This window comes from Streptomyces sp. NPDC002776, from assembly GCF_053592195.1.
Genome location: NZ_JBSFVG010000018.1, coordinates 112,497 through 160,909, shown reverse-complemented (window position 1 = coordinate 160,909; position 48,413 = coordinate 112,497). Strand labels below are relative to the sequence as shown.

General features: G+C 71.7%; 36 protein-coding genes (1 of these 36 only partly in view). 22 read left to right on the top strand and 14 right to left on the bottom strand.

The annotated features are described in order from the left end of the window. On the bottom strand, positions 1-13,304 hold a 13,304-nt coding region (locus ACWD11_RS29720), incomplete at its 3' end, for an SDR family NAD(P)-dependent oxidoreductase (RefSeq protein ID WP_451286663.1). 354 nt (positions 13,305-13,658) lie between these two features. On the opposite strand from ACWD11_RS29720, the gene ACWD11_RS29715 reads away from it, so the two are divergent. Beyond that, a complete protein-coding gene (locus ACWD11_RS29715; protein ID WP_451286661.1) occupies positions 13,659-14,096 on the top strand; it encodes a nuclear transport factor 2 family protein in 438 nt (145 codons plus the stop codon). Between the two features lie 28 nt (positions 14,097-14,124). After that, a complete protein-coding gene (locus ACWD11_RS29710) occupies positions 14,125-14,517 on the top strand; it encodes a nuclear transport factor 2 family protein (protein ID WP_389418878.1) in 393 nt (130 codons plus the stop codon). Between the two features lie 94 nt (positions 14,518-14,611). On the opposite strand, the gene ACWD11_RS29705 is transcribed toward ACWD11_RS29710, so the two are convergent. After that, positions 14,612-16,009: an FAD-dependent oxidoreductase gene (locus ACWD11_RS29705; protein ID WP_451286659.1), complete on the bottom strand. Its 1,398-nt coding sequence runs from the start codon at positions 16,007-16,009 to the stop codon at positions 14,612-14,614. A gap of 588 nt (positions 16,010-16,597) precedes the next feature. On the opposite strand from ACWD11_RS29705, the gene ACWD11_RS29700 reads away from it, so the two are divergent. Then, positions 16,598-19,606: an AAA family ATPase gene (locus ACWD11_RS29700; protein WP_451286657.1), complete on the top strand. Its 3,009-nt coding sequence runs from the start codon at positions 16,598-16,600 to the stop codon at positions 19,604-19,606. 328 nt (positions 19,607-19,934) lie between these two features. Here ACWD11_RS29700 and ACWD11_RS29695 read toward each other — a convergent pair whose 3' ends face one another. Then, on the bottom strand, positions 19,935-20,720 hold the full coding sequence (locus tag ACWD11_RS29695) for a thioesterase II family protein (RefSeq protein ID WP_451286655.1): 786 nt from the start codon (positions 20,718-20,720) through the stop codon (positions 19,935-19,937). A 280-nt stretch (positions 20,721-21,000) separates the two neighbouring features. On the opposite strand from ACWD11_RS29695, the gene ACWD11_RS29690 reads away from it, so the two are divergent. The 4 genes from ACWD11_RS29690 to ACWD11_RS29675 all read left to right on the top strand — a co-directional run bounded on the left by ACWD11_RS29690 (position 21,001) and on the right by ACWD11_RS29675 (position 24,535). Further along, positions 21,001-21,291: an acyl carrier protein gene (locus tag ACWD11_RS29690; protein ID WP_389418882.1), complete on the top strand. Its 291-nt coding sequence runs from the start codon at positions 21,001-21,003 to the stop codon at positions 21,289-21,291. Continuing rightward, complete coding sequence (locus ACWD11_RS29685; RefSeq protein WP_389418883.1) at positions 21,288-22,511, top strand: beta-ketoacyl-[acyl-carrier-protein] synthase family protein; 1,224 nt, start codon at positions 21,288-21,290, stop codon at positions 22,509-22,511. The genes ACWD11_RS29690 and ACWD11_RS29685 overlap by 4 nt, the downstream gene beginning before the upstream one ends. A gap of 105 nt (positions 22,512-22,616) precedes the next feature. Continuing rightward, positions 22,617-23,591, top strand: coding sequence for an acyl-ACP desaturase (locus ACWD11_RS29680; RefSeq protein WP_389418884.1), 975 nt, complete (start codon positions 22,617-22,619; stop codon positions 23,589-23,591). Next, complete coding sequence (locus tag ACWD11_RS29675; protein ID WP_451286653.1) at positions 23,588-24,535, top strand: class I SAM-dependent methyltransferase; 948 nt, start codon at positions 23,588-23,590, stop codon at positions 24,533-24,535. The genes ACWD11_RS29680 and ACWD11_RS29675 overlap by 4 nt, the downstream gene beginning before the upstream one ends. Here the strand turns inward: ACWD11_RS29675 and ACWD11_RS29670 are convergent. Further along, positions 24,509-25,276, bottom strand: a complete 768-nt coding sequence (locus ACWD11_RS29670; RefSeq protein ID WP_389418886.1) for a GNAT family N-acetyltransferase — start codon at positions 25,274-25,276, stop codon at positions 24,509-24,511. The genes ACWD11_RS29675 and ACWD11_RS29670 overlap by 27 nt on opposite strands. A gap of 137 nt (positions 25,277-25,413) precedes the next feature. Between ACWD11_RS29670 and ACWD11_RS29665 the strand changes: the two genes are divergently transcribed. From ACWD11_RS29665 to ACWD11_RS29640, 6 genes are all read left to right on the top strand, one after another. Next, a complete protein-coding gene (locus tag ACWD11_RS29665; protein ID WP_451286651.1) occupies positions 25,414-27,639 on the top strand; it encodes an MMPL family transporter in 2,226 nt (741 codons plus the stop codon). Between the two features lie 399 nt (positions 27,640-28,038). Beyond that, positions 28,039-28,839, top strand: coding sequence for an SDR family NAD(P)-dependent oxidoreductase (locus ACWD11_RS29660; protein WP_451286649.1), 801 nt, complete (start codon positions 28,039-28,041; stop codon positions 28,837-28,839). Positions 28,840-28,945: 106 nt separating this feature from the next. Next, complete coding sequence (locus ACWD11_RS29655; protein WP_451286647.1) at positions 28,946-29,884, top strand: FkbM family methyltransferase; 939 nt, start codon at positions 28,946-28,948, stop codon at positions 29,882-29,884. Positions 29,885-29,894: 10 nt separating this feature from the next. Further along, positions 29,895-30,569 (top strand): HAD family hydrolase, encoded by a 675-nt coding sequence (locus tag ACWD11_RS29650; RefSeq protein ID WP_389418890.1) that lies wholly within the window; start codon positions 29,895-29,897, stop codon positions 30,567-30,569. A 194-nt stretch (positions 30,570-30,763) separates the two neighbouring features. Continuing rightward, the gene (locus ACWD11_RS29645; protein ID WP_389418891.1) at positions 30,764-31,216 is read left to right on the top strand and encodes a hypothetical protein; all 453 of its coding nucleotides are present in this window, start codon (positions 30,764-30,766) and stop codon (positions 31,214-31,216) included. A gap of 142 nt (positions 31,217-31,358) precedes the next feature. Continuing rightward, the gene (locus tag ACWD11_RS29640; RefSeq protein WP_451286644.1) at positions 31,359-31,658 is read left to right on the top strand and encodes a cupin domain-containing protein; all 300 of its coding nucleotides are present in this window, start codon (positions 31,359-31,361) and stop codon (positions 31,656-31,658) included. Between the two features lie 146 nt (positions 31,659-31,804). Here the strand turns inward: ACWD11_RS29640 and ACWD11_RS29635 are convergent, their stop codons facing one another. After that, positions 31,805-32,770, bottom strand: coding sequence for a pirin family protein (locus ACWD11_RS29635; RefSeq protein ID WP_389418893.1), 966 nt, complete (start codon positions 32,768-32,770; stop codon positions 31,805-31,807). A gap of 110 nt (positions 32,771-32,880) precedes the next feature. On the opposite strand from ACWD11_RS29635, the gene ACWD11_RS29630 reads away from it, so the two are divergent. Together ACWD11_RS29630 and ACWD11_RS29625 are read left to right on the top strand one after the other, a co-directional pair. Then, positions 32,881-33,393 carry a MarR family winged helix-turn-helix transcriptional regulator gene (locus ACWD11_RS29630; protein ID WP_451286642.1) on the top strand — a complete coding sequence of 171 codons (513 nt, stop codon included), beginning with the start codon at positions 32,881-32,883 and terminating at the stop codon, positions 33,391-33,393. Beyond that, positions 33,390-33,836: a MarR family winged helix-turn-helix transcriptional regulator gene (locus ACWD11_RS29625; protein ID WP_451286640.1), complete on the top strand. Its 447-nt coding sequence runs from the start codon at positions 33,390-33,392 to the stop codon at positions 33,834-33,836. The genes ACWD11_RS29630 and ACWD11_RS29625 overlap by 4 nt, the downstream gene beginning before the upstream one ends. Here the strand turns inward: ACWD11_RS29625 and ACWD11_RS29620 are convergent. Further along, the gene (locus tag ACWD11_RS29620; RefSeq protein ID WP_389418896.1) at positions 33,826-35,238 is read right to left on the bottom strand and encodes a PepSY-associated TM helix domain-containing protein; all 1,413 of its coding nucleotides are present in this window, start codon (positions 35,236-35,238) and stop codon (positions 33,826-33,828) included. The two genes, ACWD11_RS29625 and ACWD11_RS29620, sit on opposite strands and share 11 nt — an antisense overlap. A 135-nt stretch (positions 35,239-35,373) precedes the next feature. On the opposite strand from ACWD11_RS29620, the gene ACWD11_RS29615 reads away from it, so the two are divergent. Beyond that, the gene (locus ACWD11_RS29615; RefSeq protein ID WP_451286638.1) at positions 35,374-36,021 is read left to right on the top strand and encodes a peptide deformylase; all 648 of its coding nucleotides are present in this window, start codon (positions 35,374-35,376) and stop codon (positions 36,019-36,021) included. Between the two features lie 2 nt (positions 36,022-36,023). On the opposite strand, the gene ACWD11_RS29610 is transcribed toward ACWD11_RS29615, so the two are convergent. After that, positions 36,024-37,457, bottom strand: coding sequence for a dihydrolipoyl dehydrogenase family protein (locus tag ACWD11_RS29610; protein ID WP_389418898.1), 1,434 nt, complete (start codon positions 37,455-37,457; stop codon positions 36,024-36,026). 140 nt (positions 37,458-37,597) lie between these two features. On the opposite strand from ACWD11_RS29610, the gene trxA reads away from it, so the two are divergent. Then, positions 37,598-38,014, top strand: a complete 417-nt coding sequence (gene trxA / locus ACWD11_RS29605) for a thioredoxin (RefSeq protein ID WP_389418899.1) — start codon at positions 37,598-37,600, stop codon at positions 38,012-38,014. A 9-nt stretch (positions 38,015-38,023) separates the two neighbouring features. On the opposite strand, the gene ACWD11_RS29600 is transcribed toward trxA, so the two are convergent. The 4 genes from ACWD11_RS29600 to ACWD11_RS29585 are packed head-to-tail and all read right to left on the bottom strand — an operon-like array spanning position 38,024 to position 42,459. After that, the gene (locus tag ACWD11_RS29600) at positions 38,024-39,460 is read right to left on the bottom strand and encodes an aldehyde dehydrogenase family protein (RefSeq protein WP_389418900.1); all 1,437 of its coding nucleotides are present in this window, start codon (positions 39,458-39,460) and stop codon (positions 38,024-38,026) included. Between the two features lie 29 nt (positions 39,461-39,489). Beyond that, the gene (locus ACWD11_RS29595) at positions 39,490-40,668 is read right to left on the bottom strand and encodes a 4-hydroxybenzoate 3-monooxygenase (RefSeq protein WP_451286635.1); all 1,179 of its coding nucleotides are present in this window, start codon (positions 40,666-40,668) and stop codon (positions 39,490-39,492) included. A 17-nt stretch (positions 40,669-40,685) separates the two neighbouring features. Continuing rightward, a complete protein-coding gene (locus tag ACWD11_RS29590; RefSeq protein WP_389418902.1) occupies positions 40,686-41,732 on the bottom strand; it encodes a LacI family DNA-binding transcriptional regulator in 1,047 nt (348 codons plus the stop codon). A gap of 46 nt (positions 41,733-41,778) precedes the next feature. Continuing rightward, on the bottom strand, positions 41,779-42,459 hold the full coding sequence (locus ACWD11_RS29585; protein WP_389418903.1) for a TetR/AcrR family transcriptional regulator: 681 nt from the start codon (positions 42,457-42,459) through the stop codon (positions 41,779-41,781). A 98-nt stretch (positions 42,460-42,557) separates the two neighbouring features. Here ACWD11_RS29585 and ACWD11_RS29580 point away from each other — a divergent pair, with 98 nt between their 5' ends. Continuing rightward, complete coding sequence (locus tag ACWD11_RS29580) at positions 42,558-43,121, top strand: NAD(P)H-dependent oxidoreductase (RefSeq protein ID WP_389418904.1); 564 nt, start codon at positions 42,558-42,560, stop codon at positions 43,119-43,121. Between the two features lie 55 nt (positions 43,122-43,176). Here ACWD11_RS29580 and ACWD11_RS29575 read toward each other — a convergent pair whose 3' ends face one another. Beyond that, positions 43,177-44,082, bottom strand: coding sequence for a LysR family transcriptional regulator (locus tag ACWD11_RS29575; protein WP_389418905.1), 906 nt, complete (start codon positions 44,080-44,082; stop codon positions 43,177-43,179). Positions 44,083-44,186: 104 nt separating this feature from the next. Here ACWD11_RS29575 and ACWD11_RS29570 point away from each other — a divergent pair, with 104 nt between their 5' ends. The 3 genes from ACWD11_RS29570 (at position 44,187) to ACWD11_RS29560 (ending at position 46,156) form a co-directional block, all read left to right on the top strand. Then, complete coding sequence (locus tag ACWD11_RS29570) at positions 44,187-44,432, top strand: hypothetical protein (protein WP_389418906.1); 246 nt, start codon at positions 44,187-44,189, stop codon at positions 44,430-44,432. Positions 44,433-44,481: 49 nt separating this feature from the next. Continuing rightward, positions 44,482-45,438 (top strand): FkbM family methyltransferase, encoded by a 957-nt coding sequence (locus tag ACWD11_RS29565; RefSeq protein ID WP_451286632.1) that lies wholly within the window; start codon positions 44,482-44,484, stop codon positions 45,436-45,438. A 253-nt stretch (positions 45,439-45,691) separates the two neighbouring features. Beyond that, positions 45,692-46,156, top strand: coding sequence for a hypothetical protein (locus tag ACWD11_RS29560; RefSeq protein WP_389418908.1), 465 nt, complete (start codon positions 45,692-45,694; stop codon positions 46,154-46,156). On the opposite strand, the gene ACWD11_RS29555 is transcribed toward ACWD11_RS29560, so the two are convergent. Then, positions 46,065-47,120 (bottom strand): helix-turn-helix domain-containing protein, encoded by a 1,056-nt coding sequence (locus tag ACWD11_RS29555; RefSeq protein ID WP_389418909.1) that lies wholly within the window; start codon positions 47,118-47,120, stop codon positions 46,065-46,067. The genes ACWD11_RS29560 and ACWD11_RS29555 overlap by 92 nt on opposite strands. Positions 47,121-47,221: 101 nt before the next feature. On the opposite strand from ACWD11_RS29555, the gene ACWD11_RS29550 reads away from it, so the two are divergent. Then, on the top strand, positions 47,222-48,241 hold the full coding sequence (locus ACWD11_RS29550; protein ID WP_451286630.1) for a saccharopine dehydrogenase family protein: 1,020 nt from the start codon (positions 47,222-47,224) through the stop codon (positions 48,239-48,241). On the opposite strand, the gene ACWD11_RS29545 is transcribed toward ACWD11_RS29550, so the two are convergent. Continuing rightward, a protein-coding gene (locus ACWD11_RS29545; RefSeq protein WP_451286628.1) for a hypothetical protein crosses the window boundary here: on the bottom strand, positions 48,203-48,413 show its 3' portion. It continues 203 nt past the right edge of the window; 211 of the gene's 414 nt are visible here — the last part of the coding sequence; the start codon falls outside the window, past its right edge; it ends in the stop codon at positions 48,203-48,205. The two genes, ACWD11_RS29550 and ACWD11_RS29545, sit on opposite strands and share 39 nt — an antisense overlap.

Below are 48,413 nucleotides of genomic sequence, written 5' to 3'. Positions count from 1 at the left end.
GGCAACGGCTCCAGCACACCCGACTCGAACAGCCCCATCAACGCCCGCAACATCTCGCCGATCCGCACCGGACCCGCATCAAGCATGTCGAACGCGACGTACTGAACACCCGGCTGCTCCACAGCCCCCCGGACGTCCGTCTTGCCCATCTCCAGGAAACGGCCACCAGAGGTCAACAAGTCCAAGGAGGCGTCGACATACTCGCCGGCCAGCGAGTTCAGCACGACATCCACACCCACCCCGGCGAAAGTCTCCCGGAACCCCAGATCCCGCGACGACGCGATCTGGTCATCCCCAAGCCCCAGCCCGCGCAGCACCTCCCACTTCCCCGGACTCGCCGTCGCCAGCACCCGCGCACCCAGATGACGGGCCAGCTGCACAGCAGCCATCCCCACCCCACCCGCACCCGCGTGCACCAAAACCGTCTCCCCGGCCCGCACACGACCGAGATCCACCAGCCCGTAATACGCGGTCAAGAACACCACCGACACGGTCGCCGCCTGTTCGAACGACCACCCCTCCGGCGCACGGACCACCACCCGCGCATCCGCCACCGCCAACGGACCGAAGCTCTCCAGGACCAGACCCATCACCCGGTCGCCAGGGGCGAAGTCGGAGACGTCCTCCCCCACTTCGAGAACAACACCCGCGGCCTCGCTGCCCAGCACAGGGCGCCCCGGGTACATCCCGAGGCTCATCAGTACGTCGCGGAAGTTCACCCCGGCCGCGCGGACGGCGATCCGTATCTGACCGGGCTCCAGCGGCGCGGACGCCCCCGGTGCCGGAACCAGAGCCAGCCCTTCCAGCGTGCCGGTGCCCGACGTATCGAGCCGCCACGCGGACTCCCTCGCCGGAACCGCCAGACTCCCGCCCGACCCGGCCGCGCGCACCAGACGCGGCACCAGCACCCGGCCCTCACGGAATGCCAGTTGGGGCTCACCACTGGCCAATGCCGCCCCTACAGCGGCCTCCTCGACGGCCTGATCGGCGTCGAGAAGCACAATGCGGCCAGGGTTCTCGGACTGCGCGGACCGCACGAGCCCCCATACGGATGCGGTCGCCAGATCAGCGAGGTCACCGCCGTCAGTCGCCACCGCGCCCCGCGTCACCACGACAAGCCGCGACCCGGCCAACCGCTCCTCTGCCAACCAGCCCTGCACCAGCGCCAGCACCTCAGCAGTGACCCGGGCGGCAGCGTCGGCGAGCTCTGAGCCGTCGCCGGCGCCGGAGACCTCGACCAGCGCCGCCTCGGGGGCCGCGTCACCCGCGTCGAGTGCGGCGAGTAGGGCGTCGATTCCGGCATACCGCGTCGGATGCAGCGAACCGGCGTCGGCGACCGGAGCCGGCGTCCACTCCAGCCGGTAGAGGGAGTCGGGGCCGCTCGTGGCCGCTGCGGCCAGCTGGTCGATGGCCACCGGACGCAGCATCAGCGACTCGGCTACGGCTATCGGAGCGCCGGTCGCGTCCGCCAGCTCCACGGAGACCGTGTCCCCACCCAGGGGCGCGATACGGACGCGAGCGACGGTGGCACCGGACGCCAGGAGCGACACGCCCTCCCACAGGAACGGGAGCCGCAGCCCTTCTCCCAACTCCGAGGTCGCCAGCACCGCATGCAGCGCCGAGTCCAACAGCGCCGGATGCACCCCGAACGCCCCCGCCCGGCCATGCGCTTCCTCAGCCAGCTCCACCTCGGCATAGACCTCGTCGCCCAGCCTCCAGACGGCCGACAGACCCTGGAACACCGGCCCATAGACATAACCGGCAGCCTCGGCCTCCGCGTAGAACCCGGACACATCCACCGGCTCCGCCCCGGCAGGCGGCCACACCGACAGATCCGCGGACGCCGCGACCGGAGCCTCCGCAAGCACACCCTCCGCATGCAGCGTCCACGCACCACTGGCCTCGGTCGACTCGGGACGCGAGTACACGGTGATCGGGCGCCGCCCGTCCTCCTCGGCTGCACCGACGACGACCTGGATCTGCACACCACCCTGTTCAGGCAGGACCAGGGGCGCCTGAAGCGTCAGCTCGCGCACACTCCCGCAACCGACCTCGTCACCGGCACGCACCGCCAGCTCCACGAAGGCCGTCCCCGGCAGCAGCACAGTCCCCGCCATCGCGTGATCGGCGAGCCAGGAATGCGTACGGGTCGACAGCCGGCCCGTCAGCAACACCCCGTCCCCACCCGCCAACGGAACCGCCGCACCCAACAACGGATGCCCGGCCTCACCAAGCCCGAGCCCGACGGGGTCACCCGTCGTGGCGTCATCGGTCAGCCAGTAGTGCTCGCGTTGGAAGGGGTACGTGGGCAGGTCGACGCGGTGCGGGTTGCGGCCTTCGAAGAGGGCGGCCCAGTCCACGTCGACGCCACTGACCCAGAGCTGGGACAGGGCCTGCGTGAACGTCTCCACCTCAGCGTGGCCCCGCCGGGTGGCCGGGACGAACAGGCCCTCGACGCTCTCGGCGGCCATCGCGGTCAACGTGGCGTCGGGGCCCAGCTCCAGGAACTTCGTCACCCCGGACTCGGCCAGCGCAGCGACCCCGTCAGCGAAACGGACCGCTTCGCGGACATGCCGTACCCAGTACTCGGGGGTACGGATCTCCTCGCCCGCCACCCGGCCCGAGAGGTTGGACACCACCGGGATGCGGGGGTCGGCGTAGTCGACGCTCGCGGCCACCTCGGAGAAGTCGGCCAGCATCGGCTCCATCAGGGAGGAGTGGAAGGCGTGCGAGACCGCCAGCCGCCGCGTCTTGACCCCGGCCGCCGTCAGCCGCTCCCGCACCACCTCGACATCCGCCTCGGCGCCCGAAACCACCACCGACGTAGGCCCGTTGACGGCAGCCACATCAACCCGCTCCGCGCGAACGTCCTCGACACCGGCCTGCACCGCGAGCATCGCCCCGCCCTCGGGCAGCGCCTGCATCAACGAACCGCGGGCAGCGACCAGGCGGCAGGCATCCTCCAGCGAGAACACCCCCGCCACATACGCGGCGACCAACTCACCGATGGAATGCCCCATCACGAAGTCCGGACGAACACCCCAGGACTCCGCGAGCCGGTACAGCGCCACTTCCACCGCGAACAGCCCAGCCTGCGTGAACACGGTCTGGTCCAACAGGTCGGTATCGGTCGAAAGCACGTCCGCCAGCGACTCCGGCAGCAACCCCTCGAACCCGGCACACACCTCATCCAACGCCCGGGCGAACACCGGGAACTCAGCCGCCAGCTCCGCACCCATCCGCGCCCGCTGCGACCCCTGCCCCGTGAACAACACCGCAAGGCGACCGTCCACCACACCGCCGCTCGACTCCACCGAAGCCAGCCCCGCCGTCAACTCCGCACGGTCCCGCCCCCACACCACCGCCCGATGCCCCAACCCGGCCCGACCGGTCGCCAGCGACCACCCCACATCCACCGGATCCAGCGCCCCGACCACCCCGGACAGCCGCCCGGCCTGCGCCACCAACCCCTCAGCGGACCCGGCGGACAACACCCACGGCAGTACCCCACCCACCGGAGACGGAGACGCCACCTCCTCCGCGACCTCCGGCGGCTCCTCCAAAATGACGTGCGCATTCGTCCCGCCGATGCCGAACGCCGACACCGCAGCCCGCCGCGGACGACCTGTCTCGGGCCACTCGACACCCTCGGTCAGCAACTCGACGGAGCCCATCGTCCAGTCGACGTGCGGGGACGGTTCATCGACGTGCAGCGTGCGCGGCAGCACCCCCGCCCGCATCGCCATCACCATCTTGATGACACCCGCGACACCGGCAGCCGCTTGCGCGTGCCCGATGTTCGACTTGACCGACCCCAGCCACAACGGCCGATCCACCTCACGCCCCTGACCGTAGGTGGCCAACAGCGCCTGCGCCTCGATCGGATCACCCAGCGTCGTACCCGTGCCGTGCGCCTCCACCGCATCCACATCAACGGTGGAGAGCCCAGCGCTGCCCAGTGCCTGTCGGATCACGCGCTGCTGCGACGGCCCATTGGGCGCCGTAAGACCATTCGACGCACCGTCCTGATTGATCGCCGAACCCCGCACCACCGCCAGCACCTGATGGCCGTTGCGACGCGCGTCCGACAACCGTTCCAGCAGCAGCACACCCGCGCCCTCGGCCCACCCCGTACCGTCCGCCGCAGCCGCGAACGACTTGCAGCGACCGTCCGCGGCCAGCCCACGCTGACGGCTGAACTCCAGGAAGGTGCCGGGGGTGGGCATCACAGTGACACCGCCGGCGAGCGCCATGTCGCACTCACCGCTCCGCAGCGCCTGAACGGCCATGTGCAGCGCGACCAGTGAGGAGGAGCACGCCGTGTCGACGGAGACCGCAGGCCCCTCCAGGCCGAAGGTGTAGGCGAGGCGGCCGGACAGGACGCTGGCCCAGCTGCCGGTGCCGAGGTAGCCCTCGACCTCCTCCGGGACGTGGTGCAGTCGGCTGGCGTAGTCGTGGTACATCACGCCCGCGAAAACTCCGGTACGGCTGCCCCGCACCGAGTCCACCGCGATGCCCGCCCGCTCGAACACCTCCCACGACGTCTCCAACAGCAACCGCTGCTGCGGATCCATCGCCACCGCCTCACGCGGCGAGATCCCGAACAGACCGGCATCGAACTCGGCGGCGTCGTAAAGGAATCCGCCCTGCTGGGAGTAAGTGGTACCGGCGTGCGCCGGGTCGGGGTGGTAAAGGTCCTCCAAGTCCCAGCCCCGGTCGTCGGGGAAGTCCCCGACCGCGTCCCGGCCGTCCGCCACCAACCGCCACAGATCCTCCGGCGACGACACACCACCCGGATAACGGCAGGCAGCCGAGACGATAACCACCGGATCATCCATCACCCCAGCGGCAACCACAGGAGCCGCACCACCGGAGTCCACCCCGTCGGCCGCTCCCACCAGCTCGCTCAACAGCAGCCCCGCCACCGCCGCCGGCGTCGGATAGTCGAACACCAACGTCGCCGGAAGCCGCAGCCCCACCGCCTCACCCAGCCGGTTCCGCAGCTCCACCGCCAGCAGCGAATCGAAGCCCAGCTCCTTGAACGTCCGGTCCGTGTCGACCGTCCGGTCCGCGGCATGCCCCAGCACGAGCGCCACACTGGACCGGACCACACCGAGAAGTTCGTGCTGCTGCTCCTCGCGGGAGAGCCCGGCCAGCCTGCGGGTGAGCGAGTCGGCGGCAGCGCCGCCCTGGAGGCCGGTCGCCGTGCGGCGCGCGGCTCCCCGCACCAGCCCGCGCAGGAGCGGCGGTACGACACCGTCGGCGGCCTGGGCGCGTACAGAAGTGGTGCTCAGCCTGGCAGTGACGAGCAGCGGTTCGTCCGTGGCGAGCGCGGCGCCGAAGAGGGCCAGGCCCTGGTCGGCGGGGATGCCCACGATGCCGGCGCGCGCCATGCGGGCGACGGCGGTCTGGTCCATGTGCCCGGTCATCCCGCTGGCGTCGGCCCACAGCCCCCACGCCATGGAGGTCGCGGGCAGCCCTTCGGCCCGGCGCCGCTGGGCGAGGGCGTCCAAGTAGGTGTTGGCAGCGGCGTAGTTGGCCTGTCCGGGGCCGCCGAAGACGCCGACGACGGAGGAGAAGAGGACGAAGGCGGAGAGGTCGAGGCCCCGCGTCAGCTCGTCCAGGTTCACGGCCGCGTCCACCTTGGGACGCAGGACCCGGTCGAAGTGCCCAGGGGTCAGCCCGGTGACCACGGCGTCGTCCAGGACGCCCGCAAGATGCACCACGCCCGTGACGGGATGCGAGGCGAGCAGCGCCGCCAACGCCTCACGATCGGCGGCATCACATGCCACGGCCTCGGCCACCGCACCCGCGGCCGTCAGCTCGGCCACCAACTCCGCCGCCCCCGGAGCCGCGGGCCCCCGACGACTGGCCAGCACCAGCCGCCGCACGCCATGCTCCGCCACCAGATGCCGGGCGACCAACCCGCCCAGCGTCCCGGTACCGCCCGTGACCAGCACCGCCCCGTCACCGAAGTCGACCGGCCCGGCAGAGGCGGTGGAGCGGGCCAGGCGTGGGGCGAGTACGTGACCGCCGCGCACCGCGATCTGCCACTCCCCCGCCCCGAACGCAACAGGGACAGACGCGAGTCCATCGGTGTCGACGTCCAGGTCGAGCAGGCCGAACCGCCCGGGATTCTCCGCCTCGGCCGAGCGCACGAGCCCCCACACCGCCGAGGCCGCGAGATCGGTGGGCCCGCCGCTGTCCGTTCCCACGGCACCCCGCGTCACCACCACCAGACGCGACTCGGCGAACCGCTCGTCCGCGAGCCAAGCTCGGGCGACCTCCCAGGTGTTCAGCACGGCACGGTGAACGGCGTCGGCGGATCCGGAGCCGCCGCCGTCCACGGGGACAGCCACCACGGAGGGTACTTCTGGACCGTCCGCGATCTCGTTCAGGCTGCCGAAGGAGGGAACCCCGAAGCCGAACGGGTCGGCGTCGCCGAGCAGCGCCCAACCGGGCTCGTCCTGCCCGGCCGCAGCGGCGAGGGGAGTCCACTCCACCCGGTACAGAGCGTCCCGTACGGCGGAACCCGCCTTCTCCAGCTCCTCCACCGCAATCGGACGCAGCGCCAGCGACTCCACGAAGGCCACCGGAGCGCCCTCGGTATCGGCCACCCACACCGACGCCGCGCCCTCTCCGACCGGAGCCAGCCGCACTCGCACCGCCGACGCCCCCACCGCCGACAACGACACACCCGACCACACGAACGGCAGCCGGGTCTGGGTGCCGTCCACCGGCAACACCGCATGCAACGCCGCGTCCAGCAAAGCGGGATGGATCCCGAACCTGGCCGCCTCGCCCTGCTGCCCCTCCTCCAGCACCACCTCGGCGAAAACCTCGTCACCACGCCGCCACACCCCACGCAGCCCCTGGAACACCGGCCCGTAGTGATAGCCGGTGTCGCGCAGACGGGCGTACCGGTCGCTGATGTCCACCGGTTCGGCACCGACCGGAGGCCAGGCCACCATGTCGACCGAGGGGGCCGCCCCCGCCCCCGGCTCCTCGGCGCCGAGGGTGCCCTCCGCGTGCAGGGTCCACTCCTGGTCGGGAGCGGCGTCCTCGGGACGGGAGTACACCGCGATCGAGCGCTGTCCGTCGCCCTGCGCGTCCCCGATGACGACCTGCACCCGCACTCCGGCGCTTTCGGGGAGGAACAGCGGCGCCTGGAGGGTGAGTTCGGTGAGGCAGCCGCAGCCGACCTCGTCCCCGGCGCGGATCGCCAGTTCCACGAACCCGGTACCGGGGAAGAGGACCGTACCCGCGACCGCGTGGTCCGCGAGCCAGGGGTGCGTGCGCAGAGACAGCCGCCCCGTCAGAAGCGCGCCGTCCCCGGCGGCGAGGCTCATCGCGGCCCCGAGCAGCGGATGATCGGTTGCGGCCAGCCCTGCACCGCTGACATCGGCGGTGCCCGTGCTGGGCTCCAGCCAGTAGCGCTGGTGTTGGAAGGCGTAGGTGGGCAGGTCGACATGGCTTACGACGCGGCCCGCGTAGACGGCGGACCAGTCGATGTCGGTGCCGTGGACCCACAGTTCGGCCGCGCTCGCGAGGAAGCGGGCGTCCTCGTCCTCGTCCCGACGCAGGGTGCCGACGACCGTGACCCGCTTCTCCGCAGCCTCGGCAATCGACTGCACGCCCATGGTGAGCACGGGGTGCGCGCTCACCTCGATGAGCCGCAAGTGTTTCTGTGTCAGCGCCACTTGCACTGCTTCGGTGAAGCGCACGGGCTGACGCAAGCCCTCGTACCAGTACGAGGCGTCCATGGTCTCGGTGTCCAACAGGCCACCGGTGACCGTGGAGATGATCGGCACCCGCGACACCTGCGGCACCACCGGGGCTAGGGCCTCCAGCAGCCGCTCACGGATGTCCTCCACGTGGGCGGAGTGCGAGGCGTAATCCACCGGAACCCGCCGGGCCCGTACACCAGCGGCCTCCGCCCGCGCCGAGATCTCATCCAGGGCTTCCGGATCACCGGCCACCACCGTGGCATCCGGACCGTTATAGACGGCTATCGAGACCCGATCACCGTACGACGACACCCAAGCCGAAGCCTGCTCAGCACCCGTCGCCAGCGACAACATCCCACCACGACCGGCCAGTTCATCCCGAATCGCGGCGGACCGCAGCGCCACCACCCGCGCCGCATCCTCCAGACTCAACGCACCGACCACCGCAGCAGCGGCGATCTCCCCCTGCGAGTGACCGATCACGGCAGCGGGCTCGATGCCCAACGACTCCCACACAGCCGCCAGTGACACCATCACGGCCCACAAAACGGGCTGGACCATGTCCACCCGCCACATCCACGCGTCATCGTCACCGGTGAGCACCTCGGTCAGCGACCAGTCCACGAACGGCCCCAGCGCCGCCTCGCACTCCCCGATCCGCCCCGCGAACACCGGCGAGGAGTCGAGCAGCCCCCGCCCCATCCCCAACCACTGCGACCCCTGGCCGGGGAACACGAACACCACACCCGCGTCCGAACCCACCACCCCGGCCACGGCATTGCCGGCCGCACCGCCCGACGCCAGCGCCTCCAGCCCAGCCGTCAGCTCAGCACGCTCCCGCCCCCACACCACCGCCCGGTGCTCCAGCGCCGTACGCCCAGAAACCAGCTGCCAGCCCACATCCACCGGCTCACCCGACACCCCCGCCAACCGCCCCGCCTGCGCAGCCAACGCCCCAGCCGTACGCCCCGACACCAGCCACGGCACCACCGCCGACCCCGACAACCCCCCAGCACCGGAGACCACGACCGGACCCAACCCGGCCTCAACCGGCGCCTCTTCCAGGATCACGTGCGCATTCGTCCCGGAGATGCCGAAGGACGACACCGCGCCCCGGCGCGAGTGGCCGTCCGCCGACCATTCCCGTTCCTCGGTGAGCAGGGAGACATGGCCTGCCGCCCAGTCCACGTGGGACGTGGGCTCGTCCACGTGCAGGGTGCGGGGCAGCACGTGAGCCCGCATCGCCATCACCATCTTGATGACACCGGCGACGCCGGCCGCGGCCTGGCTGTGCCCGATGTTCGACTTCACCGATCCCAGCCACAACGGCCGCTCAGGCTCTCGCCCTTGGCCGTAGGTGGCGAGCAGCGCCTGCGCCTCGATCGGGTCGCCCAGGGTCGTCCCCGTGCCATGGGCCTCCACCACGTCCACCTCGGTGGCCGGGACCCCGGCGTTGGCGAGTCCGGCGCGGATCACCCGTTGCTGCGAGGGACCGTTGGGGGCGGACAGGCCGTTGGACGCGCCGTCCTGGTTGATCGCCGAGCCCCGTACCACCGCCAGCACCTGGTGACCGTTGCGGCGCGCGTCCGACAGGCGCTCCACCACCAGGATGCCGACGCCCTCCGCCCAGCCCGTGCCGTCGGCCGCCGCCGCGAAGGGCTTGCACCGGCCGTCGGCGGCGAGACCGCGCTGGCGGCTGAACTCCACGAACATGCCGGGGGTGGGCATGACCGTCACACCACCCGCCAGGGCGAGGTCGCACTCGCCGTTCCGCAGCGACTGCACCGCGAGGTGCAAGGCCACCAGCGACGAGGAGCAGGCCGTGTCGACCGTGACGGCCGGGCCCTCCAGGCCGAGGGCGTAGGACAGGCGGCCGGAGACGACGCTCGCGGCGTTGCCCGTCAGGGTGAAGCCCTCGACGGGTTCGGCGGCCTCGTGCAGCCGGTCTCCGTAGTCCTGGGACATGGCTCCGGCGAACACGCCGGTCAGGCTGGAGCGCAGCGAGCCGGGGGCGATACCGGCCCGTTCGATCGCCTCCCAGCTGGTCTCCAGCAGCAGGCGCTGCTGCGGGTCCATGGCCAGCGCCTCGCGCGGCGAGATACCGAAGAACTCGGCGTCGAACCCGGCGGCGTCGGCCAGGAAGCCTCCCTCGCGGGTGTAGCTCGTGCCGTGGTGGGCGGGGTCGGGATGGTAGAGCGCGTCGATGTCCCAGCCGCGGTCGGCGGGGAAGGGGGAGACGACGTCGAGTCCGTCGCGGACGACGCGCCACAGGTCTTCGGGGGAGGCGATGCCGCCGGGGTAGCGGCAGGCCATGCCGACGATGGCGATGGGCTCGCCGGTGTGGGCGGTGGTGGGGTGCGCGGTGCGGGGGGTGTCCGTGACGCCGAGGAGTTCGGCGCGGAGACGGTCCGCGAGGGCGGTGGGGGTGGGGTGGTCGAAGAGGAGGCTGGAGGGCAGGCGCAGGCCGGTGGCGGCGCCGAGCCGGTCGCGGAGTTCGACGGAGGTGAGGGAGTCGAAGCCGAGGTCCTTGAACGTCCAGGTGACGTCGAGGGTGTCGGTGTCGTCGGGGCTGTGGCCGAGGATCATCGCGATGTCCTCGCGGACCTGGTCGAGGACGGCACGGGTCTGCTCGGCGGTGCTGGTGAGCCCGGTGAGACGGGCCCGCCAGCCGGTGGCGGGGCCATCGCTCACGTCGGTGATGACAGAGCCATCGCCCGCGTCGGTGGTGGCGGGGCCACCGCCCGCCGGGACGGTTCCGGTGTCCTGCGCGGGTGCCGAGGCGGTGTGCCCGTCCCCCGTACCGGCGTTCTCGCTTCCCGTCAGCCAGTAGCGCTTGCGCTGGAAGGCGTAGGTGGGCAGGGGTACGCGGCGTGCGTCCGGGCCGGCGGCGAGGCCGGGCAGTGCCGGGGCGGCTCCGCGGACGTGCAGTCCCGCGACCGCGGCGAGCAGGGTCTGCGGCTCCGGGCGGTCGCGGCGCAACGCGGTGAGGAAGGCGGTGTCCGCCGGGCGGCCGTCGTCGGGGCGGGCGGCGAGGCATTCGCGGGCCATGGCCGTGAGGGTGCCGTCGGGGCCGAGCTCCAGGAACGTGGTGACGCCGTGGTCCAGCAGCCAATCGACGCCGTCGGCGAAGCGCACGGCTCGGCGGACGTGTCGTACCCAGTAGTCCGGGTCGCACAGTTCGTCGGCGGAGGCGGGACGGCCGGTCAGGTTGGAGACGACGGGGAGGGTGGGCGGGTGGAAGGTGAGGTCCCGTGCGACGGCGCGGAACTCCTCCAGCATGCCGTCCATGTGGGCGGAGTGGAAGGCGTGGCTGACCCGCAGGGCGCGGGTCTTGCGGCCGCGCTCGGCCCAGGTGGCGGCGTACGCGGTGACGACGTCGGCATCGCCGGAGACGACGCAGGCGCCGGGGCTGTTGACGGCGGCGATGGTGATGTGGCCGCCGACGGTGGCGAGTTCGGCGCCGACCTCGGCCTCGGTGGCCTCCAGGGCGACCATGGCGCCGCCCTCGCGCTGGGCCTGCATGAGCCGGCCGCGTGCGGTGACGAGGATGCAGGCGTCGGCGAGGGAGAGGACCCCGGCGACATGGGCGGCGGCCAGTTCCCCGACGGAGTGGCCGAGCAGGTGGTCCGCGGTGATGCCGAGGGATTCGGCGAGGCGGTACAGGGCGACTTCGAGGGCGAAGAGGGCGGTCTGGGTGAGGGCGGTGCGGTCCAGGCGGGCGGAGTTGGCGGGGGTGGGTTCGGCGGTGAGGAGCAGCTCGCGGACCTCGGGGTCGAGGTGGTCGCAGACGGCGTCGAGCGCGCGGGCGAAGGCGGGCTGGGCGGCGTACAACTCGCCTCCCATGCCGAGGCGTTGGCTGCCCTGGCCGGAGAAGAGGACGGCGGTGCCGCCCTCGGTGACGGTGCCGCGGATCACGTCGGACGAGGGGCGGCCGGCGGCGAGGGCGGCGAGGGCCTTGGCGCCCCGGTCGCGGTCGGGGGTCAGGACGACGGCGCGATGGGCGAAGGGGGTCCGGATGGTGGCCAGCGAGTGGCCGAGGTCCGCGGCGGTGTGCTCGGGGTGGGTGTCGAGATGTTCCCGGAGGCGTCGGGCCTGGGCGCGCAGGGCGGTGGCGGTACGGGCGGACAGCGGCCAGGCGACGGGTACAGCGGGCCCAGCAGGCATAACGGGCTCGAGGGCGGCGGGCTCGGAATCGGCGGCCGGTGAGGGTGGTGCGGCCGGGGCCTCGGCCAGTACGACATGGCAGTTGGTGCCGCCCATGCCGAAGGAGCTGACTCCGGCGCGGAGCCGTTCGTCCGGCCGGGGCCAGTCGCCGAGCGCGGTGTGGACGCGCAGTCCCAGCTCGTCCAGGGGAATGTCGGGGTGGGGCTGCTCGAAGTTGAGGCTGGCGGGCAACTGGCGGTGGCGCAGGGCGAGGACGGTCTTGAGGAGTCCGGCGATACCGGCCGCGCCTTCGAGGTGCCCGATGTTGGTCTTGACGGAGCCGACGGCGACAAAGCGGCCGGCGGCCCGGGCGGCCGTGCCGACGGTGGCGCCGAGCGCGGCGGCCTCCACGGGGTCGCCGCGCCGGGTGCCGGTGCCGTGCAGTTCGACGTACTGGATGCCGGTGGGGTCGATGCCGGCCCGCCGGTACGCCTGGGTGAGGACGCGGCGCTGGCCCTCGGAGGTGGGGACGGTCAGGCCCTCGCCGCCGCCGTCGTTGCCGGTGGCGCTGCCCTCGATCACGCACAGGACGTGGTCGCCGTCGGCGAGGGCGCGGGAGAGGGGTTTGAGTACGACGAGACCGGCGCCCTCGCCCCGGACGTAGCCGTTGGCGCGGGTGTCGAAGGTGTAGCAGCGGCCGTCGGGCGAGAGGGCGCCGAACTTGGCGGCGCTGATGGTGCTGTCGGGGATGAGGTTGAGGTTGACGCCGCCCGCGAGGGCGATGTCGCTCTCGCCGCTGCGCAGGCTCTCGCAGGCGAGGTGGACGGCGACCAGGGAGGAGGACTGGCCGGTGTCGACGGTCATGCTCGGGCCGCTGAGCCGGAGTGTGTAGGAGAGGCGGTTGGCGATGATGCTGCGGTGCAGGCCGGTGACGCTGTGCGCGCCGATGGCCGAGGCGCCCTGGCGGTGCAGCAGGGAGGCGTAGTCGTCCCAGATGGCGCCGACGAAGACGCCGGTGCTGCGGTCGCCGAGGGTGTCGGGGAGGATTCCGGCGTCCTCCAGGCTCTCCCAGCCCAGTTCCAGCATCAACCGCTGCTGGGGGTCCATGGCGGCGGCCTCGCGGGGCGAGATGCCGAAGAAGGCGGCGTCGAAGCGGTCGACCTGGTCCAGGTAGCCGCCCCGCGTGGTGTTGATCTTGCCTTTGGCGGTGGGATCGGCGTCGAAGTGGGCGTTCGCGTCCCAGCGTTCGGGTGGGGTGGTGGTCACCGCCTCGCGGCCTTCGCGCAACAGTGTCCAGAAGGCAGCGGGGTCCGGGGCGCCGGGGAACCGGCAGGCAAGGCCGATCACGGCGATCCGCTCGGGCTGTGCCGCGTGCGCGTCCGCGGAGTTCGCGTGTCCGACAGAACTTCCCGTCTTCGCCACCAGGTCTCCCATTGACGCTCGGCTCCCGTAACGCGGAGCCGAGTAGCGGTTCGGACCGGACCGAGGTGAGGTGTCCGGGAGCGGAGCACCGATCCCGGGTGGCTCGAAACGCGGAGTTCCGGCCACCCGGACAAGTGGTGCGGTGGTTCTGTGGCCCGGCCTTTTCGTCACCCCGTTGCTCCGGCCAAGATGGCCCCACACTAAGAACCCCTGAGGGATGACCCAACCCCTGATCTCATGTTCCGCGGGCACGCCATACAGGGGTGGCGGGAATAGGGGTGGGGCCGGGTAGGGGTACCGCGGCCCGCGGCCCGGCTGTGACACTGCTCCGGTCCGTGTGCTGCCGAGCCGTGAGGGACGTGGACCGTGCCCGACGAAGCGACGCGCAAAGCCCTGGCCATCGCGCACTGTGAGCGCATCAACGCAGGTGACGTGGAGGGGCTCTTGGCTCTGTACTCCCCTGCCGTGCGCTTCGAGGACCCGGTGGGTGCCGGTCCGCGCGTCGGTCACGGGGCGCTGCGTTCGCACATCGGGGGCGCGGTGGCCGCCGGGGTCCACGATGCCTATGGCGAGCCTGTAGCGGCGCCCGACGGGCGGCATGCCGCCGTTCCCGTGACCTCCACGGTGAATTTCCTGCCGAACGGGCCGCTGATGGTGCGTCACGGAATTCTGGCGGCTCCCGAGGAGCCGGAAAAGGCGCGTATGGAGTTCACCTGCATGCTGGTCATCGAGGTCGGCGAGAGCGGGTTGATCGAGGAGATGCGCGCTTATTGGGGCAGGTCGGACGTCCGGTTTCTCGAATGACTCCGCGCTTTCAGGAAGGTGTGCCGCGATGCTGGACGAGACGAAGCGCAAAGCGGTGGTTCTGGAGTACTGCCGGCTGATGAACGCCGGGGATCTGGACGGTGTTCTCGCCCTCTTCACGCCCGATGTGCGGTTCCAGGACCCGGTGGGTGCCCCGGTGCTGGTGGGGCGGGAGGCGCTGCGGCGGCATCTGGGGGCGGCCGTCGCCGCGGGGATCGAGGAGCGGCCGGGCACGCTGACGGCGGCGCTGGACGGGTCGAGTGTGACCCTGGAAGTCTCGGGGACGATGTCCGTGCCGGGCGGCGCCGACGGTGAGCGGATGGCGTTCCGGCTGGTCAGTCTGATGCGGGTGGACGAGACGGGACTGATCTCGGAGGCCCGGGTCATCGCGGGCGGTTCCGATCTCACACCGGTGACCTGAGGGGTACGACATCCCGGCGTACGCCGGTCAGTTGAGGCGTACGACTCCCCCGTGCGCGCCGGTCACCTGGGACGTATGACATCCCCGCGCCCGGTCAGCGCAGCAGCGCCCACTCCGCGTCGGTGAGGGGCGGCTCGGTCAGCGGTGGCTGGGCCGGGCCGGTCCGCAGGGCGTTGAGCACGGCGGGTGACTGGAGGCTGGAGACGGGCGCGGCGAGCGTGGTGACGCCCGCGGAGGCGGCGCTGACCAGCGGGTCGGACAGACCGACCGTGCCGACGCGCTCGGAGAAGTCCTGCCGGCTGTGGAGCTCTTCGGACAGGCGGGGGTCCTTCGCCTCGACCCGGCAGTCGGGGTAGAAGACGTCCTGGGAGGCGGCGAGGATCCACGGGTCGTCGATGGCGGTGGCGATGCCGCGCATCACGGTGGCCGCGAGCTCCGGCTTGCCCAACTGGCGGCGCAGCGTGCGGTCGAGGACGGCGACGGAGCGGGCGGCGGAGCTCATCCCGTGGCCGTAGACGGGGTTGAAGGCGGCGAAGGCGTCTCCGAGGACGACGAGGTTGTCCGGCCAGCGCTCCAGCCGGTCGTAGTGGATGCGCCGGTTGGCGGTGGAGCGGGAGCCGCGGACGGGGCCGTCCGGTTCCGCGGTGGCGAGGACCTCGCCCACCAGGGGGTGGCGCAGCCCTTCGGCGAAGGCCGTGAACCCGGCCTCGTCAGTGGGGGGTTCGGCGCCCCGGGTGCCGGAGAGGGTGACGATCCACCGGCCGTCCTCGATGGGCAGGATCAGCCCGCTGCGGCCGGGGACTCCGGACCGGTGGTCGGCGTACACGCTGACCATGGGGAAGCGGGCGGCGGCCCGTTCGGGCGCGCGGTAGACGCGGGTGGAGTAGGTGATGCCGGAGTCGACCACGTCCTCCTCCGGCTGCGGGACGCCGAGAGGGGCGGTCCACTGGCGCAGCCGCGAGCCGCGTCCGCTCGCGTCCACGACGATCTCGGCGTCCAGTGCGGTGGTCTCGCCGCTGTCGAGGGCGCGGACCGTGAGGCCGGTGAGGTGCCCGCTGGTGCCGCGCAGTTCGTGGACCTCGGTGCGTTCCAGGACGGTGATGTTCTCGTCGGCGAGCACCTGGTCCCGGACGGTCCAGTCCAGCAGGGGCCGGCCGACCGCGATGAGGAACTGCGTCTCGGGGAAGCGCCGTTGCCAGCCGTAGGGGGACAGGTTGACCAGGTCGGACTGGACGCCGATGCGGTGCGCGCCCGCGGCGCGCAGGCGTTCGACGGTGCCCGGCAGCAGTGATTCGACGATCCGCGCGCCGCCCGACCACAGCAGATGGGCGTGGCGAGCCTGGGGGACGCCCTTGCGTAGTTCGGGGCCGCCCGGGAGGTCGTCGCGGTCGATGACGGTGACCCGGTCGAGGTGCCTGCGCAGGGCCCGGGCCGTGAGCATTCCGGCGAGTCCGCCACCGATCACCATGCCGTGGCTGGGCTTTGTCGACACTGGGGATTCCTTCCGCCGCCGCCCGGATCAGGTCTCGAAATGTAGGGAGCCGAAGGCGGCGGACCAACCCCTAAAGTCCCCGCTCCCCTATCGCGCGCCACTCCCTCATACCGGGCTGAACAAGCGGCTCGCCGTCAACCCCTAAACGAATCAACAGGGGTATGCGATCACCCGCCATCCGGAATATGTCGTACCGGTACAACAGAGTGTCGGAGAGCGACATAAGAAGCCATGAGTCGGCAAAGATTCGGCAAGTATCCGGCCCTTGATCTGTCGTAAGCTATCGGCCCGGACGGCACTCAACGACGGCCCCGTGGCGCAAGCCTGACCAAGCGGGGCGTACGGGCGGACAGTCGGAGGTGGTCCCGAAACCAGCGTGGTCGAGCCGTATACGCGAGCCTCCGCTCCGCTTCGACTCGGACTCCACCACGCGAGGACTACCGTCGACCGCACCTGGAGAAGCACTCGGCGTATCCCGTCACCGGGAAGCGCCGGCCGCCGCGCGCGGCCGAACGAACATGCATGGCAACGCACATGGAAAACGGCGATTCATTCCATGTCATTGCGTTCGAGGGGGACAAAACGCGAGTGGACCTGATACAGCGGGAAGCACAGCTCGATCGGCTGCGCAGTTCATTCGACCACTGCAATGAACAGCACGACGGGCAGGTATGCCTGATCAGCGGCGGCGTCGGCAGCGGCAAGACCACGCTGCTGGAGGCCTTCGCCCGCCACGTGACCGGACGCTCGGCCCAGTTGCTGAGCGCGGTCGGCTCACGAGCCGAACGCAGTCTCCAGTTCGCCGTGATGGACCAGCTGATCGACAGCTCCGGCCTCAGCCGCGCCTCGATGCGCCAACTCGCCACCGCCGTACGCCATCTCGCGCTCCCCACGCCCCAGGCGCCGCCCGGCAACGCCGCAGCGGGAAGGGCCGGTACGTCGGCCGCCCCCGCGGACAGCACGGCCCCTACGGCGGCGGAAGCGGCCGCCGCCTTTCCGCCGACGCCGTCCTTAGGCACCGAACAGCCGCACCCCTCCCCCGTGCCCACCGCGCACGCCACGTTCGCCTCCCTGCTCGACCTGTCCCGCCCCGCGCCCCTCGTGATCACCGTGGACGATGTGCACCACGCCGACCAGGCGTCCTTACAGTGTCTGCTCTACGCGGTCCGCCGACTGCGGCACCGGCGGATCATGGTGGTGCTGACCGAGTCCTCCACGCTGTACACCCCTCACCCGCATTTCCGCGCCGAGTTGATGAGCCAGCCGTGCTTCTCTCGGATCGACCTCGCCCCCCTCACCGACGAGGCGCTGGGCCTGCTCGCCGAGACCCACCCGCTCCCCTCGGCCCGCCCCCGCATCGCCCGGCGGGCCCCCGCGCTGACCGGCGGCAGCCCCCTGCTGATGCGCGCCCTGCTGGACGACCCCGCCGCGACCGGCACCGCCCAGCAGCCCGCCGCGCTGGTGGCGGGCGCCGCCGGGCCCGACCCCGCGGTAGGCGGCAGCGACGGACCGCTCGCTCAGGCCGTGCTCCGCTCGCTCTACCGCCACGAGCCCGAAGTCCGCGCCACCGCCCAGGCGTTGGCCGTACTGGACCGGCCCACGCCGCTTCCGGTGCTGGCCCGGCTGCTCTCCCTGACCCCCGACCTGACGGCCCAGGCGCTCCAACTGCTCGGCCAGTCAGGGCTGGTGGACGGCGACCGGATCAGACGCCCGCTCGTCGCCGCCGTCCTCTCGGACCTGCCCGCCGAGGACCGGCGCCGGCTGCACCGCAGAGCGGCCGAGGCGCTGCACGAGTTCGGTGCCGAGCCCGAGGTGCTCGCCGGTCATCTCATCAGCGCCGACTGGGCCGAGCCCGACTGGGCGGAGCCCGCCCTGTTCCGGGCCGCCGCCCAGGCACTGGACTCCGGACGCCCCGACATCACCTCCGCCTGCCTGCGGCTGCGCCGGCGCCGGGGACCGCGCACTCCGTGGTGGACCTCGTCCGACAGCCTGCTGCTGCGCTCCCGCTGGCAGTTGAACCCGCTGTCCGCCACCACTCACCTCGGCACGCTCGCCGCCGCCGAGCGGCCCGACGACTACCCGCCGGCCGCGCTCGCCGGGGTGCCCGCGCTGCTGTGGCAGGGGCACAGCGAGACGGCATGCGCGATCGTCGCGGCCGTCGCGGCGCTGCCCGACCCCACCGCCGAGACCCGTACCCGGCTCGCCACGGCGCGGCTGCTGATCTCGCTGTTCCGCCCTGACCACTGCCGGCAGGCCCGCGCCGAGGCGCGGGCCATCACGGACTCCGGCATCGCCACCTCCGTCACCGGCCGCTATCTGGACGCGCTGGTGCTGCTCGCCGACACCCTCTTCCCCGGCGAGGCGACCGGCGACGCGGCGGCGAGCGCCGAGCTGATGATCCAGCGCTACCTCGACGACGACGGTGCGCTCGGGCTGCTGTCGGCCCTGCTGCTGGCGATGGTGTACGCGGGGCGTCCCGCCCCGGTCCGCGAGTGGACACGGATGCTGCTGGCCCGGCCCTCGGTGGGACACGTGCCGAGCTGGAAGGCGGTCCTGCACGCCATCCGGGCCGAGGCCGCGCTCCGGCTCGGCTCCCCCGAGGAGGCCGAGGACCAGGCGCGCGCCGCGCTGACCGTGATCACCCCGCAGGCGTGGGGGGTCGCGGTGGTCGCGCCGCTGGGCACCCTGGTGGCCGCGGCCACCGAGGCGGGCCGGTTCGAGGACGCCGACCGCTGGCTCGCCCGGCCCGTCCCCGCGGAGTCCTTCCGCACCCCGCTCGGACTGCACTATCTGGCGGCACGGGCCCGGTATCAGCTCGCCGTCGGCTCCCGCCGCTCGGCCGCCGACGATCTGCGGTGGGTACGGCGGGAGATGGCGGCCTGGCGGATCGGCTCCGCGGCCCTGGTGCCGTGGCGGCTCGACCTGGCCCGGGTGCACATCGCCCGCGGGCAGCGGCAGGAGGCCGTACGACTGCTCCGGGAGCAGCTCGATTCCGCCCGCCCGGTGGACGACCGCACCCGGGGTTCCGCGCTGCGGCTGCTCGCCGGTCTGCTGCCGCCGGAGCAGGGCGCTCCGCTGCTGGCGCGGGCGGTGGCGCTGCTGGAGTCCTGCGGGGACCGCCGGGAGCTGGCCCGCGCCCTGGCCGACCGGTCCCGGACCCCACGGCAGGGGACCGCACCGGACCCGACGGGCGCGGCCGTCCCGCCCCCGGCCCGGCGCTCCCACTCCCGGGCCCCGGCGGAGGTGACGTACTACCCCGGCAGCCTGCACCCGGAGCGACAGGAGGGGCGGGAGGGGCGGGAGCGGCCCGAACGCCCCGAACGTCAAGAGGTCCGGGAGCGGCCCGAGCGTCCGGAACAGCAGGAGGGCCGGGAGCGGCCCGAGCGCGCGGAACCGGTGGGCGGGCTGAGCGAGGCGGAGAGCAGGGTCGCCGCGCTGGCCGCGCAGGGCCACACCAACCGGCAGATCTCCAGCAAGCTGTTCATCACCGTGAGCACGGTCGAGCAGCATCTGACCCGCATCTACCGCAAGTTGAACGTCAAGCACCGCAGAGACCTGGCAACCCGCCTGGCCGCCGCGGGCGCACTCGGCAAGTAACGCTCGCGACAGGACGACGCCGACCGGGCGAGCGCCGACGCTCTCCCAGCCCTCGCCCAGCCACGCCCCGCGCATGGGCCTGGCCCAGGAGAGCCCAGCACGGAAGGAATCCCCCCAACAAACCCCGCCCGGACGCACCCGCCCCAGGCACGCCCCGCGCATGAGCCCCGATCAGGAAAGACCGGCACGGAAGACACCACCCCTCGCCCCCGCCCAGGCCCGCCCCGCATGGGCCCGGCTCAGCAGAGACCAGCACTGAAGGCATCACCCCTCCCCCAGACCCCGCCCGGACACCCCCGCCCAGCCACGCCCCGCGCATGAGCCCGGCTCAGGACCACGTCGGGGCCCCCGCGGAGCGGAATGCGGCGACGCTCTCGCGGATAGCCGCCGTCACGGCCCCCGGCTGGGCGTTGAGGTAGAAGTGACCGCCGGGGAAGGAGCGGAAGCGGAAGGTGCCGCTCGTCAGCTCCTGCCAGGCGCGGGCGTCGTCGAGGGACACCCGGGGGTCGCTCTCGCCGGTCAGCACAGTGACGGGCGCGGCCAGCGGACGGGCACCGGCGTCGGGGCGATACGTCTCCACGGCCCGGTAGTCGGCGCGCAGCGCGGGCAGCACCATGCGCAGCAGTTCCTCGTCGTCCAGGATGCCCGGCTCGGTGCCGCTCAGCTCACGGATCTCGGCGATCATCCCGTCGTCGTCCCGCAGATGGACCGTCTCCTCGCGGAAGCGGTGCGGGGCGCGCCGCCCGGAGGCGATGACGCCCAGCAGCTCGCCGCCGCCGGAGTCCTCCAGGCGGCGCGCGATCTCGTAGCCGAGAACGGCGCCCATGCTGTGCCCGAAGAGCACCACGGGTCCGGCCGGGGCCGAGACGAGTGCCTTGTACACCTGGTCCGCGAGGTCTCGCAGATCGGTCGCGGGGGGCTCGCGGTGCCGGTCGAGCCGCCCCGGGTACTGGACGCACAGCACGTCCAGCTCCGACCCGAGCGCCCGGGCCAGCGGCAGGAAGTAGGGGGCGGAACCACCGGCGTGCGGCAGCGCGAGGAGCTTGACCGCACCGGCCGGGCCGGGCTCGTACCGGCGGAACCAGGTGTCGAACTGACCGGAAACTGCCGGCATACGGGCCCTACCTCCTGCGATCGGCGTGCGACGGAACACGCGGACGGAACGCCAGATGATCACCACCCTACGAGCGGAACGGCCGCGGCAGAACCCCTTGCCACCCCTACTCCGGGAAACCACTCGATCCGAGCCGCTCTGCACGGGACAGCTGCTGCATACGAATGAATATGACCAGCATGTGTTTTGAGGAAGTAGCCTTTCTGCAGGTCGCGGGCATGATGGAGGGGCGTGCCCCCACCGGAAGTACCGGCGGGAATACCAGAATCGATGGGTTTTCATGGGATCTCCAGTCGCCGAGAAATTCACCGAGGATCGCCTGAAAGGTCTTCTTCAGTCCTACTTCCAGATCGATCCGGAAAAATTGGAGGGGTCGGTCAGGTTCTCGGATCTGGAGCTGGATTCGATTGCCGTGATGGAACTGGTCGTGGTGATCGAAGAGCAGACCGGAGTCGACGTCCAGGAAAGCCTCCTCGAACAGATGACCCTCGACACCACGCTCGCCCAGGCCGTCGAGGCCGTGGACCAGGCCTTGTGCACGAGCGGGGCCGCAGCGAAGAACGACGCATGAACCGGCACGCGGTGGCCGTTACCGGACTGGGTATGGTCACGCCCGCAGGAGTCGGCGTCGGTGCCACCTGGGACCGCCTGTGCAGCGGCGACCCCACGGCCACCCACGATCCGTTGCTGGACGGGCTGCCGGTGTCGATCTCCTGCCAGGTGGCTGATGCCGACCTCGAGGCTGTCCTGGCTCCTGGCCTGGCATGGCGGACCGACCGGTTCATCCGATTCGCTCACGCGGCGGCCAAGGAGGCCGTCATCGACTCCGGTCTCGACTCCGCGCTGTGGGACGGCAGTCGCGTCGCGGTGGTGATCGGTACCGGAGGCACCAGCTTCGACGGCACCCTGAAGGTCTGCCAGATCATGGAGAAGGGCCGTCTCCTGGCCCTGTCGCCCGCCGCGCTGCCCCGCAGTCTGCCGAACATGGCCGCCGGTGAGGTCGCGACCATGCTCGGGGCGCTGGGTCCCACCCTGGGCATCAGCACCGCCTGTGCGTCCGGTGCCACCGCCATCGGCATCGCGAGCATGCTGATCCGGACCGGTGCGTGCGACATCGCGGTGGCCGGCGGGACGGACTCCGGCCGCAACCGACCGGCCTCGGCACTGTTCTGGCGGATGGGAGCGCTGTCCACCCGCGTCCACGACCCGGTCGGCGCCTCCCGTCCCTTCGACACCGACCGCGATGGCTTCGTGCTCTCCGAGGGCGCCGGAATGCTCGTCCTCGAAAGGGCCGAGCACGCTCAGGCCCGGCGGGCCAAGGAATACGCGCGGCTCACCGGCTACGGCCTTTCCGGCGACGCGCACAATCCCACGGTCCCCCACCCCGAGGGCGCCGGCGCGGTCCGGGCCATCAACGCCGCTTTGTCCGGTGCCGATCTGGCGCCCGGCGACGTAGGGCACGTCAATGCCCACGCCAGCGCCACACGGCTGAACGACCGCGCAGAAGCCGCAGCGCTCAGCAGGGTCTTCGGCACCCCGCCCCCCGTTACCGCGGTCAAGAGCATCCTGGGGCATCTGCTCGGCGCTGCCGGAGCCGTGGAAGCCGTCGTTTCGGTGCTTTCGCTGCATCATCAACTCATCCCGCCCACCGCCAATCTGGACAAGATGGACCCCGAGATCGACCTCGACGTCGTCACAGGCCTGCCACGGCCCTCCCGCCAGGAGGCGGTGCTGTCGACCTCGTTCGGCTTCGGCGGCCAGAACGCGGCCCTGGTGTTCCAGCGCTCCTGAACCGCTGCACGAGTCTTGCGAGACGCGGGCAGCCTGCCCCGGCAGCCCCCGTCGGACAGGGCCGCACCCGATGCCGACCGCCCGCCCGGAGGCCGAAAGTCCCTGATGACCCTTCCTCACGATCACCTGTCCGAACTGGAGCCGACCGTGGCCCGGTTGCTGGACCGCCATCTGGCCACCACACCGGACTGGTTCCCCCACGCCTACATCCCCTGGAGCCAGGCCACCGACTTCGACGGCCTCCTCGACGGCACCCCTTGGCACGCCGACCAGTCCCAGCTCCCGCAGGCCGTGGCGGATGCGCTGACGATCAATCTGCTGACCGAGGACAACCTGCCGAGCTACCACTTCGAGATCGCCACCCTGTTCGGCCGCGACGGCGCCTGGGGCGCCTGGGTGCACCGCTGGACGGCCGAGGAGGACCGCCACGCCCACGCACTGCGCGGCTACCTCCATGCCCGCCGCGCCGTGGACCCCGTCGCCCTGGAGCGCCGGCGCATGCAGCACGTGTCCGCCGGCTACACCAGCAACCATGCGTCCCTGCTGCACAGCCTGGCCTACGTCACCGTCCAGGAACTGGCCACCCGAGAGGCCCACCGCAACACCGGCCTGGCCTGTGCCGACCCGGTGGCCCGTCAGCTGACCGCGCGGATCGCAGCCGACGAGAACCTCCACATGATCTTCTATCGCGACTTGTACGCCGCCGCGGTGGAGCTGGATCCCGACGGCGCCGTGGCCGCCCTCGCCGACGTCATCTGCGCCTTCGACATGCCGGGTACCACCATCCCCGGCTTCCGGCAGGGCGCCCTGCGGATCGCCGCATCCGGCATCTACAACCTCGACGTCCACCGCCGTCACGTGCTGCAGCCCCTGCTGCGTGCCCTGGGCGTGATGACCCGCTCCGGTTTCGGCGCCGCCGGCGAGCAGGCCCTTGACCGCATCGGGCGCCACCTCGACGAGCTGCAGACGCGGGCCGAACGCGCCGGCCGGCTGTTCGACCGGATGAGAGAAGCCGCTTTCGCTGCTCCCCTTCCTCGCCCGGCCTCACCCCTTCCCCACGACGAGAGAGGCGGCCCGTGAACTCCCGGACCGACCAGCCGCATCGCGCAGGCGCCACCACCGCGGACATCGAGGCCCACTACGACATCGGCAAGGACTTCTACGCCCTGTGGCTCGACCCCGGCCTGACCTACTCCTGCGCCCTGTGGGACGGCATCGAGGGCGCGCCCGGGAACACGGACGTGCTCAGGAAGGCCCAGCAGGCCAAGCTCCGCTACCACCTCGGCCAAGCGGGCATCACAGCGAACAGCCGACTGCTGGACATCGGTTGCGGCTGGGGCAGTCTGCTGCGGATGGCCACGGAGGAGACCGGTGTACGGCACGCGGTCGGGCTCACCCTCAGCACCGACCAGCACGCACATGTGCGCTCGCTCGGGCTGCCCGGGGTGGATGCCAGAGTCGAGGACTGGCGCGACCACGAGCCGGACGACGTGTACGACGGCATCGTCTCCATCGGCGCGTTCGAGCACTTCACCCATCCGGCCATGTCCCGTGACGAACGGATCGAGGCCTACCGTGCCTTCTTCGCGCGGTGCGCGGGATGGCTGCCGCCGCTCGGCCGGCTCAGTCTCCAGACCATCGCGCTCACCGACCACGCCGACGCCGACCACGACGACTCGGTACCCGCCTTCTTCGCCCGCGAGATCTTTCCCGGATCAGCACTGCCACGGTTGTCCGAGATCGCCACCGCCTGTGAGCCGTACTTCGCGATCACCGGCCTGCGCGAGGACGGCGCGCACTACGCGCGCACCGTGCGCGCCTGGTCCACCCGCCTCTTCCAGGCCCGGGAACAGGCGCAACTGCTCGTCGGCCCCGACATCTACCGGCGGTACCGCACCTATCTCCGAGCCAGCGAGATCGTCTTCCTGCGCCAGGCTTCCACGCTGTACCGCCTCACGCTGCGCCGCTGGCCCGCCCGCCGGGGCCTCGCAGGGCCGTCAGGCAGTCAGGCTCTCCCCAAGTGACCGCAGGAGCTTGCGACGGTGCGGGTCGGTGTTCTCCATGGAGAGCAAGAGGTAGAGACTGGCCTCGTTGTGGTCCGGGTCGTACGCGAACTCGCTGCACACCCACGCGCCGGCCAGCAGGTACCCGCGCAGCTTGGGGGCGATCTGGAGACCGGGCCGGCGGTCGGCCGCGGCGGGATCCCACACGGTGTGAGGGCGAACGCGATAACGCTCAGGTGCGAAATAGCCGCCGGCCACCACGTGGTCCCAACAGGCCGCGGCCAGCGCCCCGCCGTCGAAGAGGGGGACCGTCATACGTCCGGTGAGCCAGGTGTGACCGCTGCGGGTCATGTACCGGGTGATTCCGCCCCACAGCATGGTGATCACGGCTCCGGCGCGGTGGTCGGGGTGAACGCAGCCTCGGCTGAGTTCGACGAGGTCCGGCTCCAGGGCGCGATGCGGACTGAGGTCGAACAGCGCCTCCGAGGTCAGTCCGCCGGTCCGGGCCGCACCGTCGGGCGGGAGGAGGCGGTACATGCCGACCACCTCACCGGTGTCCGTGCGCCGAACGAGGAGATGATCGCAATGCGGATCGTATCCGTCAATCTCCCGGCCCCCCTCCGCGTGGTAGGGACTTTTGAGTTCTTCATTGAAGACCAGATAACGCAGCTCCTGGGCTTCACGGATCGCATTTTCGTCGCGCGTGACAGAGACCGTGTAGCGTCTTTCCTCGTGAATACGGGGCGCGGCGGAGATACTCATATTTGTCCTCGCGGCGGGTTCGGCGATGACGCGCAGGGCGCGTCGACCATTCGATACGACCTGTTTACCATGCACCTCCGGACCCGTTTCGGAGACGGGCTGACATCCGGCGGAGGAATCCGGATACAGTCGCCCTCATGCTCTCGGTCAATTGGATTCTCAGGCATCCGTGGCGGGTTCTCTTGGTGGTCACGGTGCTGGGGTTGGCTCTGCTACCAGCGATGATCGGATGTTTTGCCCGGTTGACCCCGTCCGGATTCACCGCCACCGGGACCGAATCCGAGCGAGCTGACCGTGTGGTCAAGGAACAGTTCGACGAGCCCGCCGCCGACTTGCTTTTCCTGGTATCCGGCCCGACTTCGATGAAGCACGGAGAGGTGGCCGCGACCGGCCGCGCTCTTGCCCGTTCGGCGGCCGATCAGCCGGGAGTGGCACGAGTATGGAGCTATTGGGACACGGCTGATCCCGCATTGCTGTCCCGTGACGAGCGGAAAGCCCTGATCGGTGTCGAACTGACAACAACGGGGGCCGAGGCCGTCAAGACGGCGGAGCGAATTGTTCCGGGGCTCGCGGGAAAGCGAGGGGAAGTCGCCGTAGCCGCGGCTGGACCCGTGTGGAGCAGCGCGGAGGCGGTCCGGCTGAGCAGAGAGGACTTGCGCACCGCCGAGCTCCTCGCCGCACCGGTGGTGCTGCTCATCCTCATGGTGACCCTGCGCTCGGCGGCCTTGGCATTGCTGCCGATGGCGATCGGAGTCGTCTCGGTCTCGGCGACGCTGGGAGTGCTCGGCGCGCTGACGTCGGTCATGCCGGTCTCCGTGTTCGCCGTGAATGTCGCAGCGGCCCTCGGGTTCGGCTTGTCGGTGGACTACGGCCTCCTGGTCATGATGCGGTGCCGCGAGGAGATGGCGGGCGGGACGGAGGTGGGAGAAGCCGTCGCCCGCTCGGTCCGTTCGGCCGGACGCGCTGTGCTGTTCTCCGCCGCCACGGTGGTGGCCTGCATGGCAGCGCTACTGATCTTTCCCGTGCCGTTCTTGCGTTCACTGGCGACCGGTGGCATCGCGGTTGTGGTGTTTTCCGCGTTGACCACGGTCCTGATCTATCCAGTGCTGCTGCGATTCAGTTTGCTTCCCGCTTCTCGGCTCGACCGGTGGTTGTTCGATCGGGTACGCCAATTGCGCCCGGGGCGAGAATTCTCCGTCAGGCCGACAAAGGGCCCGGCCGTTCCCGGTTACAGCAGAGCGTGGGCATGGCTGGGAAACAAGGCGACGAAGCGCCCAGTGCTGGTCGGCGCTTGCGCGACAATGCTCCTGCTGATGTGCGCTATGCCTTTGGACAGGGCCCAGTTCGGCATTGCCGACGAACGCGTCCTGCCAGCGTCCACGCTGGTGCGCCAGACCGCTGAGCGAGTGCGCGGGGAGTTCCCGGAGGCTGTCGGGACCAAGATCCCCGTCGTGCTCAGCGTGGCTGATCCGCAGTCTGCTCAGGTGACGGCGGGGGTGGACCGTTACGCTCGTCAGCTGTCAGAAGTCAACGGTGTCGCCCGGGTGGACTCAAGTACCGGTTCCTACCGTGACGGCAACCTAGTCGCCCCTGCGACTCGGGCCCATCAGGCGTTCGCCGGTGACGGTGTGACGCTGCTGAATGTCCGCGTTCCCACGGATGCGCAAGCGTCGAGTTCCGAGCGAGTGTTGGAACGAATTCGCGCGCTGCCCGCCTTTGCGCCGCGGGTGGTCGGAGGAGCTACCGCGCGCACCGCGGACACCAAGATGGAGCTGTCCCGACGTCTTCCTCTCGCCGCACTCCTGGCCGGGGTCAGTGCACTCCTGGTGGTCATGTCGTTCACCGGAGGCCTGCTCGTGTCCGTCAAGGCGGTTGCCCTGGCCGTTCTCAGCCTCAGCGCCGGCGTGGGATGCCTGGTCCCCCTCACCGGGCAGCTGGAGATCAGCATGCTCCTGCTGATGATCTGCCTCGCCCTCGGCCTCTCCGTCGACTACGAGATCTTTCTGCTGGCGCGGATCGAGGAACAGTACCGATCGACGGGAAACGTCCGCTCCTCGATCGTGCATGGAATGGCCAGTACGGGGCGTCTCATCAGTGCCTCCTCCTTGGTGGTGGTGACGACGATGAGTGCCTTGGCGATGTCCCGCATCACCTCGCTGCAGATGCTGGGTGCCGGTTTGGCGTTGACGGTCCTGCTGGATGCGACGCTGGTCCGCGCACTCCTGGTGCCGGCGGCCATGCAGCTGGCGGGGCGGGCGAATTGGTGGCGACCGGCGTGGCTCCTCAGCGCACCCGCCCGCGCGGCGTCAGCGGTGTCACCGGCAGCGCAGGGACAGGCAGCGGAACACCGCCGTACCCCTTGACCTCCCCGAACCGTCGCAGTCGCACGTAGAACAGCTCTCCTGCCGGATCTCAATTGACCACCTGAGCCGCGGACGTTGGGGGCAAGTGCGGTGTGCCTGCCCCCGAACAGAGCCGCTCCGCACTACAGCGGTTCCGGAGGCCGGAGGCCGGCGGCGGGCGTCTGCGGGACGGCTGTCAGCACCAGACGCGCGTCCGTCGGCGCGCTGGGCTCCCCGTCAGCCTGGGCCGGGGGCAGTCGCACCCATACCTCTGCACCGACCTCTGGAGCAGCCCGTCACTGTCGCCGTGATCATGATTGCGTTCATCGGCGTCGTGTCGAACCGGTCGTACGGCCATCACTCTCTAGTCTTGGCCCGGTTTGTCCATGTATGACACGACAGCGGCCCTTGAGAGGTGCGGTGGACCAGGCAGCAGGAGACCGACCAGCCGTCACCCCGGTGATGGAGCGGTTCCGACTGACGGGCAAGGCGGCGGTGGTGACCGGCGGCAACCGCGGGCTGGGGCGGGCCTTCGCGCTCGCCCTGGCCGATGCCGGGGCGGACGTCGCCGTGCTGGCCCGCGACGGCCACCGCAATGCCGACGTGGTCCGGGAGGTCCAGGAGCGAGGCGTCCGCGGGACGCACCGGGAAGTCGACCTGACCAAGAAGGAAGACCTGCGGCAGGCCCTGGACGAAGTGGCCGAGGAGTTCGGGGCTATCGATGTCCTGGTGAACAACGCCGGCGTCTGCGTGCACACCCCGTCGCTGGACGCCGACGACGCCGCGTGGCGGGCGGTGTTCGCCCTCAACGTCGATGCCGTGTGGTGGTGTGCCACCACCGCCGCCCGGCACATGGCGGCCCGCTCCGGGGGCTGCATCGTCAACATCGGCTCGATCGCGGGGCAGGTGGCCCTGCGCCCCCAGGCCCAGGCCGCCTACGACGCCTCGAAGGCGGCGGTGCACCAGCTCACCCGCTCCCTCGCCGTGGAGTGGGCCCCCGTCGGCATCCGGGTCAACGCACTCGCCCCGGGCTATGTGCGCACCCAGATGGCCGCCGTCGACGACCCGCGGTTTCGCCGCCGGTGGATCGACGACGTCCCGCAGCAACGCTGCGCGCTCCCCGAGGAGATCGCCCCGGCGCTGGTCTTCCTCGCCAGCGAGGCATCCGCCTTCATGACCGGCCAAGTGGTCTTCGTCGACGGCGGCTACACCGCCGTGTGACCGGCTCGTCGACCCGCGGGGTCTCATGCCCCACGCTCCGGTCGCTGTGTCCCCCGCACGTCCGCGTACCGGCCGAGCCGCGTACCGATCAACAAGAAGGCACCCCATGGGACTTGCATACCTGCGCACGGACGCCGACCGCGCGCTGAGCATCGGCCTCGCACGCGTACTGCTGCGTGAGACGGTCGGCTGCGGCAGGGACATGGCCCTCGCCCTGCGCCGCGGCCAGGGGACGAGCAAGGCGACCGCACCGTACTGGATGGCCCGCCGGTTCCTGGGCGCGGCGGGACGTCCGCTGGACGCCGACGAACCGGTGTGCCTGCAACTGGCCACCCCACGGCGGCCGGCCCGGGTGCGGATCCGCAAGAACCAGAGCGACCTGCTCATCCTGTGGCAGGTCTTCCTGAAGAGGTTCTACGAACTGGGCGCCCACTACCGGCTGGCCGAGGACATCGACACCCTGGACACCATCGTCGACCTCGGCGGCAACACCGGCCTGGCCGCCTCCTACTTCACCGCCCGCTACAGCCCCCGCACCCTGCTCACCGTAGAACCGATTCCCGAGAACCTCCGCGTCCTGCGTGGCAACGCGGCCCTGTCCGGCCTCGACTGGAGGATCGAGCCCGCCGCGGTGGCCGCCACCGCCGAACCCTTGGAGTTCACGGTCAGCGGCTTCTGGGACACCTGTACGGCCGTGCCCGCCGTGGCCGACCTGCGGCGCACCCGCCCCTACCGGCTGGAGAACGTACTGGCCCGCCCGAGCGTGCGGGTACCCGCCAGCACCGTGGGCGAGCTCCTCGCCAAGCACGGCATCGACCATGTCGACCTGCTCAAGGTCGACATCGAGGGCAGTGAGGCCGACGTGTTCGCGACGGTCCAGCCGTGGATGGAGCAGGTCGACCGGATCGTCCTGGAAGTCCACGACAAGTACATCGACGGCGCCGCCGTGCGCGCCACCCTGGGCGCGGCGGGATTCCGGCACGTTCCGCCACGCCTCCCCGAGCCGGCCGGGTTCAACCCCGTCGAGCTGTACGTGAAGCACTGAAGGACCGCACATGACGACACAGGCAGCCGATCTTTCGGCACTGCACCGGCTCGCCCCGCCCGCCGCCGTGGTCTTCGACTGCGACGGCACCCTCATGGACACCGAGCCCTGCGCCGACGCGGCGCGCAGTGCCGTCCTCACCCGCCGCGGGCGCGTCTACGACGTCGCCGCGCGCGACGCCCTGATCGGTCTGGCCGTCGGCCCCGGCGGTGAGGTGCTGTCCCGTCTCGTCGGCGGCTGCGCCGTACAGCTGGCCCACGAGCTGACCGAGGAACTCCTGTCCGCGGTCACGGCGGGGGCCCGGCCGATGCCCGGTGCCGTCGAGCTGGTACGTCAGGTCGCCGCCGCGGTGCCGGTCGCGGTGGCCAGCAACGGCCCCCGCCCCCTGCTGGACAGCTCCCTCAGACAGGGCGGCTTGTCCGACCTGCTGCACATCACCGTCTCGGGAGACGACGTCCCCGCCCCCAAGCCCCACCCCGACTGCTACCTCGCGGCCTGCGCCGCCCTCGGCGTACGGCCCGACAGGTCCGTGGCGGTCGAGGACTCCCCCGTCGGCGCCCAGGCGGCCGTGGCAGCCGGGATGACCGTGCTCGGCGTGGGCGCCCTGGCCGAAAGCCCACACGTACACGCCTACGTCCCGACCCTCGACGACCCTGCGCTCCAGCACTGGCTCACCAGCTGGTGACCCGTCGCCAGGGGGCCTGCGTCGGGCACGGCACGCAGCGCTGGGGAACCGGTCCCGGCGCGCACGGAGCGCGAGTTGAGCCTCCGCGTCAGTCTGCTGTGTGGTTTAGCCAACGCTCCCGACGGGAGGCAGCCACCCTCCCTCTATCTTCCTTTGTGTAGTCGGACGACTACAGCAAGTGAAAGGAGAGAGGGATGCGTTTCAACACCTTGGGCCGACTGGCGGCCGTCGCCTCGACAGTCCTGCTGCTGCTCGGCGGCGCGGCCACCTCCGCGCAGGCGGAGCCCGGGCCCGTCGTGTACTCGATCGACTTCTCCAACCCCCAGGAACGCGACGACAACAACCTGCCCGAGCCCTACGGCAGGGTCTACCTCCAGGCACCCTGGCCCCAGCAGACCACTCTGTGGGAGCACCCGGACGTCGGCATCAACACCCCGACCCTGCCTCGCTATCCGGACTCCGCTCCCTACGAGATGAGGTTCGTCGACCACCTCGTCCTGGAGGTGTGCGCCTTCGTGGACGAGGACGACACCGGCATCAACATCGACGACCAACTCGCCGCCGGTTGCGTGCCGTTCGAGGGCCCTGGTGAATACACCATCTCGGGCGACGACGGGTCGGTCACCCTCCACCTGTACCGCATCTGACCGACCGCACCGGACTCATCGACCGTCGGCCTCGCTCCAGCCCGTGAATGGCTGCGGCGAGACCGACGCTTGCCACAGGACCAACCGGCAGAGATGCCCGAAACCGCTCGAACGCCGCAAATGGGCTGTTGTACTGCCGCCCATGACAGATCAGAAGCGGTGCACGGTGGTCCGCGCGGGCCGGTACGAGGGACTGCAGGGCGGCACGTTCGGGGTGGGCATCAGCGCGCAGTCCGCCGGATCCGAGCGGCTTTGTCTCCACCGGCTCGTGATACCCGCCGGGACACGGGGCCGCCCTCACCTGCACGAGGGTCACGAGTCGGCCATCTTCATCCAGTCCGGCCAGGTCGAGGTGTGGCACGGGGAGGACCTGACCGAGCATGTGGTGCTGCGCGCGGGCGACTACATCCACATTCCCGCCGACACCCCCACCTGCCGGTGAACAGCGGCGCCGAGGACATGGTGTGCCTAGTGGCGCGGACGGACCCCGACGAGCAGGAGGGCGTCCGGCTGCTGGATCTGCCGGTCTGGCTCGAGTCCCGGGTCGACGGGCTGAGCGTCGGAGCCGGCTGATCTCCGTACCGCAGGTCAGCGCACCCGTCCGCGCGGCTTCAGCGGTGTCACCGGCAGCTCAGGGGCGGGCAGCGGAGCACCGTCGTACCCCTTGACCTCTCCGAACCGGTTCCCTTCCATCCAGTCCTGCCGCGCCTGCTCGATCTCCTCCTGGGACCGTCCGATCCAGTTCCAGAACATGATCAGTTCCTCCTCGAACGGCTCGCCGCCCAGGAGCATCAGGCCCGCCTCCGACTCGGCGCGCAGCGGGAGTTCGGTGCGGCCGCAGCCGAGGTAGAGCATCGAGCCCGGCAGCACCGGCACCCCGTCGACCTGGGCCTCCCCGGACATGGACAGCACGGCGTACTCGAAGTCCGGCTCCAGCGGCAGGCGTACGTCCGCGCCGCGGGCGAGTGCCAGGTCGGCGCCGACCAGGGGCGTGTACGTCGTTCCGGGTGAGCGCGCGCCGTCCAGGTCGCCGAGGATCAGGGTGGCGGTGATCCCGGGCGCCGTGACGACGGGCAGCTCGGAGTGGTGCTCGAAGCGCGGCTGGGTGTACCGGTCGCTGTCGGGCAGGGCGACCCACAGCTGCGCGCCGTGCAGAAAGCGGGCGTGCGACCTCGGGCTCTCCTCGGAGTGGCTGATGGCCCGGCCCGAGGTCATCAGGCCCAGCTCGCGGGGGCGGATCGTCTGGAGGCTGCCGGTGGAGTCGCGGTGCAGCACCTCGCCCTCGTGCAGCCAGCTCACCGTCTGCAGGCCCATGTGCGGGTGCGGAGGGACCTGCATACCGGGCTCGTCGGCGATGTCGTCAGGGCCGTAGTGATCGACGAAGCACCACGCGCCCACCATGCGGCGGCCCAGGTTGGGCAGCAGTCGGCGCACCTCGGAGGACTCGCCGAGCCGGACCCGGCGCGGGCTGAGGAGTTCCCGCACGGGCTCCGCCACGACGAAGCCGCGGCCGCCGCACACCGAGGGCACTGCCTCGCGATCAAGATTGCTCATGTCGCCCAAACTAGCCGCGCCGGGGCCACCGCGTCAGGCCGACTCCGGCGGTTCACGCCCCGCGCTCAAATTAGTAGCCATGGATATAGTAGCCATGTACTGTATCGGTCATGAGTACGGCATCCGCGGGCGCTACGCCCGGCTTCCTGGTCTGGCGTCTGTCGATGAAGTGGCGGGTCGCGGTCGACCGCGCGGTGGCCCCCCTGGGGCTGACCCACGCCCAGTACGCCCTGGTGGCCTCGCTGTACGGCATGCACCGCACCGGACTGCGCCCCAGCCAGCGGCGCCTGGCCGACCACACCGGACTCGAACCGCTCTACGTCTCCAAGCTCGCCCGCGCCCTGGAGTCCGCGGGCCTGCTGGAGCGCACCCGCGACCCGCAGGACCCGCGCGCCGTGCAGCTCGCCCTCACCGAAGAGGGCAGGGAGGTCACCCGGAAGGCGATCCAGGTCGTCCACCGTCTCCTCCAGCAGCTGCTGGAACCGCTCGGCGGCCTCGACAGCCCTCGGGCCCGGGAGTTCACCGCCGACCTGGCCACCCTGCTCGACACACCACTCGATCCGTTCAGCGAGAACCCAGCCGATCCCAGGAACAGCACCGCAATCACCGAGGAGCAGTCATGACCACCACCACTCCCCTCGTCGACCCCCGCGTCATCGCGCTCGCCCACTACGCCGCCCGCGCGGTTCTCGAACGCGTCCTGGCCCGCCACGGCATGACCTTCCAGCAGTCCGTCGCCCTCCGGCTCGCCGCCGTCGCCGACGGGCCGACCGAGCGCGAGCACCTCGTCGACGGCCTCGTCGGCTCGCTGAAGATCGACGCGGCGGACGCGCACGGCGTGCTCGACGAGCTGCTCGCCGCCGGACTGCTCGCTCCCGACGGGGCGTCCCGCGTGCGGCTCACGGACGCCGGGCGGGAGCGGTTCGACACCACCTCCGCCGAGACCGCCCCCATCACCGCCCGCGTCTACGCCGACATACCGAAGGAAGACCTGGCCGTCGCGGGCCGGGTGCTCACCCTCATCACCGAGCGGGCCGATGCCGAGCTGGCGGCGCTCAGCGAGTAGCCGCCCGCCCGCGCCGGTGGGCGATCTCGCCGAGCACGATGTCGACGGCGAGGAAGGCCAGCAGCGAGATCCCCAGCAGCGGGACGAAATATCCGATCACCGCGACCACGACCGCCAGCGGCACCAGGATCTGCGGCGGCACCTGCTGCCAGGCACCGCGCGGGACCGGCCGGCCGAAGGCGGAGCCCCGGCCGCGCTGCCACCACATCCGGTAGCCCCAGAGAATCAGCACGATGAGCGAGAGCGCGAGCAGCATCAGGGCGATCTGGCTGACCAGGCCGAACAGCACTCCGGTGTGCAGGTCGATGCCCCAGCGGGTCAGCTTGGCGAGCACCGGGTAGTCGGCGAACCGCAGTTCGTCGGTGACCTGACCACTGGCGGGGTCGACGGCGACGGAGTCCTGCTTGGTGGGCCAGCTGCGCTGGATCTGCTTGACCACGTACGCCGATTCCGCGTCCGCGGGCGGCACGATCTCGACCGGGTCGCCGAGGCCCTTGGCGCGGGCCGCCGCGAGCACCTTGTCGAGGCCGACGCCGTGCGCGGCGTCCCCGGCGGCGGCCGAGGCTCCGTGGCCGGAGTGCTCACCCCCCGCACCCGCAGAGATCGACGGGGTGGCCCCGCCGAGGGAGGTGCGCAGTTCGTCGATGTTGGCGCCGGTGTACTGCGACCAGGTCAGACCGGTCGCCGACAGGAACAGGAAGCCGGCGGCGGCCCAGGCGCCGACCGTGCCGTGCAGGCCCAGGGTGCGGCGGCGGCCGGTGGTGCCGCGCAGCTTGCGGCGGGCCCGGCGCCGGGAGAACCACAGCACCAGACCGCCCAGGGCGACCACCCACAGCCAGCTCGCGGCGAGTTCGCTGTACAGCCTGCCGGTCTCCCCCAGCCGCAGATCGCGGTGGAACTCGTCGATCCAGGTCCGCAGCGGCAGGGCGCCCGTCGAGCCGTACTGTTCGAGCGAACCGCGGACCTCGGCGGTGTAGGGGTCGACGAAGACGGCGAGGGTGTAGTCCGCGTCGACGCCCTCGACGCCGGACAGCATCACCCTGGTGGTCGCGTCGTCCTCCGGCGAGGGGCGTACGGCCGCGACCGCGCCCTCGGGGTGGGCCTTGCGGGCGGCGGCGACCTGCTCGGAGACCGGCAGCTTCTCGTCGCCGACGGGGACGGTCAGCTCATGCGCGTACACGATCTTCTCGGCCGGGAAGGAGGCGGCGTAGAGAAAGCCGGTCGCGGCGGCGAGGAGCAGGAACGGGGCGATGAGCACTCCGGCGTAGAAGTGCAGCCGCAGGATCAGCGGGCGCAGGGGCGCCCAGGTGCGGCGGGCCGGCGCCGGGTCGCCGTCGGTTGGTCGGGGTCCCCCCGCTGGAGCGGAGCCGGACGTGGGGGAGGTCGGGGGAGCGGTGGACATCGGCGGGTGCCTCTCCGGGGACTGGGGACGCTTGATGTGCGGTAGCGGTCCAGTAGTCGGGGCGCACGACCCCGGAGTTCCCAGCGAGGAAAGTGACTTGGGTCACACAGGTCGGGCTCATGGCATCCTGGCCCGATGGCATCACCCCACGCCCACGCGTCCTTGGCCGAGCAGGTCGAGCAACTCCTTTCCGCAGGCGGCCCGTTGCCGATCGTCGCCGCGGGTGATCCGGTGCTGCGGCGGGAAACCGAGCGCTACGACGGCCAGTTGGGCCCCGCGCTGCTGGCCCGGTTCATCGAGGCCCTGCGTCTGACCATGCACGCGGCACCGGGCGTGGGCCTGGCGGCACCGCAGGTCGGCGTCCCCTTGCGGATCGCCGTGCTGGAGGACCCGGCGCCGGTGCCGGAGGAGGTACGCCTGGCCCGGGGCCGGGTGCCCCAGCCGTTCCGCGTGCTGGTGAACCCGTCGTACGAACCCGTGGGCCCGGCCCGGGCCGCCTTCTTCGAGGGCTGTCTGAGCGTGCCGGGCTGGCAGGCGGTGGTGGCGAGGGCCGCCGAGGTACGCCTGACCGGTGCGGACGAGCACGGCCGCGCGCTGGACGAGGTGTTCACCGGGTGGCCCGCCCGGATCGTGCAGCACGAGACGGACCACCTCGACGGAACCCTCTACCTCGACCGGGCCGAACCGCGCTCGCTGTCGTCGAACCAGGCGATGGCCGACCGCTGGGCCCAGCCGACCCCGGCCAGGGCCGCCGCGGCGCTCGGGTTCGACCTGCCTGCCTGAGCTCAGCTGTCCCGGTACGTCTCCAGCAGCCTGAGCCACACCTCGCTGATCGTCGGGTACGACGGGACCGCGTGCCACAGCCTGCTGATCGGCACCTCGCCCGCGACCGCGACGGTCGCCGAGTGGATGAGTTCGCCGACGCCGGGGCCGACGAAGGTGACGCCGAGGACGATCTCGCGTTCCAGGTCGACGATCATGCGGGCGCGGCCCCGGTAGCCGTCGCCGTAGAGCGAGGCGCCGGAGACGTTGGCGAGGTCGTAGTCGACCGCGCGGACCCGGTGGCCCGCCTGCTCGGCCTCCGCCAGGGACAGACCCACGGCGGCTGCCTCGGGGTCGGTGAAGACGACCTGGGGGACGGCCGCGTGGTCGGCGGTGGCCGCGTGGGCTCCCCACGGGTCCGTCTCCAGCAGCGGCACCCCCGAGGCGCGGGCGGCGATCGCGGCGCCCGCGATCCGGGCCTGGTACTTGCCCTGGTGGGTCAGCAGCGCGCGCTGGTTGACGTCGCCGACGGCGTAGAGCCAGTCGCTGCCGGTGACGCGCAGGCTGTCGTCGACGGGCAGCCAGGAGCCGGGGTCGATGCCGATGGAGTCCAGGCCGATGTCGTCGGTGTGCGGGGCGCGGCCGGTGGCGAAGAGGATCTCGTCGGCCTCGATCCGGTCGCCGCCGTCGGTGACGACCACGACGGTGCCGTTCTCGCGGGTCACGGACCGCACCGAGGTGCCGGTGCGGACGTCGGCGCCCGCCTCGGTGAGCGCCTCGGCGATCAGTTCACCGGCGAACGGCTCCATCCGGGGCAGCAGGCCCTTGCCCCGGACCAGCAGGGTGACCCGCGAGCCGAGGCCCTGCCAGGCGCAGGCCATTTCGGTGGCGACCACTCCCCCGCCCACCACGACCAGGCGTGCGGGGGCCAGCTTGGCGCTGGTGGCCTCCCGGCTGGTCCAGGGCTTCACGTCGGCGAGTCCGGGCAGGTCGGGCAGGACGGCGCGGGTGCCGGTGCAGACGGCGACCGCGTGCCGGGCGGTCAGGACGCGTTCGGTGCCGTCGGATCCGGTCACGGTGACCGTGCGGGTCCCGGTGATACGGCCGTGGCCGCGGTGGAGGTCGGCGCCGATGGACTCCAGCCAGCCGACCTGGCCGTCGTCCGTCCAGTGGGAGGTGAAGCCGTCCCGCCGGTCCGTCACCTCCGAGGTGTCGAGGGGGCCCTGCACGGCGGCGCTCAGGCCGGGCAGGCGGCGGGCGTCGGCCTGGGCGATGACCGGGCGCAGCAGGGCCTTGCTGGGCATGCAGGCCCAGTACGAGCACTCGCCGCCGACCAGCTCGCTCTCCACGACCGCGGTGGACAGACCGGCCGCGCGGGTGCGGTCGGCCACGTTCTCCCCCACGGGCCCGGCCCCGAGCACCACGACGTCGTACGCGATGGATTCCGTTTCCGTCATGGGGTCAGTCTGGTGGGTGGTGTGCGCCATGGCCACATGGGTACGTGCGCCGATGCGTGCCTGTCCGCGCACGGAATACCCGCCGGTCCGGCCGTGTTGTGCCGACGGCTTCGCCCGACACCAGGAAGAGGGAGCACGCCATGAGCAGCACCGTGGAACTCACCAAGGAGAACTTCGACCAGACGGTCACGGACAACGAGTTCGTCCTGATCGACTTCTGGGCGGCCTGGTGCGGCCCGTGCCGGCAGTTCGCCCCGGTCTACGAGAAGGCCGCGGAGGAGAACCCCGATCTGGTGTTCGGCAAGGTGGACACCGAGGCGCAGCCGGAGCTGGCCGCGGCCTTCGGTATCCAGTCCATCCCGACGCTGATGATCGTCCGGGACCAGGTCGCCGTGTTCGCGCAGCCGGGCGCGCTGCCCGAGGCCGCCCTGACGGACGTCATCGGGCAGGCCCGCGCGCTCGACATGGACGAGGTCCGCAAGTCCGTGGCCGCCCAGCAGGCAAAGGCCGAGCAGGCGCAGTCAGGGCAGGCGCAGCCCCAGCAGGACGGCCAGTAGCTTCCGGTCCTAGAAGGGGTACGGCGCCACGTCGCCGCGTACCGTCGTCCAGCGCACGTCGGTGAAGGCGTCCAGATTGGCCTCGCCGCCGAACCGCGCGCCGGTGCCGGAGGCCGCCGTACCGCCGAAGGGCGCCACCGCCTCGTCGTTGACGGTCTGGTCGTTGATGTGCACGATGCCGGTCGGGATGCGCTCGGCGAGGTCCAGGCCGCGGGCCGCGTCCCTGGTGACGATGCCCAGGGAGAGGCCGTAAGGTCCGTCCGCCGCGAGGGCGGCGGCCTCGTCGGCGGTGCTGAAGGACCGTACGGGCGCGACGGGTCCGAAGACCTCCTCCGCGTAGGCGGGGGTGTCGTCGGCCGCGTCGGCGAGAACCGTCGGCCGGTAGAACAGCGACTCGTGCGTGCCGCCCGCGGCGAGCCTGGCGCCGCGCGCGGCGCTGGCCTCGACCAGACCGTGCACCTTGGCGAGCTGGTGGCGGTCGATCAGCGGGCCGAGATGGACCTGGTCGCGGTATGGGTCGCCGACGGCGAGCGAGTCGGCCTTGGCGGCCAGCCGCTCGACGTACTCCTGGTACAGCGACCGGTGGACCAGGTGGCGGCCGGTCGTCATGCAGATCTGGCCCTGGTGGAAGAAGGAACCCCAGGCGGCGGTGGAGATCACCGCGTCCAGGTCGGCGTCCTCCAGCACGATCAGGGCGGAGTTGCCGCCCAGCTCCAGATGCGCGCGCTTGAGATGGCGCCCGGCGGCCTCGCCGACGGCCCGGCCCGCCGCGGTGGAGCCGGTGAAGGAGATCACCGGCACCCGCGGGTCGGCGACCAGGGCCGCTCCGGTCTCCGCGCCGCCGGGCAGCACGTGCAGCAGGTTCTCGGGCAGGCCCGCCTCGGCGAAGAGCGCGGCGAGGGCCAGGCCGCCGCAGACGGCGGTGCGCGGGTCCGGCTTGAGGACGACCGCGTTGCCGAGGGCGAGAGCGGGGGCCACGGAGCGGATGGAGAGGATCAGCGGAGCGTTGAACGGGGCGATCACGCCCACCACGCCGACCGGGACCCGGCGGGTGTAGGACAGCCGGGGCACCTCGCTGGGCAGGACGTGCCCGGCCGGGCGGGAGGCCAGGGCGGCGGCCTCGTAGCACTCCTGGGCGGCGACGTGCAGCTCGAAGTCGGCCTTGCCGGGGATGGAGCCGGACTCGCGCACCAGCCATTCGCGCAGCTCGTCGGCGTGCGCGGCGAACAGGTCCCCCGCCTTGCGCAGGACCCCGGCGCGCACGAAGTGCGGCAGCCGCGCCCACTCGGCCTGTGCCGCGCGGGCGGCCTCGGCGGCCGGTGCGACGTCCTCGGCGGCGGCGAGCGTGACCGTGCCGAGCGCGTCGCCGGTGGCGGGCTCGGTGACGGTGTGCTCGGGGCCCGCGAGGGGGCGGGGCTGCCAGGACTTGGGGTCGAGCAACGACATGACGGCTCTCCGTTCGGTCACCGCGGGACTCACTCGGGGAGCGGGAGTCCCGTGTAGTTCGCCGCCAGCTCGGCGGCCGCGTGGCGGGATGCGGTGATCCGGCGCAGACGTGCGAGCTGCATCCGCTGATCGAACGCATCCCCGTCTGGTTGAGCGTGCAACATCTTAGTCATGTCGTACGAGAAACGCGTCGCCTGCCACACGCGTGCGAGACACACTTCCGAGTATCTGTCGAGCAGTTGTGTCTCGCCTGTGGAACGCCAGGCGGCGAGCGCGCGGCTCAGCACGCGGACGTCGGAGACGGCGAGGTTGAGGCCCTTGGCGCCGGTCGGCGGGACGATGTGGGCGGCGTCCCCGGCCAGCAGCAGCCGCCCGTGCCGCATCGGCTCGTGGACGTAACTGCGCATCGGTGTCACGGACTTCGCGGTGATGGGCCCACGCTCCAGGGTCCAGTCGCCGTCGATGGCGAAGCGCGCGGAGAGTTCGTCCCAGATCCGGCCGTCGGGCCAGTCCCGCGGGTCGGTGCCGACCGGCACCTGGAGGTACAGCCGGGAGACGGACGGCGAGCGCATGCTGTGCAGGGCGAAGCCGCGCTCGCCCCGGGCGTAGATCAACTCCTCGCATGAGGGCGGCACTTCGGCGATGATCCCGAGCCAGGCATACGGGTGGTCGTGGGCGTACGCCCGGCTCACGGCGGCGGGTACGGCCTCCCGCGACACCCCGTGGAAGCCGTCGCAGCCGACGACCCAGTCGCAGGTCAGCGTCTGTTGTCGGCCCGCGCGCAGGTACCGCACGACGGGCCGCTCGCTCTGTGCGCCCTCGACGGCCGTGGCGCGGGCCTCGAACAACAGCGGGGGCCCGTCGGCCAGGTGGAGGGCGATGAGATCCCGCACGATCTCGGTCTGGGCGTAGATGGTGACGGTACGGCCGCCGGTGAGGGACGGGAAGTCGATGTGGTGCCGTTCCCGCTCGAAGCGCAGCTCGATGCCCCGGTGGACCATGCCCTCGGCCCGCAGGCGGTCGGCGGCGCCCGCCTCCCCCAGGGTGTCGACGGTGCCCTGCTCCAGCATGCCCGCGCGCTGGCGCTGCTCGACGTACTGACGGGTTCTGCTCTCCAGGACGACGCAGTCGACGCCGGCGCGGTGCAGCAGACGGGCGAGGAGCAGCCCGGCGGGGCCACCGCCGATGATGCCGACGGTCGTGCGCATGGACTGCCTCCCGTGCGTCAGCTGGAGTCGCGGTGCACCACCGATGCCCCCAGTACCTTGTGCGTCTCGGGCGCTGCGGCGGGGTCGCGCACCGCGCGGTCGACCAGTTCGGCGAGGTCGCGGCCGGACGGCAGCTCGATATGGACGGTACTCAGTCTGGGCCTCAGCAGCCTGCCGAGCATCAGGTCGTCGGCGCCGATGACGGCCGTGTCCCCGGGCACCGCCACGCCCTCGTCCTGCAGGGCCCTCATCAGCAGCATCGCGTACTCGTCGTTGTAGGCGAACACGGCGTCCAGGCCGAGCTCGCGCCAGCGCGCGGCGAGAAGGGCGGCGGCCTGTTCGTCGTAGCCGAGGGGCAGCTCCGTCACCGTGGCGTCGGTGCCGGTCAGGGCGCGCCGCACACCGGCGAGGCGGGGCCCGGAGAACGCCTCGAGGCCGGGCGCGGCGGGCACCACGACGCCGATCCGGCGCCGACCGCGTTCGTAGAGGTGGCGCCCCGCGCTGTGGCCGACCGCCGAGTGGTCCATCTGGAGGGTGTGGGCGCCCTCGACGCACTCGGGGCCGATGGTGACCACGGCCCGGGCGCCGGAGCGCTTGAGGACCGTCACGCCCTGCGGGCCGAGCCCGGAGCCCGGCACCAGGACGGCGACGGGACGCAGTTCCGCCCAGGCGCGGGCGGCCTCGTCGCCGTGCAGGCCGACGCTGCCGTACTGCACGACGGTGTAGTCGAGGCGGCCGAGGGCGGACTGGAGGTCGCTGATGAACTGGCTGTACAGGGGGCCGACCGGGAAGGCCGGGGCGGGCATCAGGACCATCCGGCTGTGCCCGGCGCGCAGGCTGCGGGCGGCCGCGTGCGGGACGTAGCCCAGCTCCTTCGCGGCCTCGTGCACCCGGCGCCGGGTGGGCTCGCTGATCCGTACGGCACTGGTGTTGTTGAGGACGTAGGAGACGGTCGCGCGCGAGACGCCGGCCAGGCGGGCCACATCGGCGCTCGTGGGAACCGAGCGCGGTGCGGGAGACGCGGACGCGGACGTATTCGGTATCTGCACCATGACGTACGGCATCTTTGCAGAAGCTGTGAAGAGACGTCCGGGCGGGGCTGTCACGCCGTCAGCAGGGCGGGGCGGCCCTCGTGAGGCGGTCGACGAGATCCAGCCAGCCCGCCTCGACGCGCTCCTGCGACATCCCGCGGACCTTGCTGCGGTAGTGCACCATCGGGGGATCGAGATACGCCATCAGGGTCAGGGCGAGCAGTTCGCAGTCCGCGTCGGGGACTGTCTGGCGCAGCAGGATCAGGACATGGCCGCGCAGGAAGCGGCGGGGGGCGATGTCGTAGCGGCGCTGGGGGTCTGCCTCGGCGGCGAGCTGGAGCTCCAGCTGGTCGACGCAGCGGCGCAGCAGGGCGAGGCCGAACGCCCTGAGCCGCTCCAGGGGCGGCGCGCCGGGGCCCAGGGGCGGGGGGCCGGAGATGACCGCGGCCTGGAAGTTCTTCTCGGAGTGGTCGAGCAGGGCGGTGAGCAGGCCGGTGCGGTCGCCGAAGCGGCGGAACACCGTCCCCTTGCCGACCTGGGCCGCCGCGGCCACCGCCTCCATGGTGACCCCGGCCGCGCCGTGCTGTGCCACCAGCCGCGCGGCGGCCTCCAGCAGCCGGGCGCGGTTGCGGGCGGCGTCGGCGCGCAGGCAGGGCTCGTCCTCCGGGGAGCCCAGCTGGAGCAGTTCCGGCTCGCCGAGGGGCTCCTGGGGCAGCGGGAAGGGCGGCAGGGAGGCGGACATGAAGCCAGCGTAAAGCATCGGGAATGAAACTGGACCGCGGTCCGCTTAGGATGCTAGAAACTAAACGGACCCCGGTCCGCTTGCTTTCCCGTCGCTGTTTCACACCTGGAGTTCGCATGTCTGTTCGCATCCTCGCGCTCGTCGGCAGCCTTCGCGCCGGTTCGCACAACCGCCAGCTCGCCGAGGCGGCCGTGCGGCTCGCGCCCGAGGGCGCCGAGGTCGAGCTCTTCGAGGGCCTGGCCGAGATCCCGTTCTACAACGAGGACATCGACGTCGAGGGCAGCGTCCCGCCGCCCGCCGCCAAGCTGCGTGCGGCCGCGCAGGCCGCCGACGCGTTCCTGCTGTTCTCCCCCGAGTACAACGGCTCGATTCCGGCCGTCCTGAAGAACGCCATCGACTGGCTGTCCCGCCCCTACGGCGCCGGCGCCTTCGGCGGCAAGCCGGTCGCCGTGGTCGGCACCGCCTTCGGCCAGTACGGCGGTGTGTGGGCGCAGGACGAGACCCGCAAGGCCGTGGGCATCGCCGGCGGCAAGGTGCTGGAGGACGTCAAGCTGTCCATCCCCGGCTCCCTCACCCGCTTCGCCGAGACCCACCCGGCCGACGACACCGAGATCGCCGCGCAGCTGACCGAGGTCATCACCCGCGTGCACGAGTACGCCGGCGAGACGGCCGCCGCCTGAGACACCTCCCCCGAGCGGGGCGGGAACGTGACGGTTCCCGCCCCGCTTCGGCATGTCAGCCCGCCACGGTGGCCGACAGCTCCCGCAGCTCCTCCAGCGCGGCGGCGACCGCGGGCCGGGTCCGGCAGCCGCTGCGGGTGGCGCTGAGCAGCTTGCGGTGCGGATCGCCGACACAGCGCAGCCGCGTGACCGGCAGATGCGGGGTCAGCTGAGCAAGGCGCGGGATCAGCGCGACCCCGAGCCCGTGGGCCACCAGATGGGCGGTGGCGATCCAGTCCTGCGCGTGATGGACCACGCCGGGGGTGAATCCGGCCTCCTGGCACGCCGAGATCACATGGGTGCGGCACGGGTTTTCCGGCACCGGCGCGATCCAGTCCTCGTGCGCGGCCTCGGCGAGCTCGATGGCCGCACGCCCGGCGAGCGGGTGATCCTCGGGCACCACCAGGTCGTAGGGGTCGTCGAGCAGGGGTTGCTGGTCGAAACGGGCGTCGCCGAGCGGCGGGTTGTACGGCGTCGCCTGGACCACGGCCAGGTCCAGCGCCCCCTCGAAGAGCAGGTCGAAGCTCTCGGTCACCGCGGTCTCCTGGATCAGCACGCGCAGCTTGGGGTGCCGCTCCCGCAGCCGTACGGCCATGGGCGCGAGGAGCACCGACACGGCGACCGGGAAACCGCCCACGCGTACGGGCCCGGCGGGGGCGCCGTCCTCCGCGCGCAGCTCGAGTTCGGCCTCCTCCCAGCGGGCCTGGATGGCGTCGGCATGGGCGAGCAGGCTCTCCGCGGCGGGGGTGAGCCGTACCCCGCGCCCCTGTGGTTCCAGCAGGTCGACGCCCAGGTCGCGGGCGAGCTGCCGGATCTGCTGGGAGGCCGCGGACGGGGTGAAGTGCAGGGCCCGGGCGGCCGCGGTGACCGTGCCGTAGTGGGCGACGGCCCTCAGGACGTGCAGTCGGCGCAGGTCGATCATGAAGCCCACGCTTCAAGGTGTCGTGCAGAAAGTCAACCTGGACGTACATGATCCCGGGGCCGCACGCTGGTCAGTGAACCGACCACGGCCTACGAGGAGTTGCCATGACCAGCACGACCGGCACCGCCTGCCCGCACTGCGGCCGGCCCGACGCGGCCGAGCCCTTCCAGGTGGTCTCCCGGCACGACACCGCGGCGGGCCGCACGGTGTGGACCCGGTGCGGCTGCGGTTCGCTCCAGGTCCGGCTCGTCGAGGCGAGCGGGGTCCGGATCGTCTCGCGCAGCCGGCCGCCGGCGACCGCTCAGGCCGGGCCGTATCACCAACTCCGGAACGCCACCCGCCCGTTGTAAAGCGTTCAAACAGGGGACCGATTCCGGTCAACTCTGCCAGGGTGGGCGGATGCAGACCCTTTACCGCAGACTGCTCCGGCTGATGCCCCGCCTCGGCGTGCGGGTGACGGACCTGGCCCCGGGGACCGCGCTGGTCTCCCGGCGCGGCCGGTACACGGTGAGATCCGTCGGCACGGACGCCTGGATGGTCCTCCGCGGTGCCCCCGGCGCCTGGACCACCGTCCCGCTGGGCGAGAGCGGGGCCCGGCTCGTCCTCGGCGAGACGTCCGCGGCGGACGAGCGCAAGCTGCAGATGGCGGCGGCCGAATACCTGTGCACCCAGCACGTCACCGCGATGTTCGAGCTGTACGGCGTGAACTGCGTGCTGGACGTGGGCGCCAACCACGGCCAGTACGCCAAGAGGCTGCGCAAGCACGGCTACCGGGGCCGGATCGTGTCCTTCGAACCGACCGCGGAGGCCTTCGCCAAGCTGAGCAAGGCAGCCGAACACGACCCCCGTTGGCAGGTGCACCACTGCGCCCTGGGCCGCGAGGACACCACGGCCGAGATCCACGTCGGCTGGAACACCATGAACTCCCTTCTCCCGGCGAGCGATTACGGCCGCGACCGCTACAAGCGCTTCCACACCACCCGCACCGAACAGATCCGCATCCGGCGCCTGGACGCCGTACTCGACGAGGCCCTCGACGGCATCGAGGACCCGCGGCCCTTCCTGAAGATGGACACCCAGGGCTACGACCTGGAGGTGTACGCCGGTGCCGGGGAACGGATCGCCGACTTCGTGGGCCTGCAGTCGGAGGTCGCCATGCTGCGCCTGTACGAGGGCAGCCCGCCGATGAGCGAGTCCGTCGCCGCGTACGAGGACGGCGGCTTCGAGATCACCGGCATGTACCCGGTGACCCGCGAGGCGGCCACCGGGCGGGTGGTGGAGTTCGACTGCGTGATGATGCGGGCGAAGGCTCTTCAGGGTCAGAGGCCGGCCCGGAAGGTGATCGAGACGAGTTGAGCTGCGGAGGGCGGGGGCATTCGGGAGCGCGCGCAGCCCTTCGCGCGCCCTCCACGGGCGCTGGCTTCGCCTCATCAGCCCCAGGCGCCGCACGCAGCATGGCCCGTCCCACCGGCTGTTGCCGTCCGGCCGAAGCGGGCGCATGGTGCGTGCCATCGGCAACACCGTCCGCACCAGGAAGGTACAGCTGTGCCCGTTCCTCACCCGTTCAAGCGGCGCAGATCAACACCGGGGTCGGGGACCCCCGTCCCCGGTGGCTGCGGCGGATGACGCCGCGTTGCTGACCTGCCCCGGCTATCAGACGGTCGGCTGGAACCCCGGTCTGCGGCTGACACCGCAGCCCATCACCACGTCCGGCAGCACAGCTCTGGGTCCGTGTCTGGACGTGGCGGGGGAGATCAGCTCGGGGAGTTCCTCGTTCACCTCCAAGGAGGAGCTCTCCTGCCTGTCGGTGCTCACGACGAGCCCCGGCAGGGAGACCATCACCTGGAACACGGGAGAGAAGACCACCTTCTCGTGGACCGCGGCGGAAGCCACGGCCACCAACGCCGCCGGCGCTCTGGTGGTCACCATCAGCACGGACATCGAGTCCGGCAAGTTCGCCGGCCAGCATGTGCTCTACGTGATCACCTCCGCCAGTCTCGACCTGCTGGACTGCCTGAGCCCGCAGGGCCTGCAAGGTGCCGCGGGACCACTGGATCTGACCATCCTGCCCTGACCCGGACACGTCGGCCCGCGGCCGGCTGGGATGCGCGGAAGGTGCGCCGGTAGGTGTCCGGGGGCACTCCGAGGGTGCGGTTGAAGTGGCGGCGCAGGGTCGTGGCGGTGCCCATGCCGGTGGCGGTCGCGATGGCGTCGACGCTGTCGTCGGTGGTCTCCAGCAGTTCCTGGGCGCGGCGGATGCGCTGGTTGAGCAGCCACTGCAACGGTGTGGTGCCGGTGGCCGCCCGGAAGTGGCGGCCCAGGGTGCGTGAGCTGGTCCGGGCCCGGCGCGCCAAGTCCTCCACGGTCAGCGGCTGGTCGAGGCGTTCCATCACCCAGGGCAGCAGGGCGGCGAGCGGATGGTCGTCCCGGGCGGGCACCGGAGTGGTGACGAACTGCGCCTGGCCGCCGGCCCGGTGCGGGGGCACGACCAGCCGGCGGGCGACGGCGTTGGCCACGGTGGAACCGCGGTCCTGCCGGACCAGGTGCAGGCACAGGTCCAGGGCGGCGGCCTTTCCGGCCGAGGTGAGCACGCTGCCGCTGTCGACGTAGAGCACGTCCGGGTCGACCTCCACCCGGGGGTGGCGGGCGGCCAGCGCGTCGGTGTGCGCCCAGTGCGTGGTCGCACGTCGGCCGTCCAGCAGGCCCGCGGCGGCCAGCACGAACGCGCCGGTGCACAGGGAGGCGACCCGGCTGCCCGCCTCGTGCGCCGCGCGGACCGCGTCGACCAGTTCGGCGGGCGGGTCGACGTCGATGTCCGCCCAGCCGGGGACGATCACCGTGTCGGCGTCCGCGAGCCGGTCGAGCCCGTGGTCGGGCTCCAGCCGGAACCGGCCGACCCGCACCGCACCGGGGCCGCACACCGTCACGTCGTACCAGGGTCCCGGGACCGCGTCCGGGGCGTCGCCGAACACCTCCTGCGCCACGGACAGTTCGAAGTGCAGCATCCCGTCGGTGACGGCGAACGCGACTGATCTCATGTCCGGAATTGTATGGGCGGTGTCGTTCCGGACACTCACGGTGGGGTGCCCGTCCTTGCCAGGATGATCACAACGGAACGGCAAGAGGACGGGGAGAGATCATGGGACAGCGGATTGCGGTGTTCGGCGCGTACGGGCACACCGGGCGGTTCGTGGTAGCGGAACTGCTGGAGCGGGGGTTCGTGCCGGTGCTGTCCGGGCGGGACGCCGAGAAGCTGCGGGCGTCGGCGGCGCCGGGCCTGGAGGTCCGCCCGGCGTCCGTCGACGACGCGGTCGCGCTGGACCGCGCGCTGGCCGGAACGGCGGCCGTGATCAACGCCGCCGGGCCGTTCGCGACGACCGCCGCGCCGGTGATCGAGGCGGCGCTGCGGGCCCGGATCCCGTACGTGGACGTGGCGGCCGAGATCGAGGCGAACGACGACACCTTCACCCACTTCAGCGAGCGCGCCCGGGCCGCGGGCACGCTGGTCGTCCCCGCGATGGCCTTCTACGGCGGACTCGGCGACCTGCTCGTCACCTCGGCGATGGGCGACTGGACGAGCGCCGACGAGGCCCACATCGCGTACGGCCTGAACGGCTGGCACCCCACCGCCGGGACACGGATCGCGGGCGAGGTGTCCCGGGAGCGGCGCGGGGGCCGCCGGGTCCGCTTCAGCAAGGGGCGCCTGGAGTACCACGACGACGCGACGACCGTCGTCGACTGGCCGTTCCCCGAGCCGCTGGGCGAGCGCCCGGTCGTCGCCGAGTTCACGATGGCCGACGTCGTCACCGTGCCCAGCCATCTGACCGTGCCCGAGGTGCGGACCTACATGACGACCGAGGCGGCCACGGACATCGCGACCCCGGACACACCCGCGCCGACGGCCGCCGACGAGCGGGGACGCTCCGACCAGACCTTCCTCGTCGACGCCGTCGTCCGCTCGGCGGGCCGCGAGCGCCGGGCGGTGGCCCGCGGCCGGGACATCTACGCGGTCACCGCGCCCCTCGCCGTGGAGGCGGTGCACCGGATCCTCACCGGCCGGACGAGGACACTCGGCGTCGCCTCGGCCGGGGCGGCCTTCGACGCGGCGGACTTCCTCGCGTCACTGTCGGAGCACGTGTCGGTGGAGGTGACCCGCTAGGGGCGGGTCACCAGGCCAGCGCCGGAACTCGTGCACGACCTCGATCGTGCCGACGATATGGGCATTGAACTCGTCGAGCTCCTCGGCCGGCACCCACAGCTCCAGGATCGTCTCGCCGCCCGCCTGCTGGACGGGGTAGCGGCTGAGGAACCCGGACTCGACCTCGAAACGG

Coding starts and splice junctions, on each gene's coding strand:
- ACWD11_RS29670 (WP_389418886.1), bottom strand. CDS start 25,276: ATGAGTATCTCCGCCGCGCCCCGTATTCACGAGGAAAGACGCTACACG.
- ACWD11_RS29595 (WP_451286635.1), bottom strand. CDS start 40,668: ATGCGCACGACCGTCGGCATCATCGGCGGTGGCCCCGCCGGGCTGCTC.
- ACWD11_RS29570 (WP_389418906.1), top strand. CDS start 44,187: ATGACCAGCACGACCGGCACCGCCTGCCCGCACTGCGGCCGGCCCGAC.
- ACWD11_RS29585 (WP_389418903.1), bottom strand. CDS start 42,459: ATGCTTTACGCTGGCTTCATGTCCGCCTCCCTGCCGCCCTTCCCGCTG.
- ACWD11_RS29680 (WP_389418884.1), top strand. CDS start 22,617: ATGACCCTTCCTCACGATCACCTGTCCGAACTGGAGCCGACCGTGGCC.
- ACWD11_RS29620 (WP_389418896.1), bottom strand. CDS start 35,238: ATGTCCACCGCTCCCCCGACCTCCCCCACGTCCGGCTCCGCTCCAGCG.
- ACWD11_RS29580 (WP_389418904.1), top strand. CDS start 42,558: ATGTCTGTTCGCATCCTCGCGCTCGTCGGCAGCCTTCGCGCCGGTTCG.
- ACWD11_RS29645 (WP_389418891.1), top strand. CDS start 30,764: ATGCGTTTCAACACCTTGGGCCGACTGGCGGCCGTCGCCTCGACAGTC.
- ACWD11_RS29650 (WP_389418890.1), top strand. CDS start 29,895: ATGACGACACAGGCAGCCGATCTTTCGGCACTGCACCGGCTCGCCCCG.
- ACWD11_RS29655 (WP_451286647.1), top strand. CDS start 28,946: ATGGGACTTGCATACCTGCGCACGGACGCCGACCGCGCGCTGAGCATC.
- ACWD11_RS29600 (WP_389418900.1), bottom strand. CDS start 39,460: ATGTCGTTGCTCGACCCCAAGTCCTGGCAGCCCCGCCCCCTCGCGGGC.
- ACWD11_RS29610 (WP_389418898.1), bottom strand. CDS start 37,457: ATGACGGAAACGGAATCCATCGCGTACGACGTCGTGGTGCTCGGGGCC.
- ACWD11_RS29565 (WP_451286632.1), top strand. CDS start 44,482: ATGCAGACCCTTTACCGCAGACTGCTCCGGCTGATGCCCCGCCTCGGC.
- ACWD11_RS29615 (WP_451286638.1), top strand. CDS start 35,374: ATGGCATCACCCCACGCCCACGCGTCCTTGGCCGAGCAGGTCGAGCAA.
- ACWD11_RS29665 (WP_451286651.1), top strand. CDS start 25,414: ATGCTCTCGGTCAATTGGATTCTCAGGCATCCGTGGCGGGTTCTCTTG.
- ACWD11_RS29685 (WP_389418883.1), top strand. CDS start 21,288: ATGAACCGGCACGCGGTGGCCGTTACCGGACTGGGTATGGTCACGCCC.
- ACWD11_RS29690 (WP_389418882.1), top strand. CDS start 21,001: ATGGGATCTCCAGTCGCCGAGAAATTCACCGAGGATCGCCTGAAAGGT.
- ACWD11_RS29710 (WP_389418878.1), top strand. CDS start 14,125: ATGCTGGACGAGACGAAGCGCAAAGCGGTGGTTCTGGAGTACTGCCGG.
- ACWD11_RS29575 (WP_389418905.1), bottom strand. CDS start 44,082: ATGATCGACCTGCGCCGACTGCACGTCCTGAGGGCCGTCGCCCACTAC.
- ACWD11_RS29590 (WP_389418902.1), bottom strand. CDS start 41,732: ATGCCGTACGTCATGGTGCAGATACCGAATACGTCCGCGTCCGCGTCT.
- ACWD11_RS29555 (WP_389418909.1), bottom strand. CDS start 47,120: ATGAGATCAGTCGCGTTCGCCGTCACCGACGGGATGCTGCACTTCGAA.
- ACWD11_RS29695 (WP_451286655.1), bottom strand. CDS start 20,720: ATGCCGGCAGTTTCCGGTCAGTTCGACACCTGGTTCCGCCGGTACGAG.
- ACWD11_RS29630 (WP_451286642.1), top strand. CDS start 32,881: ATGAGTACGGCATCCGCGGGCGCTACGCCCGGCTTCCTGGTCTGGCGT.
- trxA (WP_389418899.1), top strand. CDS start 37,598: ATGAGCAGCACCGTGGAACTCACCAAGGAGAACTTCGACCAGACGGTC.
- ACWD11_RS29625 (WP_451286640.1), top strand. CDS start 33,390: ATGACCACCACCACTCCCCTCGTCGACCCCCGCGTCATCGCGCTCGCC.
- ACWD11_RS29640 (WP_451286644.1), top strand. CDS start 31,359: ATGACAGATCAGAAGCGGTGCACGGTGGTCCGCGCGGGCCGGTACGAG.
- ACWD11_RS29635 (WP_389418893.1), bottom strand. CDS start 32,770: ATGAGCAATCTTGATCGCGAGGCAGTGCCCTCGGTGTGCGGCGGCCGC.
- ACWD11_RS29550 (WP_451286630.1), top strand. CDS start 47,222: ATGGGACAGCGGATTGCGGTGTTCGGCGCGTACGGGCACACCGGGCGG.